Annotated in this window: 50 protein-coding genes, 5 tRNA genes and 13 pseudogenes (1 of these 68 running past the window's edge); 24 read left to right on the top strand and 44 right to left on the bottom strand. The window is 31.5% G+C overall.

All coding sequences use genetic code 11. The features are described 5' to 3' along the window. Positions 1-926: the 5' portion of an amino acid permease gene (locus JJC05_RS03175; protein WP_235878194.1), read on the bottom strand. Its footprint begins 526 nt before the window's first position; 926 of the gene's 1,452 nt are visible here — the first part of the coding sequence; the start codon lies at positions 924-926; the stop codon falls past the left edge of the window. A 576-nt stretch (positions 927-1,502) separates the two neighbouring features. On the opposite strand from JJC05_RS03175, the pseudogene JJC05_RS03170 reads away from it, so the two are divergent. The 7 genes and pseudogenes from JJC05_RS03170 (at position 1,503) to JJC05_RS03140 (ending at position 7,470) form a co-directional block, all read left to right on the top strand. Further along, positions 1,503-2,893, top strand: a pseudogene (locus tag JJC05_RS03170) (RtcB family protein). A gap of 8 nt (positions 2,894-2,901) precedes the next feature. Beyond that, positions 2,902-3,531, top strand: a complete 630-nt coding sequence (locus JJC05_RS03165; protein ID WP_235878192.1) for a hypothetical protein — start codon at positions 2,902-2,904, stop codon at positions 3,529-3,531. Continuing rightward, positions 3,516-4,259, top strand: coding sequence for a peptide chain release factor H (prfH, locus tag JJC05_RS03160; protein WP_235878191.1), 744 nt, complete (start codon positions 3,516-3,518; stop codon positions 4,257-4,259). Before JJC05_RS03165 ends, prfH begins: the two co-directional genes overlap by 16 nt. Before the next feature lie 54 nt (positions 4,260-4,313). Further along, a complete protein-coding gene (locus JJC05_RS03155; protein ID WP_127823239.1) occupies positions 4,314-4,844 on the top strand; it encodes a tetratricopeptide repeat protein in 531 nt (176 codons plus the stop codon). A gap of 657 nt (positions 4,845-5,501) precedes the next feature. Further along, positions 5,502-5,663, top strand: coding sequence for a 3'-5' exonuclease family protein (locus JJC05_RS03150; protein WP_235878190.1), 162 nt, complete (start codon positions 5,502-5,504; stop codon positions 5,661-5,663). 95 nt (positions 5,664-5,758) lie between these two features. Then, a complete protein-coding gene (locus tag JJC05_RS03145; protein WP_235878189.1) occupies positions 5,759-6,706 on the top strand; it encodes an MBL fold metallo-hydrolase in 948 nt (315 codons plus the stop codon). Between the two features lie 233 nt (positions 6,707-6,939). Next, positions 6,940-7,470 (top strand): AidA/PixA family protein, encoded by a 531-nt coding sequence (locus JJC05_RS03140; protein ID WP_235878188.1) that lies wholly within the window; start codon positions 6,940-6,942, stop codon positions 7,468-7,470. A 174-nt stretch (positions 7,471-7,644) separates the two neighbouring features. On the opposite strand, the gene JJC05_RS03135 is transcribed toward JJC05_RS03140, so the two are convergent. From JJC05_RS03135 to JJC05_RS03045, 21 genes and pseudogenes are all read right to left on the bottom strand, one after another. Further along, positions 7,645-8,880: a hypothetical protein gene (locus JJC05_RS03135; protein ID WP_235878187.1), complete on the bottom strand. Its 1,236-nt coding sequence runs from the start codon at positions 8,878-8,880 to the stop codon at positions 7,645-7,647. Between the two features lie 3 nt (positions 8,881-8,883). After that, positions 8,884-11,097 (bottom strand): ATP-binding protein, encoded by a 2,214-nt coding sequence (locus JJC05_RS03130; RefSeq protein WP_235878186.1) that lies wholly within the window; start codon positions 11,095-11,097, stop codon positions 8,884-8,886. Then, entirely contained in the window at positions 11,088-12,314 is a 1,227-nt protein-coding gene (locus JJC05_RS03125; RefSeq protein ID WP_235878185.1) for a DNA cytosine methyltransferase, read from the bottom strand. The genes JJC05_RS03130 and JJC05_RS03125 overlap by 10 nt, the downstream gene beginning before the upstream one ends. Continuing rightward, the gene (locus tag JJC05_RS03120) at positions 12,301-12,513 is read right to left on the bottom strand and encodes a helix-turn-helix domain-containing protein (RefSeq protein ID WP_235878184.1); all 213 of its coding nucleotides are present in this window, start codon (positions 12,511-12,513) and stop codon (positions 12,301-12,303) included. Before JJC05_RS03120 ends, JJC05_RS03125 begins: the two co-directional genes overlap by 14 nt. Before the next feature lie 142 nt (positions 12,514-12,655). Further along, positions 12,656-12,979 (bottom strand): annotated as a pseudogene (locus JJC05_RS03115) (YfaP family protein); the annotation flags it as partial. A 43-nt stretch (positions 12,980-13,022) separates the two neighbouring features. Continuing rightward, complete coding sequence (locus JJC05_RS03110) at positions 13,023-13,574, bottom strand: hypothetical protein (protein ID WP_235878182.1); 552 nt, start codon at positions 13,572-13,574, stop codon at positions 13,023-13,025. Between the two features lie 193 nt (positions 13,575-13,767). Continuing rightward, positions 13,768-15,909, bottom strand: a pseudogene (gene scpA, locus JJC05_RS03105) (methylmalonyl-CoA mutase). Between the two features lie 93 nt (positions 15,910-16,002). Further along, complete coding sequence (locus JJC05_RS03100) at positions 16,003-16,233, bottom strand: hypothetical protein (RefSeq protein ID WP_088390454.1); 231 nt, start codon at positions 16,231-16,233, stop codon at positions 16,003-16,005. Between the two features lie 130 nt (positions 16,234-16,363). Beyond that, positions 16,364-16,654 carry a hypothetical protein gene (locus JJC05_RS03095; RefSeq protein WP_235878181.1) on the bottom strand — a complete coding sequence of 97 codons (291 nt, stop codon included), beginning with the start codon at positions 16,652-16,654 and terminating at the stop codon, positions 16,364-16,366. A gap of 11 nt (positions 16,655-16,665) precedes the next feature. Beyond that, a complete protein-coding gene (locus tag JJC05_RS03090) occupies positions 16,666-17,997 on the bottom strand; it encodes a methylmalonyl-CoA mutase subunit beta (RefSeq protein ID WP_105196390.1) in 1,332 nt (443 codons plus the stop codon). 177 nt (positions 17,998-18,174) lie between these two features. Then, positions 18,175-20,040 carry an alpha/beta hydrolase family protein gene (locus JJC05_RS03085; protein WP_235878179.1) on the bottom strand — a complete coding sequence of 622 codons (1,866 nt, stop codon included), beginning with the start codon at positions 20,038-20,040 and terminating at the stop codon, positions 18,175-18,177. Positions 20,041-20,211: 171 nt separating this feature from the next. Then, a pseudogene (locus tag JJC05_RS03080) lies at positions 20,212-20,542 on the bottom strand (FtsB family cell division protein). Between the two features lie 43 nt (positions 20,543-20,585). Next, the gene (udk, locus tag JJC05_RS03075) at positions 20,586-21,194 is read right to left on the bottom strand and encodes a uridine kinase (protein ID WP_088390444.1); all 609 of its coding nucleotides are present in this window, start codon (positions 21,192-21,194) and stop codon (positions 20,586-20,588) included. 103 nt (positions 21,195-21,297) lie between these two features. Then, positions 21,298-21,373 (bottom strand) — tRNA-Pro (locus tag JJC05_RS03070). A gap of 29 nt (positions 21,374-21,402) precedes the next feature. Further along, positions 21,403-21,477: transfer RNA gene (locus JJC05_RS03065), tRNA-Pro, on the bottom strand. Positions 21,478-21,825: 348 nt separating this feature from the next. Beyond that, positions 21,826-22,575, bottom strand: a complete 750-nt coding sequence (gene tpiA, locus JJC05_RS03060; protein ID WP_088390442.1) for a triose-phosphate isomerase — start codon at positions 22,573-22,575, stop codon at positions 21,826-21,828. An 84-nt stretch (positions 22,576-22,659) separates the two neighbouring features. Further along, complete coding sequence (locus tag JJC05_RS03055) at positions 22,660-23,124, bottom strand: TlpA family protein disulfide reductase (RefSeq protein WP_235878177.1); 465 nt, start codon at positions 23,122-23,124, stop codon at positions 22,660-22,662. A gap of 144 nt (positions 23,125-23,268) precedes the next feature. Continuing rightward, entirely contained in the window at positions 23,269-23,496 is a 228-nt protein-coding gene (locus tag JJC05_RS16520) for a TlpA family protein disulfide reductase (protein ID WP_258929445.1), read from the bottom strand. A 69-nt stretch (positions 23,497-23,565) separates the two neighbouring features. Then, positions 23,566-24,084, bottom strand: a complete 519-nt coding sequence (locus tag JJC05_RS16515; protein WP_258929444.1) for a MauE/DoxX family redox-associated membrane protein — start codon at positions 24,082-24,084, stop codon at positions 23,566-23,568. Further along, positions 24,006-24,188 carry a hypothetical protein gene (locus JJC05_RS18670; protein ID WP_374226368.1) on the bottom strand — a complete coding sequence of 61 codons (183 nt, stop codon included), beginning with the start codon at positions 24,186-24,188 and terminating at the stop codon, positions 24,006-24,008. Before JJC05_RS18670 ends, JJC05_RS16515 begins: the two co-directional genes overlap by 79 nt. 114 nt (positions 24,189-24,302) lie before the next feature. Beyond that, a pseudogene (locus JJC05_RS03045) lies at positions 24,303-24,844 on the bottom strand (DUF1599 domain-containing protein). 68 nt (positions 24,845-24,912) lie between these two features. Here JJC05_RS03045 and folP point away from each other — a divergent pair. Beyond that, positions 24,913-25,749, top strand: a complete 837-nt coding sequence (gene folP / locus JJC05_RS03040; protein WP_105196396.1) for a dihydropteroate synthase — start codon at positions 24,913-24,915, stop codon at positions 25,747-25,749. Positions 25,750-25,878: 129 nt separating this feature from the next. Here folP and JJC05_RS03035 read toward each other — a convergent pair whose 3' ends face one another. The 10 genes and pseudogenes from JJC05_RS03035 to JJC05_RS02995 form a co-directional block, all read right to left on the bottom strand. Further along, entirely contained in the window at positions 25,879-26,295 is a 417-nt protein-coding gene (locus JJC05_RS03035; protein WP_235878175.1) for a CDC27 family protein, read from the bottom strand. 70 nt (positions 26,296-26,365) lie between these two features. Then, entirely contained in the window at positions 26,366-26,779 is a 414-nt protein-coding gene (locus JJC05_RS03030) for an acyl-CoA thioesterase (protein WP_088390430.1), read from the bottom strand. Positions 26,780-26,791: 12 nt separating this feature from the next. Next, a pseudogene (locus tag JJC05_RS03025) lies at positions 26,792-28,544 on the bottom strand (ABC transporter ATP-binding protein). After that, on the bottom strand, positions 28,531-29,277 hold the full coding sequence (gene truA, locus JJC05_RS03020; protein ID WP_105196425.1) for a tRNA pseudouridine(38-40) synthase TruA: 747 nt from the start codon (positions 29,275-29,277) through the stop codon (positions 28,531-28,533). The pseudogene JJC05_RS03025 and the gene truA overlap by 14 nt, the downstream one beginning before the upstream one ends. Before the next feature lie 250 nt (positions 29,278-29,527). Further along, positions 29,528-29,926 carry a hypothetical protein gene (locus tag JJC05_RS03015; protein WP_235878173.1) on the bottom strand — a complete coding sequence of 133 codons (399 nt, stop codon included), beginning with the start codon at positions 29,924-29,926 and terminating at the stop codon, positions 29,528-29,530. A gap of 264 nt (positions 29,927-30,190) precedes the next feature. Further along, entirely contained in the window at positions 30,191-30,772 is a 582-nt protein-coding gene (locus JJC05_RS03010; RefSeq protein WP_235878172.1) for a Maf-like protein, read from the bottom strand. Beyond that, the gene (locus JJC05_RS16510) at positions 30,759-31,130 is read right to left on the bottom strand and encodes a UbiA family prenyltransferase (protein ID WP_258929443.1); all 372 of its coding nucleotides are present in this window, start codon (positions 31,128-31,130) and stop codon (positions 30,759-30,761) included. The genes JJC05_RS03010 and JJC05_RS16510 overlap by 14 nt, the downstream gene beginning before the upstream one ends. Positions 31,131-31,395: 265 nt before the next feature. Next, positions 31,396-31,683 (bottom strand): UbiA family prenyltransferase, encoded by a 288-nt coding sequence (locus JJC05_RS16505; protein ID WP_258929442.1) that lies wholly within the window; start codon positions 31,681-31,683, stop codon positions 31,396-31,398. 21 nt (positions 31,684-31,704) lie between these two features. After that, on the bottom strand, positions 31,705-32,232 hold the full coding sequence (locus JJC05_RS03000; protein WP_105196402.1) for a KdsC family phosphatase: 528 nt from the start codon (positions 32,230-32,232) through the stop codon (positions 31,705-31,707). Beyond that, positions 32,225-32,977: a Rossmann-like and DUF2520 domain-containing protein gene (locus JJC05_RS02995; protein WP_105196403.1), complete on the bottom strand. Its 753-nt coding sequence runs from the start codon at positions 32,975-32,977 to the stop codon at positions 32,225-32,227. Before JJC05_RS02995 ends, JJC05_RS03000 begins: the two co-directional genes overlap by 8 nt. 162 nt (positions 32,978-33,139) lie before the next feature. Here JJC05_RS02995 and JJC05_RS02990 point away from each other — a divergent pair, with 162 nt between their 5' ends. The 4 genes and pseudogenes from JJC05_RS02990 to JJC05_RS02975 all read left to right on the top strand — a co-directional run bounded on the left by JJC05_RS02990 (position 33,140) and on the right by JJC05_RS02975 (position 38,243). After that, on the top strand, positions 33,140-33,583 hold the full coding sequence (locus JJC05_RS02990) for a hypothetical protein (protein ID WP_088390416.1): 444 nt from the start codon (positions 33,140-33,142) through the stop codon (positions 33,581-33,583). Positions 33,584-33,735: 152 nt separating this feature from the next. After that, positions 33,736-36,867, top strand: a pseudogene (locus tag JJC05_RS02985) (cytochrome c biogenesis protein). A gap of 76 nt (positions 36,868-36,943) precedes the next feature. Continuing rightward, positions 36,944-37,422 (top strand): annotated as a pseudogene (locus JJC05_RS02980) (glutathione peroxidase). A 206-nt stretch (positions 37,423-37,628) separates the two neighbouring features. Continuing rightward, positions 37,629-38,243 (top strand): glutathione peroxidase, encoded by a 615-nt coding sequence (locus JJC05_RS02975; RefSeq protein ID WP_105196406.1) that lies wholly within the window; start codon positions 37,629-37,631, stop codon positions 38,241-38,243. Between the two features lie 17 nt (positions 38,244-38,260). On the opposite strand, the gene JJC05_RS02970 is transcribed toward JJC05_RS02975, so the two are convergent. The 7 genes and pseudogenes from JJC05_RS02970 to JJC05_RS02940 all read right to left on the bottom strand — a co-directional run bounded on the left by JJC05_RS02970 (position 38,261) and on the right by JJC05_RS02940 (position 45,272). Then, the gene (locus JJC05_RS02970) at positions 38,261-39,340 is read right to left on the bottom strand and encodes a serine hydrolase domain-containing protein (RefSeq protein WP_235878169.1); all 1,080 of its coding nucleotides are present in this window, start codon (positions 39,338-39,340) and stop codon (positions 38,261-38,263) included. 315 nt (positions 39,341-39,655) lie between these two features. Next, positions 39,656-40,144, bottom strand: a complete 489-nt coding sequence (locus JJC05_RS02965; protein ID WP_105196408.1) for a GNAT family N-acetyltransferase — start codon at positions 40,142-40,144, stop codon at positions 39,656-39,658. A 95-nt stretch (positions 40,145-40,239) separates the two neighbouring features. Continuing rightward, a complete protein-coding gene (locus JJC05_RS02960) occupies positions 40,240-41,703 on the bottom strand; it encodes an FAD-binding oxidoreductase (RefSeq protein WP_127823224.1) in 1,464 nt (487 codons plus the stop codon). Between the two features lie 516 nt (positions 41,704-42,219). After that, a complete protein-coding gene (locus JJC05_RS02955) occupies positions 42,220-42,864 on the bottom strand; it encodes a MarR family winged helix-turn-helix transcriptional regulator (RefSeq protein ID WP_127823223.1) in 645 nt (214 codons plus the stop codon). Positions 42,865-42,870: 6 nt separating this feature from the next. After that, entirely contained in the window at positions 42,871-43,569 is a 699-nt protein-coding gene (locus tag JJC05_RS02950) for an SDR family NAD(P)-dependent oxidoreductase (RefSeq protein ID WP_127823222.1), read from the bottom strand. Next, positions 43,566-43,853, bottom strand: coding sequence for a TIGR03643 family protein (locus tag JJC05_RS02945; RefSeq protein WP_105196412.1), 288 nt, complete (start codon positions 43,851-43,853; stop codon positions 43,566-43,568). Before JJC05_RS02945 ends, JJC05_RS02950 begins: the two co-directional genes overlap by 4 nt. Before the next feature lies 1 nt (position 43,854). Beyond that, positions 43,855-45,272: pseudogene (locus tag JJC05_RS02940) on the bottom strand (SDR family oxidoreductase). A gap of 284 nt (positions 45,273-45,556) precedes the next feature. Between JJC05_RS02940 and crtID the strand changes: the two are divergent. The 11 genes and pseudogenes from crtID (at position 45,557) to JJC05_RS02890 (ending at position 53,792) form a co-directional block, all read left to right on the top strand. Continuing rightward, positions 45,557-47,025 (top strand): annotated as a pseudogene (crtID, locus tag JJC05_RS02935) (bifunctional phytoene desaturase/3,4-desaturase). Between the two features lie 6 nt (positions 47,026-47,031). Continuing rightward, a pseudogene (locus JJC05_RS02930) lies at positions 47,032-47,879 on the top strand (phytoene/squalene synthase family protein). A gap of 51 nt (positions 47,880-47,930) precedes the next feature. Continuing rightward, positions 47,931-48,406, top strand: a pseudogene (locus JJC05_RS02925) (sterol desaturase family protein). Continuing rightward, positions 48,399-49,133, top strand: a complete 735-nt coding sequence (locus JJC05_RS02920) for a lycopene cyclase domain-containing protein (protein WP_258929440.1) — start codon at positions 48,399-48,401, stop codon at positions 49,131-49,133. Before JJC05_RS02925 ends, JJC05_RS02920 begins: the two are co-directional and overlap by 8 nt. Beyond that, positions 49,130-49,612, top strand: a complete 483-nt coding sequence (locus tag JJC05_RS02915) for an SRPBCC family protein (RefSeq protein WP_127823217.1) — start codon at positions 49,130-49,132, stop codon at positions 49,610-49,612. Before JJC05_RS02920 ends, JJC05_RS02915 begins: the two co-directional genes overlap by 4 nt. A 15-nt stretch (positions 49,613-49,627) precedes the next feature. Continuing rightward, positions 49,628-50,913: pseudogene (locus JJC05_RS02910) on the top strand (cryptochrome/photolyase family protein). 142 nt (positions 50,914-51,055) lie between these two features. Then, the gene (locus JJC05_RS02905) at positions 51,056-51,481 is read left to right on the top strand and encodes a lipocalin family protein (RefSeq protein WP_105196421.1); all 426 of its coding nucleotides are present in this window, start codon (positions 51,056-51,058) and stop codon (positions 51,479-51,481) included. Continuing rightward, positions 51,462-51,758: a DciA family protein gene (locus JJC05_RS02900; RefSeq protein ID WP_088394441.1), complete on the top strand. Its 297-nt coding sequence runs from the start codon at positions 51,462-51,464 to the stop codon at positions 51,756-51,758. Before JJC05_RS02905 ends, JJC05_RS02900 begins: the two co-directional genes overlap by 20 nt. A 66-nt stretch (positions 51,759-51,824) precedes the next feature. Further along, the gene (locus JJC05_RS16500; protein WP_258929439.1) at positions 51,825-52,160 is read left to right on the top strand and encodes a hypothetical protein; all 336 of its coding nucleotides are present in this window, start codon (positions 51,825-51,827) and stop codon (positions 52,158-52,160) included. Further along, a complete protein-coding gene (locus tag JJC05_RS02895; RefSeq protein WP_258929438.1) occupies positions 52,112-53,500 on the top strand; it encodes a thiol-activated cytolysin family protein in 1,389 nt (462 codons plus the stop codon). Before JJC05_RS16500 ends, JJC05_RS02895 begins: the two co-directional genes overlap by 49 nt. A gap of 46 nt (positions 53,501-53,546) precedes the next feature. Next, a complete protein-coding gene (locus JJC05_RS02890; protein ID WP_235878167.1) occupies positions 53,547-53,792 on the top strand; it encodes a hypothetical protein in 246 nt (81 codons plus the stop codon). Positions 53,793-53,942: 150 nt separating this feature from the next. Here the strand turns inward: JJC05_RS02890 and typA are convergent, their stop codons facing one another. Next, on the bottom strand, positions 53,943-55,742 hold the full coding sequence (typA, locus tag JJC05_RS02885; protein ID WP_088394447.1) for a translational GTPase TypA: 1,800 nt from the start codon (positions 55,740-55,742) through the stop codon (positions 53,943-53,945). Between the two features lie 630 nt (positions 55,743-56,372). Between typA and JJC05_RS02880 the strand changes: the two genes are divergently transcribed. Next, positions 56,373-56,510: a hypothetical protein gene (locus JJC05_RS02880; RefSeq protein ID WP_181142895.1), complete on the top strand. Its 138-nt coding sequence runs from the start codon at positions 56,373-56,375 to the stop codon at positions 56,508-56,510. Positions 56,511-56,871: 361 nt separating this feature from the next. Here the strand turns inward: JJC05_RS02880 and rpsT are convergent, their stop codons facing one another. The 4 genes from rpsT to JJC05_RS02860 all read right to left on the bottom strand — a co-directional run bounded on the left by rpsT (position 56,872) and on the right by JJC05_RS02860 (position 57,557). Next, a complete protein-coding gene (gene rpsT / locus JJC05_RS02875) occupies positions 56,872-57,123 on the bottom strand; it encodes a 30S ribosomal protein S20 (RefSeq protein ID WP_088394559.1) in 252 nt (83 codons plus the stop codon). Between the two features lie 155 nt (positions 57,124-57,278). Beyond that, positions 57,279-57,350, bottom strand: a tRNA-Glu gene (locus tag JJC05_RS02870). Positions 57,351-57,377: 27 nt separating this feature from the next. Continuing rightward, positions 57,378-57,449: transfer RNA gene (locus JJC05_RS02865), tRNA-Glu, on the bottom strand. 36 nt (positions 57,450-57,485) lie between these two features. Continuing rightward, positions 57,486-57,557, bottom strand: a tRNA-Glu gene (locus tag JJC05_RS02860). Between the last annotated feature and the right edge of the window lie 114 nt (positions 57,558-57,671).

The following is a 57,671-nucleotide window of genomic DNA, read 5'->3' as shown; positions in this document are numbered from 1 at the left end:
ATAGCAATAGCCACAGGTGCGGCACTGTTTTTAAATTCTGTATAGTGGGCTAATCCAGTCATTACATAACCAAAAGCAATGAATAAAAGCGTACATACAATTAATGACCCTAAAATCCCAATTGGCATATTTTTTTGTGGGTTTTTAGTTTCTTGTGCCATCGTAGCCACGATATCAAAGCCTATAAAAACAAAGAAAACAACTCCTGCACCACGAAGTATTCCAGAAACACCAAATTCTCCAAAAGTTCCTGTGTTAGCAGGGATAAACGGACTGTAGTTTGTTGGATTTATATATTGCCAACCTAAGCCTATAAATAACAATACGACACCTACTTTAAGGGTTACAACAATAGCGTTAAATAAAGCAGATCCTTTGGTTCCTCTGATAATAACAGCTGTAATTAATGCAATGATTAATACGGCCGGAAGGTTAATAAAACCGCGAACAATTTCTCCATTTTGTCCTGTTGCAGTTTCAAATGGCGACATAACTAATTGGGGCGGGAGATATATCCCAAATTTTTCTAAAAATTTGACCAAATATTGAGACCAACTGATACCTACTGTAGCTGCGCCTACAGAATATTCTAAGATCAAATCCCAACCAATAATCCAAGCAAATAACTCTCCTATGGTAGCATAAGCGTAAGTATAAGCACTACCAGAAACAGGTACCATCGAAGCAAATTCAGCATAACATAAGGCACTAAAAGCACAACCTACCGCGGCAACGATAAATGATAATATTATCGCAGGTCCTGTGTTATTTGCAGCAGCAATTCCAGTTAAAGAAAATAGACCAGCGCCAATAATAACGCCTATCCCAATCATGATTAAATGGAAACCACCTAAGCTTCTTTTCAAACTATGAGTTCCCGTTGTGGCAGCCTCTTTTTGTAAGGCTTCTATAGATTTTTTTAGCATAAAAGTATATTTATAACAGCCCTTTGGACTGGATTTTTTAAAAACGAGACAAAGGTAAGCCAACTAATTTTTAGCGCTTTAGAAATCAACTGATGAATATTCTGGGGTAAAGTGCTATAGGTTAGTGTTTTTCATGCGACTCGCTCATTAGTTGATAATAAGTTTGTAAATACACCGCAACGTAATTTTTTTTACTAAAATGATGGTGTGAACAATATCAAAAAAATCAATACACTTGGTATAGACTTCTTTAGACTGAATAAAAATTTTAAAAATCATTTGGAAATTAAAAAAAATAATTACAAAATTTGCGTCAGAAAATTATTAACAATTAAAACGAAGAAAAATGTTTGTATTCAATTTAGCAAATTACGGTTACGGATCAGCAAGAGCTGGTGTAACTCCTCTTCGCGTTTTTTCTTTAAGTTAGATTCAAAAACTTCACTATATGATAAAACCCGAAGACAATTAGTTTCGGGTTTTTTTATGCACTAAATTTTCCCGTTACTGATAAATCAGAAACCAATCGAAAGTAATCGCTTTTGAAAGGTCAGTTTATTATTCAATTTTAAATTTATGGGAAATAAATTATCAGGAAAAGACCTTATTAAAATAGGTTTTCCAAAAAATAATGCCATCAATATTGCTCTAGGGCAAATTAATAGATATCGCAAAAGAGAAAAAAAGAAAGTATTCTTAACGAAGCCAAAGAAGTTTTACTTTATCCTGAAAAGTTCAAAAATCACGGAACTTGGGGCAAAGTAGCCGAAGGGTTAGTGAATCCAGTACAAGTAAAGTTCAACGAATTACGAAACACACGAGCGCCATTTTCGATTTTTGGTGAAAATGAAATCGAAGAGCAAGCCAAGTTTCAATTGTATGATGCTTTAAAATTACCTGTTGCTGTACAAGGAGCCTTAATGCCTGATGCACATTCTGGTTACGGATTGCCTATAGGCGGTGTGTTAGCCACAGATAATGCGGTGATACCTTACGGAGTAGGAGTGGACATAGGCTGCCGAATGAGCTTGTCTATTTTCGATTTACCCGCTTCGTACCTCAAAGGGAAAGAGCATCAATGGAGAAAAATTTTGTTGGATAACACCAAGTTTGGAATGAATGAAACACACAAAATCAAATCAGATCACGAAGTGTTTTCTCATCCTGCTTTTTCAAATATTCCTTTGGTAAAACAATTGTTAGATAAAGGATACAAGCAATTGGGGACTTCGGGTGGAGGAAACCATTTTGTCGAAATAGGAATTGTAAAAATCGATACCCCTATGAACGAATGGAAACTAGACGTAGGCGAATATGTAGCGGTTTTATCGCATAGTGGTTCCAGAGGTTTAGGGGCCAATATCGCAAAACATTATACCTATTTGGCTACTAAACAATGTCCATTACCTAAAAATGTACAGCATTTGGCTTGGTTAGATATGAACACACACGACGGACAAGAATACTGGATGGCTATGAATTTAGCGGGCGAATATGCTAAGGCGTGTCACGAAGATATTCACAGGCGTATTGCGAAAGCCATCGGGAAACGAGTGTTAGTAACCATCGAAAACCATCACAATTTTGCTTGGGAAGAAATGGTAAACGGACAAGAATGTATAGTACATCGCAAAGGCGCAACACCTGCTGCCAAGGGCGAACTAGGAATTATTCCGGGTTCGATGACAGCACCTGGTTTTATTGTAAGAGGCAAAGGAAATGAAAGTAGCCTGAATTCTGCTTCGCACGGTGCAGGACGATTACATTCCAGAACCAAGTGTAAAGCAAAATTTACCCAAAGTGATATCAAAAAAGTTTTAAAAGACAAGGAAGTCGATTTGATTGGTGGTAGTATCGATGAAGCACCTATGGCATATAAAGACATCCATAAAGTAATGGCGCTTCAAGAAGAATTAGTAGAAGTATTAGGAACATTCACCCCAAAATTTGTGCGAATGGATAAATAAGATCAATTATGAAACGATTTGAAGATGAAAATATTAGAGGGGTAAAATTCAATGATTTCATTGATGTTGTTTGTCCAAATTGTAATCAGAAAGCAGCTGTAAAAATCAAGAATGAATTAGAATCTTGTCCTAATTGTGGAAAACACAATTGCGAAAGCAAAAGGGTTTTTGAATGTAAACATTGTTATTATACTTTATCAAGAAAAAAAACAGTTTATGAACCTTATGCTAAAGTTTATTGTTCAAGTTGTACAGAAAAATATGAAGTAAAAGGAGTTCAAACAACTAAACAGGTAAGCGAAATAAAAGTTAAATGTCCACATTGTAATCATAGCGAAACTGTGAAAGCAAAACTTAAAGAAATAGAGTTTGAATTTAAATTCGATATTGAAGGAGTAAGAGACCCTTTTTATAATTGTAGCTTATGGTACCAACAAGAATTTAAACAGAATGTTTTTTGGGCTTTAAATAATGATCACATTAATTACCTAGAAAGATATATTGAGGCTGATTTAAGAGAGCGCAACTCAAAATACAATGGAGGTCAAACGTTAGTAGCGCGATTACCAAAGTTTGTCAAAGAAGCAAAAAATAGAGACAAACTTTTAAAAATTATAGAAAAATGGAAGCAAAAATAAAATCAAATCAAGTCTCTAATAGCCCCTCCTTTGGAGGGGTTGGGGAGGCTATCATTCAAATCACCTCAGGAAGAGGTCCAGCCGAATGCGATTGGGTAGTGGCGCAAGTGCTCAAAAGAGTATTAGTCGAAGCCGAAGAAATGAAGCTGAAAGTGGAAGTAATAAAAAGAGAGCTCGGCCCCGAAAACGGTACAGTAGTTTCGGCATTAGTAGCGATAAATGGTGCCAATACCAACGAATTTGTGCGTAGTTGGGTGGGTACCATTCAGTGGATTGGGAAAAGTACGTTTCGAAAATTTCACAAACGTAAAAATTGGTTTATCGGAATTTTTGAAGTGCCTCCAACCCTCTTGCCTACGTTTTCAGAAAAAGATATTCAATATCAAGCAATGCGTAGTTCAGGAGCAGAGGGACAACACGTAAACAAAGTGAGTTCTGCTATTCGTGCCACACATCTTCCTACAGGAATAAGCGTAGTGAGTATGGATTCTCGTTCGCAGCACCAAAATAAAAAGTTGGCAACCGAACGATTACTAGCCAAACTGAAAGAAACGCAGTACGACCAACTCCAACAGCAAGTGCAAAACCAGTGGACCAATCAAATGGCAGTGCAAAGAGGAAACCCAATTCGTACTTTTGAGGGTTCCGATTTTAAAAAAGAAAAGAAAAGTAAAAACAACAAAAAAGAACGACAAGAAGGAAAGAAGATGATAAACGATAGTTTATAGGATGAGTAGTATCACCTATCATCGAACATCCATCAGCCAACAAATTCAAAAAAAATGAAAACAATAGATAAATATTTAGTACAAGCCTTGGATAATTACCCATATTGGTTAGAAGGTTCCTTAGAATCTTTAGGGTATGCGTTAGCGTATGATGATAAAAATGCGATGGGATTATGGCTGTACGGACGATTCTTTGCAGAACAAATGCAAGACTATGAATCGGCGAAGCAGTATTTTGCCGAAGCTCTTGCTACCGATATTCACACCTTAGCCGTATATCCATACTATGCTGAGGTACTATTGCAAAACGAAGATTATGACGAAGCAGCCAAATTGATTGATTTCGCTCTGACCGTAAAAGGAATTGATAAACCCCAAATGCTTTTGCGTAAAATCCAACTTTTAGAAAGACAACGCAATTGGAAAGAAGCTTTGCAATTGATCAAAGAAGCCAAATTAAATGATTATTCAAATTCGTTACACACTATCGAAGAAGTGGAAAAACGAATCAAAGACAAAAAAGCGCTTTTAAAAGAAAAGAAGCCTAAAAAGAAGAAATCAGAGAAAAAGAAAAGTAATAAGTGATTAGTGATTAGTAATAAGTGTTCAGTGTTAAGGACTTAGTATTCAGATATTTTAAGATAAAAATGCTGTGTGACTTTGTGCTAAACTTCGTGATACATTGTGATACATATTCAGTGTTCAGGTTTAGTATGCAGTATGCAGAAATCATTCATTATTAGTTATGCGGTTTGTTTGTCACTCCGACGTTAGGAGGAGTCACATAATCAAATTTTAAAACTAGCTTGTAAATTATAATCTGTGCATCTGTGGTTGCTAAAAGCATTTGTAAAAAAGAAAAGTAATCAGTGTTCAGAACTTAGTGTTCCGATATTTTAAACGAAAAACGTAGTGTGACTTTGTGCTAAACTTCGTAATATATTGTGAAACATATTCAGTGTTCAGAACTTAGTGTTCCGATATTTTAAACGAAAAACGTAGTGTGACTTTGTGCTAAACTTCGTAATATATTGTGAAACATATTCAGTGTTCAGAACTTAGTGTTCAGGTATTTTAAACGAAAAAGGTAGTGTGACTTTGTGCTAAACTTCGTAATATATTGTGAAACATATTCAGTGTTCAGAACTTAGTGTTCCGATATTTTAAACGAAAAACGTAGTGTGACTTTGTGCTAAACTTCGTGATACATTGTGAAACACTAAAACAAAAAAATAAAAAACTATGGCAAAATTATTAGATAAAATACTCGTAGTCGATATAGAAGCTACGTGTTGGGAAGGCAAACTTCCCGAAGGAATGATAAGTGATATTATAGAAATAGGCGTGTGTTTACTCGATGTACAAACAGGCGAAATAAGCGATAATCGGGAGATTTTGAAATGATTTCTATAAAAATCAATTTTAAAACTAAATTAGTAGTTATTATAATGCAAAACCTAACAGGTTGGAAAACCTGTTAGGTTTATAAAAAGAAAAAAATGTTTACAGCCGAAATAAAAAGCAAAATAGGAGAGGACATCTCCATTTTAATAAAACCCGAAAATTATTCGTATAACTTTATTTGCGAATGTGGCGACGCCAGTGATTTGACCGTAAAAGACTGTCAAAACACCGAAGCGATCTTCATCAGTCACACCCATATTGACCACTTTGTCAATTTTGATACGATACTCCGTCACCAAATTGGTATACAACGCCGAGTGGTGATTTGTGGACCAACAGGTATAACCCAACAAGTACAATCTAAATTAAAAGGGTATCAGTGGAACTTGATTGCAGAGGATGCCATTGTGTATGAAGTACGAGAGATTCAAAACGAGGGTAAAATTACCTGCTCCGAAATTAAACCACCATTTTGGAACATTGAACCCATCGATAAGGAATTGGATTGTCTATATCAAAATGAAAAATGCACCGTCGAATTTGTATTGTTGGATCATAAAACACCTTCTGTAGCGTATCTTTTTAAGGAACACGACACCGTTAAAATCGATTTAGGCAAAGCCCAATTTAAAGGTGGGGCTTGGGTTAATGTATTGAAAAATGCTTATGCCAACCAAGAGGATGATTTGCAAATCACGATCGAAGCAGTTACTTATCTTGCCAAAGATTTATATTACTTGCTTGAACTTAAAAAAGGCCACCGATTAGGTGTTATTATGGATCACGCCGCTAATGAAGCAAATCACGATTTGATTTATAGCTTGTTCAACGAATGCGATACTGTTTATATAGAAAGTTTTTACAAAGCCGAAGATAAGGAGCAAGCACAGCAAAATTACCATAGCTATTCTAGTGAGTCTGCTCGAATTATGAAAAAATGTCAAGTAAAAAATGCTATTCCAGTACATTTCTCCCGAAGATATAAAGAGGAAGATATTCAAATAGTTATACAGGAATTTGCTCAAGTATTTGAAAATCAATAGTTTTTTAATTTGTGAATAGTTTTTTGTGAATCAAAAAATACTATTTTACGACCGTTTTTCTTCACTTTATAGCATACAAACAAAAATGCTTAGAGGTTCGTTATAATTTTATCTCAGAAAATGAAATTGCTAGCACATTTTCAATCCAACAGTGGAGCAGAACCACTCAAATAACGGGGTAAAACTTACCACCTTAGTGTAAGCAAATAACAAACAAACTAACACGAAAAAAAATGGCAACAATTAGTATTCAAATCGCAGTAGACGGATCATCACTAGCAGCAAGAGTTGCAGACGGAAGTCTTAAAGCTGGAACGCAATCTAGTCCAACATCTTTAGGAGCTTGGAGTGATTCCAATGTATTTATTACCATGACTTCACAAAACAGCAACGTAACTAATAATTCACAGGGGCAATCAGAATTAAATGTAAAAGCAAATTCAGGAGATCAAGTACAATGGTTTATGACCACTTTTGATAGCAATGTAGATTATACGGCATTTTTGTATAGCGGATCATTTAATCCGTCAAGTGCCTTTACAACCCTAACTTACATTACGCCACAAGTAAACAATTACTTACCTTCTACAGGAAATCCTACAGGAGCATTAACAAAGTTTACAAATAATGAAAATTATGCTTTAGGGACCGTATTACAAGTAGGTGCTAGTATCCAATATACTTTATCATTTACGTTAGTAAACAACTCAAATGGTAGTATTGTAGGCTATTTTACTTGGGATCCATTTATCACAGTGAATTAATAATAATTTTTTTTTAAAAAGAAAACCGCATCGAAAGATGTGTTTTTTTTGTTGGTTTATGAAGATGATTTGATTTTTTGTGTAAGATAAAAACCAGCTGTGTGGCTGGTTTTGTTTTATTTTAAAAGCTAGTAATTCCAATTCGAGAAATATGATTTGCATATCTATTTCCAATCATATCGGTAATCTCTTTTTTAATGAAAATAAACCTTTTACAAAAATCTCATGATTATCAACTACTGAAAAAGCAAAGTTTAAATTAAAACAAATAAAATATTCGTCTTCTAATATGTTGTAATTTCCATCTAGAATAAATAGAGATTGAGGAATCTTTTCTTTGTCTAAAAATTCTTTATGAATTGATTTTACCAACACACCCAATAAATATTTATATGCTCGAGGTTTTAATTGTGAATAATCACAAGATGCGCTGATTTCTATAGCTATTGGAATACTTTCTTTTCTTATAGTTCTATTTAGTCCCGGTAATAACCTAGAATACCAATCATTAAAAGGTGTAGAAAATAAGTTTGTAAATTTCTGATCAATATTAATTTCTATAATTATCCCTCTAGCTTTTAAATCTTTATTACTGTTTAAGTCAACATGAAAAATAGAATTCAAAGTTGAAGATTTGAAATCATTTGGATAATCAGGTTGAGCGTTTTTTCTTGATTTTGAAAGAGTTACTAATAGATTTTTCCATAAATCTGAATCAATTGAATTAATTACATTATTAGAAACTAAAGGCATTAATGCCTCATATATAGCTTTGTCTGGGTTTTCTTTAGCATGATCGTATCCTAAAGACCCGATTGCAATTTTAGAGAAAACTAAATCAAAATTATTGTTAAATGAATCATTATTTCCCCATTCTGTGTTAGGAATAATATTATAAAGTTGATTAATCGTATATGCAGCAATATTTTTTACTCGATTTTCAAAATCAAATAAAAGATTAATGTATGGTTGATTTAAAATTTCTTTTATGATTTTAAAAAGACCTTCATTATTAGCGCGATCTAAAAAATCGTGTTTGTCAATTACACTAACACTAAACGGTTTAGGTGTTTCGGGTCTTCTTATATTTATATATTGAATAAATTCATTTATTAAATCAGAATTTTGAGTCCAAAAAACTAATGCAAATAAACCGTTATCTGGAGAAATAAATTCGTTTAGAGCATTTGCTAAATCATTATAAACAGCATTATTATTTCCTACAATATCACCTAGATTCAAATCAAAGAAAGCGATTCTTACATTTTGTAATGGAATCTCATTTTTGTTGAAAAAATCGTACTGAAATGTATCACATTTTATAAAGTTATCAGCAAAAACTCTATTCAATATTTCTATATGTTCTGCATTATTGTCAACAATAATAATTTTATTTTGATTTGAAAACATAGGTTATTTTTTTGGAAAAACTAAAACTATACATGCACCATTATAAACAGATGGAATATCTAAATCATTATTATCAGGAAAGAGAACTTTACCACCTAACATTTCCATTACTAAATTTACATAATAAAGACCTAATCCCATACCTCCCGGTTTGGAAGTAACAAAAGCTCTAATTAATTCTTCTGTTTCAAGTCTAAATCCTGAACCATTATCCGCTATTATTATTGCGTTACCATTAAAACTTTTTAAGTCCGTTCCAATATATATTCCTCCTTTAAAGTTTTCGCCTTTAATCTCTTTTTGATTACTTACCCAATAAATGGAATTATCTATAATATTTGAAATAGCACTAATTAGTAAATTACCATTTCCAAAAATATTAAAATCTGGATTTTCATTTGACAAAAGAGGAGATGAAAAAACAACATTATGAAATCCAAATCTATTTATATTTATATTTTTAGCTTTATCGACTAATTCACTAGCTTTAATATTTATCTTTTTATTTTGCTTGAGTATAGGTGAAAAATTTTCTAAAACTTGAATTAAATTTTTAACTCTTATTCTAACATTTTCTATGTCAAATTCATTTTTATTTATATCCACGTTAATGAATCTCATTTCTCTGTCAATCTCATGAAAAACAACTCCAAGATTTAATCCAGTCATTCCTGAATTAACCATTACATCACGCATTTCTGTATAATCTTTTTCAACCCTTTTAATTAAAGGAGATAGTTCTTTTTCTAAGTTCTTGTCTTTTATACTTATACTTAATTCTTTAATTGTTTCAGATAAACCTGAATTTTTAACGGGCTTAAATTTATCGATATATTCTTGTACTTTTTCCTTGTCAGATTTTGATTCATTTTCAAATTTTGAAAAAACTTCTTTTACAATAGTTTTTAATTTAAAAAAATAATAATTTTCATTAAAGCCTTCTCTATTTGTTTTTTCGGTAATACCATTTTCACTTTCATCTAAATTTAATTCAATTGCACCGATTGTAATTTTTCTAGCAAAATGACTTCCAGCATGTTGTATTTTACTGTAGTCTAATTCGAGCCAATCATCAGTTTGCTCTCCATAATTATATACCCTAATTCCATCTCTAAAAATTTTGACACCATAATTAAGTTTAATAAAATCTTTTACAGCACCAATTTGACCTCCAAAAAATAAATTAGCTATGTCTTTTGTTAAATTGAAAACATAAAATTTTCCTTTAATTGTACCAATATTATATAAATCGGAGTTTAGTAGATGTTTTTTTCTTCCTTTATGATCAATGAAGTCGAGTTTGTCTCCAATCTCAAAAGTATTTTTTAGAGCATGTTGTTCGAGATCGGTTATGTGAAGGTTCTTAGCTATTAGTCTTGCTTTTATTTCTTCATTTTCAATTTTCATCAAAGGATGTGAATTGAAATTGTATGACCAAAGATATTCTGCAAAATCTTCATCTTTTGGTAAATCATCGTCGTTAGAAACCCATTTCTTTATTTCAAATTCAAATTGATAAAGACTGTCTTTTAGTATATCAGATGAAGTCTTAATATTTTCTAACCACTCTTGATGATGGTCATTTGCGGAAATTTCAATTTTGAAATTTGGAAATTTTACAAAAGGATTTTTTATATTCTCAATTTTTCGAACTAAATCTCTTAATAACAATCTAGTCCAATTTTTATTAACTAAACCAGATAGGATTATTCGAGTACCATGACCTTTTTCAAAAATAGTATTTGGCACATTTTCTATTTCTACTTCTAAATCTTGAATATATTCTTTAGACTTTATTAAATTATTCCAATTAATATAAAATTGACTTGAAAATAGATCTCCTTCAACTTGAGTTTCAACAGTTATTTCTTTAGCTAATTTGTGAACTGCTAATCTTCCAACTCCTTTATTACCTAATGAAACTCTTTTGAATTTTTTACTAACTTTTCTATTTGCCCCTCTTTTGAAATCAGTACCAATAGTCAACCAAACATTTTCAATTACATTTGGAGACATTCCATGGCCGTCATCTTCAATAATTATCTTTTGATTTGGAGTATTCAAGTCAACAAAAGTAACTTTTACTTCGGTTGCATCAGCATCATAAGAATTTTTAACTAATTCAAAGATTGCTAAACCATCATTTCCTATAAGTTCTTCTCCTAATAAAGTTAAAATATGGCTTTTAGCTTTAATATTATGTTTAGTTATTGACATAACAATTCTTTCATTTTTTTAGCAATGGCATTAGCCATTAATGGTGGCACTGCATTACCAATTTGTTTAAATGTTGCGGAGCGAGAACCTTCAAAATAAAAATCATCAGGGAATGATTGTAATCGTGCAGCTTCTCTAACTGATATAGAACGACATTGTTCAATATCTGGGTGTATATAATAATGTCCGTCTTTTGCGATATGCGCTACAACAGTATGTGCTACACTAGTTCCATCAACCACTTTGTATCTATCAGTAAAAGAGGACTCATTTTTATGTGTTTTTAATTCTTCGGGTAAGTCAGGATATTTTAATCGCTCTTTTTCGTTGTCCCATTTTTCAATCGCACGTCTGTATATTTCTAAATCTCTTTCATTATGTGGTCTTGAAATATGTTGTGTAACAAAATCTACTCCATTACGTAATTGAAATTTATTTAGATATTCATTTTTGCAAGTCGTATAGTTTGTAACCTTTAAGCTTTCTCCAGGAGTTAATCTTGGTAAATCTGAAAAAGCTTCCTTTACAGTATAATTCTTTTTAATTTTTTCAAATTCAGGAAATCCAAAATCATTCTCTTTTTTCCATCCTACAATAATGATTCTTTTTCTTGCTTGAACTACTCCATAATCAGAAGCTGTTAGCGTATCGTGATGTACTTCATATCCTAATCTTCTAAAGTAGGCTTTTAAATTCTTAAAATGCTCTCCTTTATGGGCGGTTAAAAGCCCCGGTACATTTTCAAAAACAAATGCCTTTGGCTTAAATTCTTTTAAAAACCTTCCATATTGAATATATAATTTATTTCGAGGGTCTTTTTCAATATCTTCTTGATGTCTTCTTAGCAAAGAATATGCTTGGCAAGGTGGACCTCCAATAATAATATCTACTTTTTTACCTGATTTTTTTATAGTTTCAAAAAGTCCATTAATAGTTTCGTCATTGATTTCAATATTGATTACCGATTCTATAATGGAGTTTGGAATTTCCTTAAAGAAATTTTCTTTAGTAACTTCACCCTTGATGTATTCGTAATACAAATCAAGGTTGTTTTTGGATTTTAAATAGTGATAAGCGGCGCGTGTTTTGATAGTTTGACAAGCTTCAGTATTCATTTCAATATGTGATATTGGGTTAAATCCTGCATTGACAAACCCTTCTGACATACCAGAAGCACCTGCAAACAAATCAATAAAATTTAACTCATTCTTCATCATCAAACAGATCTTTTATTTTTACTTCTAATGCTTTTGCTAATTTTTCTATGATTAAAAGAGAGACATTTCTTTTTCCATTTTCAATATCTGAAATATAGGTTCTATCTATATTTGATATATTTGCCAGATATTCAGAGGAGTAACCTTTGCTTTCTCTCAATGTTCTAATCTTTAAACCAAATCTTTCTTTCAAATTCATATAACTGATAAAAATAAGTCTCTGTCGACAATTGACCTGTTGACAATAATCGACAATTTGTTTTTTTATATAAAAAAACACCAGCTTCCACTGGTATTTCTCGCAAGAAAAAATCCTGCTTTATAAAGAATTAGTTATACGATTACTCGATCGTGATTTCGGCTAGGTTTTGGTTTTCTTTTACTTTGCCCAGCTGGATAGTTTGTAGTTTGCGAACTATTTTACCGGTTTTGTCTTTCATATAGATTTCTACTAAAACGGTGTCTGGGTCTGTTTCGGTAAGTTTGGTTTCTCCAAAATAATTGGTTTTGATTTGGTATTTTCCTTTAATCGCATTACGTAATAAATACTGCTCGGGACCATAGCCTTGTGTGAAATCTTTTGAAAAACAAGCCCCTATTTCGGTGTCTTTATGAGCATAGTAGCATTCTTCATTAGTGGGTTCCATGATATGTAAATCGATATCTATTTAAAACCTGTCAGGCCTAAATACCTAATGACTCTTCTATCTAATAATAATTACATTTTTTCTGATGGGATTGTTTGAAATTTTCGATATCGTTAAATAGTTCAATTACTTCTTTTCTTTTCAGTTTTGTTGATCTGTCAGAATTACAACTTACATACGAACTCCACGGATATTGTATAGGATGGTCACAAATATTGTGATGTACAGGATTATTATGAATGTATATGATTGCATTTTGAAAATAGGTTCTGTTGTTAATTTGTTTTCGGCGAAAAGGTCTTTCAAATAAAGCATCATGCCGTTTTGTACTTTTATTGTATGCTTTTGTGTAAGCATTGAATAAGTTAGAAAAAGATTGAGAGGGTAAAATAATTTTATCCGTTGAAATTTCTGAAATTTCTTTTATCCTCACCACAAAGTGAAAATGATTTTTCATTAAACACCAAGTAAAAGTCTCAGCAATAGGATCAATGTGAAGGGAATAGAGAGTAAGGAAATACTCGTAATTTTCTTTATTATCAAAAAGTGTAACACTATTGATTCCACGATTGTAAATGTGGTAGTAATTTCCACGTTCTAAGGCTTGTATCATAACTATTTTGGCTTATATATAAAACAAATATAAGTAAAATGGTTTTAGACCTGACAGGTTTTAGTGTAATTAATTTGGAATAAACCAAACTTAATTCGATTTACTCATGATTTAATTAGTAATAAGCCTAATTTGATTTTGTTTAAGTTTTCACACCTGACAGGTTTTTAAAACCTGTCAAGTGTGATAAAAGTTACTCCGCTATCAAAACCTCTAAAATCGTAATGGCAGCATCGCTAATTTTAGTACCCGGGACCAAAAACGGCCACTGCTCCAGCATCAAACAAGAATTGATAATCCTGTGCAGGAATTACGCCGCCAACAATCACCATAATATCTTCACGACCATATTTTTTCAATTCTTCAATCACTTGGGGTACCAATGTTTTATGTCCCGCCGCTAACGAAGAAACGCCTAAAATATGTACGTCATTTTCTACCGCTTGTTTAGCCGCTTCTTGTGGGGTTTGGAATAATGGTCCAATGTCCACGTCAAAACCTACATCGGCGTAGCCTGTTGCGACTACTTTAGCACCACGATCGTGTCCGTCTTGCCCCATTTTGGCAATCATAATACGTGGGCGACGACCTTCTTTTTAGCAAATTCATCGGCTAACTGACGTGCTTTTTCAAAGCTTTCGTCATTTTTTATTTCTTTACTATACACCCCACTAAAACTTCTAATTTGTGCTTTGTATCTTCCAAAAATGCTCTCTAAGGCATCACTAATTTCTCCTAAAGTCGCTCGGTTACGTGCCGCATTTACGGCTAAATCTAATAAGTTGCCGTTTCCTGTTTTAGCACATTCGGTTAGTTTGGCTAAACAGTCTGCTACTTTTGCAGTATCACGGGTCGCTTTAATTTGCTCCAAACGTTCAATTTGTTGTTTACGAACGGTTTGGTTGTCTACTTCAAGGATATGTAAGGGATCTTCTTTTTCTAGACGGTATTTGTTTACGCCAACAATAATATCTTGTCCGCTGTCAATACGCGCTTGTTTACGAGCTGCGGCTTCTTCAATGCGAAGTTTAGGAATGCCTGCTTCAATGGCTTTGGTCATTCCGCCTAGTTCTTCTACTTCTTGGATTAAAGCCCATGCTTTTTCGGCAATTTCAGCAGTTAAACTTTCTACATAATAACTACCTGCCCAAGGATCGACCGTTTTACAAATTTTGGTTTCCTCTTGTAAATAAATTTGGGTATTACGTGCAATACGCGCTGAGAAGTCAGTGGGTAAAGCAATGGCTTCGTCTAAGGCGTTGGTATGTAACGATTGGGTTCCGCCAAAGGCTGCCGCAGCCGCTTCAATAGCCGTTCGTGCTACATTGTTAAATGGATCTTGCTCGGTTAAACTCCAACCTGATGTTTGACAGTGTGTACGTAAAGCTAGCGATTTTTCATCTTTGGGATCAAATTGTTTTAAGAGTTTTGCCCAAAGCATACGCCCAGCACGCATTTTAGCAATTTCCATAAAGTGGTTCATTCCTATTGCCCAGAAAAACGAAAGGCGAGGGGCGAACTCATCTATATTCATTCCCGCTGCTAAACCCGTACGAATGTATTCTAAACCATCGGCTAGGGTATAGGCTAATTCAATATCTGCTGTAGCTCCTGCTTCTTGCATGTGATACCCCGAAATGGAAATCGAATTGAACTTTGGCATATTTTTGCTGGTATAGTCAAAAATATCGGCAATGATTTTCATTGATGGAGTAGGTGGATAAATATAGGTATTACGCACCATAAATTCTTTTAGGATGTCATTTTGAATCGTTCCCGAAAGTAGGTTAGGTGCTACGCCTTGTTCTTCGGCTGCTACTATATAAAATGCCATAATAGGCAATACGGCACCATTCATGGTCATGGAAACTGACATTTCACCAAGTGGAATTTGGTCGAAAAGCACTTTCATATCTTCCACCGAGTCAATCGCTACTCCTGCTTTTCCTACGTCACCTACTACACGCTCGTGATCAGAGTCATAACCACGATGTGTAGCCAAGTCGAATGCTACCGACAAACCTTTTTGACCTGCGGCTAGATTACGACGGTAAAAAGCGTTACTTTCTTCGGCAGTAGAGAAACCTGCATATTGACGAATCGTCCACGGACGACGCACATACATAGTGGCATAAGGACCACGTAGGTTAGGTGCAAAGCCTGCGCCAAACTCTAAGTGTTCTAGACCTTCTATATCTGACTTAGAGTAGTTTGATTTTACCTCGATGCCTTCGGCAGTGGTGAAATGATTCGAAGCGGGAAGTTGGATATTGGAAGTATGTTCTAACTTCTGATTTCCAACTTCTAATTTAATATCTTGAATGTTTTTTCTCATTCTAAATTTATTTAGGGTACTTTCTTGTACTTTTTGATGTATGAAAGCACGATAAAATTTTTATGTTATTTGTGTTTTTTAGTAACAATTACCTTAAAATCCATATTTAGCTTTTATACTATCTAAAGATTCTTTTGATGAAATGTATTCAGATTCAGGTTCATTTAGCCTGTTTTCTGGAGTTTCTTTCATTTCGTTAGTAAGATAGAAATCATTTTCTTTTGCCAAAATAATAACTTCAACTTCATCTGTTAAGAAATTATCAGGTAAAGTTATTTTTATTTGATGATTTTTAACTTTTACAAATTGTCTTATAGCTTCCATTACTCTATAATTTTATAAGTGTAATTACGATAAACTAAATTTTTATTTTTATTATTTACTAACGCGCCTACAATGGCAGTTCCATTTTTGGCTAATCCAGCAACCCCAGAACTAACGATTAGTCCTCCTCTTACACCAAAAAGGATTTTTTAGCTTTTGTATCTCCTTTAGGATAATATTTTATGCTGCCTAAATTGGTTAATTTAACTTCATTGTTGTCTACTGTAAACGTATCAGCATCTTTAAATGAAATCGCACCTACATATTTAGGACGATCTAGAGTGATGACTTTTACGCGCATTCCTTCTTCGAAAATGACACTTTTGCCAGTTTGATTATTGGTAGTAGCTTCTGTTTTTTTTTGATTGTGCAAAAAGAGAAAAGAAATGATTAGTACTAAGGTTACAAAAAGATTCTTCATTTGTATAGGTTTTAAGCCTCAGCTTGTAATCGTTCTTGTTCTAATTTTTCGGCTAATCGTCGTTCAATAATTGGGCTAATTAGTGTTTTTCTTGGATTTTGTTTAACAAAAGGATATAGTTCTAAATCATTTTTCATGTAATCATTTTTATTAGGATATTTGTTTGTTCCTAATAAAATTTCTTTTCCATTATTAAACAGTTCTTGTTCTTTATCAGCACTTTCTTTAATTTTTCTTTGGATAGTTCCTTCTATTAATTGGGTAATAAATCCGCCACCTTTTTCAATATCTTTAAATAATATTAAGGCTTTTTCGGCTAATTGTTGAGTTAATTCTTCTATATAGTACGAACCATCGGCAGGATTGTTTACCTTATCAAAATAACTTTCGTGTTTTAAAACTAATAATTGATTACGTGAAATTCGATCGCCAAATTCGTTGTCTTTGTGATAAATGGCATCATAAGCAAGGTTGGCAACTGCATTAGCTCCACCTAAAATGGCACTCATACACTCAGTGGTAGTACGAAGCATATTAACATTATAATCATATAAAGTTTTGTTACGCTTGGTAGGAGTAGCTATAATATGACAGTCAGAATTGTAATTATATTCTTTGGCTAGAGTATTGAACAATAATCGTAAAGCACGGAGTTTTGCGATTTCAAAAAAGTAATTACTTCCAACAGCTACGTTAATAATAATAGTGGAGGTTAGGTTTTTAATTCTATTGAAATACTCATTACAATGGGCTAAGGTGTAAGCTAATTGTTGGACAATATTGGCTCCTGCATTTTGATAGGTTTCAGCATTAATATTTAAAGAAGTTTTGGACTGATTTAAAATTAAAAAGTCATTTTCTAAATTGGTAAACCAATTGCCTTCTTTAGCTAATTGACCAATTGGATCAATTTCTAAAATAATTGTAGGTCTAAGAGCGTGTATTTTTGTTATGAAATCACTACTAAGAAAAAGCGGCTTAATATATACTTGAATTTCTTGAGGAATTGTATTTAATAGTTTTTCTAATTCTAAAGATTCATTTTCTAGCGTAAATCGAATACTTTCGGCTCCTCTTGATAACGTTTCATAGGTTCTGTTGATAGATTTTTCTAGATCATGTACAAAGATATTTTGAACGATTTTAAAAGTATTTTTGATAGAGTTTACTTCTAAAGGATTATAGCTTTCATCTATGTGATAAAAGGGTTTAACTTTTATACCTTCAGGGCTTTCCCAAACGAGAGTTTCGTTATAATCAGCTCCTTTTAGTTCATACTGAATCTGTTGCTTCCATTGTTTGGAAGGAACGGAATTGAATTCATTGAAAAGTTTTTCTTTCATGTTGTGTAGAAACAAACTATTTTAAAAATGAAATAGTTGATTGATTTTTCACAAATTTAAAAAAATAACGTTTAAGAATAGAATCTTGTATTAAAATGATTATAAAATGTTGTAAAAAAAGACAAGGAGATAGTTTTTAAGCTATCTCCTTGTAATTGTATTGTAATTAAATATTAATTACCAAACGATTTTTTTAGTTTCGTAGTCTCCGTTTGAATAAGTTACTTTTGTAATGATTACACTATTAGTTTTAGGTAAGTTTTTAGTAAAGTTTTTGATGTTACTAACGTTTTCTTGTAAAAGGATTTTACCTTGTACATCAGTTATTAAAATAGCATTAAAGTCTTTACTTGATTTTAGTGTTATTTGATCATTTTCAGTTAATAGTGTTAATTGATCTTTTAACTCCATTGATTTACGTAATACTTCGGTGTTTAAAGAAATGGTAGGAGCTACTAATTCTAATGTATATTGGTCCGTATTAAGTTCTGAATAATCAATTGTTATATCTTCGTTTTTGTTGAAATTTTTGGTTTGAACTAAATTGTTTTTTTGATCAAAGATATAGATAGTAATGGTTTCATTTTCAAGTCCTTGTCTGTTAATAGTCCAATTGCCTTCTTTGTTTTCAGTTACTAATTCTTTTGTAGTTACTTTTATAGAATTTTCTTTTAGATAAGCAACTTTGTAAGTTTGATTATCATGTTTCATTTCTACAATATATGCACCTTCTTTTAAATCTTCTAGTTTTTTACTAGCAATTCTGTTACTAGTTAAATTTTGGTCAAAACCATAGATATTGGTGATTTCGAAATTAGAATTTTTATTTTTTGTTGCAATGAGAGGATGTAATTGTGATTTGTTAAACTCTAATTTAGATTCTTGACTTGTTCTGTCTGATGACATAGCAGTCCAGTTTAATAGTCCACCTGTTCTATGCCAGTTAAATTTAGCAATAGAAGCTATTAACCAAGGAAAAACACCTCCTGCATGTCCAAAAGGACCTAGATTCGTAGCATTAATTTTGTATTTAGATAAATCGAAAAAAGAATAGTAGCTTCTTTGAACTTTCTCCGTTTTTAAAGCGTTTAGAAAAGGGATTTCAGCATCTGCTGTAGTATATGACATGGTTGTAGGAGTTGTGTTATGAAAATCATACACATCACTTTTCTTTAAGAAATCTCTTAAAGGGTTGTTAGGGCTAGAAGCTGTTTTAATGTATTCTTTTGTAAATAGTGTTTTCCATTTCAGAGGTCCCCAATCAAGTCCACCTTCTTCGTTAAGAACATGTTTTTTGTAAGTTTCTTGAAATTCAGGAGAAATCATTTCTGTAAAGTTTTTTTGATACTGTTTGTATCCTAAACTATGCGCTCCATTTACAATGTAAGCAATAAAAGCAGAAGAAGGATAATCTTCGTTGGCTAATACACGATCTTCGTAAGTAGTTTTAGATAAATCGTATGGTCCTGCTCCAGCATATACTTGTTTAAAATTGAAACGTTTGTATTTTTCTGTATTGTATTTTAATACAGCCATAGTTGAATGTCCTCCTTGTGAATAACCAGAAAGAAAATATTCGTTGTATCTTTTTACTCCTTTTTGGTTTAAGAATGTGTCAGCAGCTGTAAGCATATCTATACTAGCAGAAGCTTCTGTTTTTGCATCGGCATAAGGGTGTACTCCTTCTGAGTCACCTAGTCCTAAATAATCAGGAGATACAACGTAATAACCGTTAAGAGCATAAAGCATATCAAGAACAAAGCCTCCTTCACGTGTGCCTTTTAAATTAGATGGAATGTTAACTCTTTTGTCAGCTGTTGGATGTTCTAATAAAACGGTTGAAAGAGGGTAGTCAACTTTAGGGAACATAACTAGACCGTGTGCTTTTACCAGTTGGTCATGATGGTTTGTGGTCCAGTAAGTTACTTTGTATCCTTCTAAACCTTTAACAAGGAATTGGAAAAGTTGTGCTACGGCATTAGGTAGTTTGATTTTTCCGAAACCAGCCATTCTTTGGAGTACTTGTGGGGCTGAATCGTCCATTTTTTTTTCTACACTAATCAAATCGCCCTGGTTGCTGAGCAAAGTTCGATAGTGAGAAAATAAGAGATAATACTAGTAAAGTTTTTTTCATAAAAGGTTAAATTATCATTAATATAAATGCAAACTTAACCTTTTTTTAAATATGATTGTGGTATTTTTTCTTTTTGTGTTTTATTTTAACGTATCATTTTCGAATTCTATGATATAAATGTCTTCGTTTTCACGTTTCATATAGTACTTTTCACGAGCATATTTTTCAATTTCATTTGCACTTTTTAATTTCTTAATTTGTTCTAGGGTCTTTTGCAATTTCTTCTTTGTAATATTTTTTGTTATCTTCTAGTTCTTCAATCTCTTTATTTAAGACTTGATGGTCTAAATAAGAATAATTATCTAGAAAAAGCATCCATGTTAAAAAGAAAGCACTAACTAAAAAGTACTTATTACTGATGGTTTTAAACCAATATTTTCTTTTTAAGAAGTTTTTAAAAGATTGAAACATATTTTGAAGGAATTCTTGAATAGTGAATTTAAAAAAGCTTATTTTAAGAAATACGTTGATTAATGACTGCTCTGACTACATCAATGGCAACGGTATTGTATTTGTCATTTGGTATGATTATGTCAGCAAATGCTTTAGTAGGTTCTATGAATTGTTCGTGCATTGGTTTTAATGTTGTTTGGTAGCGATTTAGTACTTCTTCCATATCGCGTCCTCTTTCGGCAATATCACGTTTTAATCGTCTAATTAATCTTTCGTCTGAGTCAGCATGAACAAAAATTTTGATATCAAACATGTCACGAAGTTCAGGGTTTGTTAAGATTAGTATGCCTTCAACAATCATTACTTTACGTGGTAAGGTATGGATTGTGTCTCCAGTGCGATTGTGTTTAACGAAAGAGTAAACAGGTTGGTCGATTGCTTTTCCTGCTTTAAGGTCTTTTAGATGTTCAACTAATAAACTGAAATCAATTGAACGAGGGTGGTCAAAATTAATTTTTGTTCTTTCCTCTAGGCTTAAATCGCTTGTTTCTCTGTAATAATGATCTTGAGAAATAATGCCTACTTCTGTTTCGGGTAATTCATTCATGATTTGATGAACTACCGTTGTTTTTCCTGAGCCTGTGCCGCCTGCAATACCTATAATTAACATATTTTTGTGGGGTTTAAAAATGCAAAAGTAGGATTTTTTGAAGTTCTATCAAATTTAGTTTAGTGGAGATAATAAAAAAACCTTTCTATAAAGAAAGGTTTTGTCGGGGTGGCAGGATTCGAACCTGCGACCTCCTCGGTCCCAAACCGGGCGCGATAACCGGGCTACGCTACACCCCGAAGGTAATAAGATATTTTAAAAGCTTTCGTCGGGGTGGCAGGATTCGAACCTGCGACCTCCCGGTCCCAAACCGGGCGCGATGACCGGGCTACGCTACACCCCGAAAGCGGTTGCAAATATAAATGTATTTTTGGTTGATTTGCAAGTTTTTTGTAAAAATTTTATTGTTTTTGGAGGCTGTTTTTTTAATTTGTTGAATATTAGCTTTTTTGCACTGTTTAGAAGAAGGGAGAGGCTATTTTTATTTTGACTCAGATTATAGAATCATTATATTGTAAGACTCATTTACAAAAAGGGGAGCTAAAAGGGAGTAATTTTGTTGTTTCGACTAAAAGAGAGACTCGAACGAGTGAATAGGTGAAACAAATTATATAGTATTGAAATTTGATTTCTCCTGTCGTTGGAGTGAAAAATTAGACGTTAGGTTACTGCGTTTTAGCTCCTTGTTTTTTTAGATTCCTTTGATAATGCCTACAAAATCAGTTGTAGTTAAAGAAGCACCTCCTATTAAACCTCCATCTACGTCAGCTTGAGAGAAAATTTCTTGAGCATTGTCAGGTTTAACACTTCCTCCGTATAAAATAGAAAGGTCTTGAGCAACTTCATTTCCGTAGCGTTCTATAATCGTTTCTCGGATATATTTGTGCATTTCTTGTGCCTGTTCAGGTGTGGCTGTTTCTCCTGTACCGATAGCCCAAACGGGTTCGTATGCTAAAATTATATTTTTCCAGTCAGAGGCATTTAAATGAAATAAAGCATCTTTTAATTGATATTCAACCACATTAAAATGCTGTTTGTCTTGGCGATGTTTTAATTCTTCTCCAAAACAAAAAATAATTTTCATTTTATGTTTTAGAGCTGTATTTACTTTATTTGCCAATAAAGCATCTGTTTCATGAAAATAAGCGCGACGTTCAGAATGTCCTAAAATAACAGTTTGAACCCCGATATTTGTTAGCATGTCGGCTGATATTTCGCCTGTAAAAGCTCCTCCTTCTGCCTGATGCATGTTTTGTGCAGCTACTTCTATGGTGGTTTCGTTGGTTTGTTGTACGGCTTGAGCTAAGTTAACAAAAGTAGGAGCTATGATTATTTTAGCGTCTGTTTCTGGAAGGTTTGTAATTAAATCAGCTATCAACTCATTTGTTTGCTTAGCATTTTTGTTCATCTTCCAGTTGCCAGCTACTATTTTTTGTCTCATGTTATATTTGTTAGTATTTTGAAAATACAAAGATATGTTTTTTAATAAGTTAAATATCTTTTAATATTGTATGATTTTATTTGTTTATAAAGTTTTTAAAAGAGTATTGATTTTTTCGTTATCTTTTTCAATTGCTCTGTATAAAACCACTTTGCCCTTTTTGTTTAAAACGATGTATCGAGGAATCCAATCTAGATTTATTGATTTACCGAAATTTCCTTTCATGTTTTCTCCTACAAATAATTGATCTCCTATTAGTTCATGTTTTTCGATTCCTGTTTTCCATGCTTCTGGAGTTTTGTCAAAAGAAATGAAAATGAATTTGGTGTCGGGGTTTTCTTTTTGTAATTTTTTTAAATTAGGCATATTTTTTATACAATCGCCACACCATGAAGCCCAAAATTCTAAAACAATGTTTTTTCCAGTATTTTGAGTTATTATTTCTTTTAAGGTAATCTTTTGATTATCTGTACTGGTTAAAGAATAGTTTAGGGTTTCATCAGAAAGTTGTGTGTCTTGTGCTTTTGTGCATGAAATATTCAGTATCATGGCTAGTATTAATAATATTATTATTTTTTCATTTTATTAATTGATTAAATGGTTTGTTAATTAATTCTTTGTAATCCTTAGGGTTAAATTGGTTTTCATTTGTTCCAAAATAACATTTATATTCGTTTCCATTCCATAAGTACTTTACACCGGGGTGTCTTTTCCTGTTCCTAATAGTTTCCAAAAGGGAATGATTTCTATGATTTTATAAGGATATTCTGCGCCTGTTTCTTTAAAAAAATCGGGAATCTTTTCTGGTTCTTCGTTCATAAATAAAACTAGGATTTCAGGAAAGTTTTTATTTGTACGTTTTAACTCCGTTAATTCTTTTGCTGCTTGACGGCAGTGATCACAACCGGAACGAAGAAGCATAATGTTTTACGACCGTTATCAATTTTAGTAAAAAATGGTGCATAACCAGATTTCTTTTTGGGAGGTTCATTAATTGTTTCTTCTTCTTTTGTTTTTTCTATTTTTTTTTATGGTGTCTAGAATGACTTTTTCTTTGAGAGGGATGTCTTTTTTTATAGAGGAAGAGTCTATGAATGTTGTTTTTGTCGAATCTGTGCTCATTTCAGTTGGCAAAGTTAATTCAGTTGCAGATTTAATAGGGGCTGATATGAAAATTCCTGTAATAGAAACTAAGGTGATAACGGCTATTGGCCATAATTTAGAAATTTTTTGATTGTCTTTTGGTAATATAAAAAACAGTAAACCAAGAATGATTATAGCAACAATATTTTTTATTATGGCTTCTATAGGAGTCATAGGAATTAACTCGCCAAAACATCCGCAATTTCCTGAATTACCACCATCAATAAAAGTTTCATAGGATAAGTGAATAATAAAAACGGTAAGTAATGTAATGGTTGCTGGGATGATTATTTTTTTAGATAATGATTCTGTAAGATTAGTATTCCTAAAGCCATTTCTATACCTATTAATATTCTTGAAAACCAAGGAGCTATGGTTTCAGAAAATCCCAGAGGGTATAATTGTTTTACTTCAAAAGTTGAGATGGCAAAATAAGGCGAAGGATACATTTTTGCTACCGCTGATACGATGAACAGGAGTGCAATTATAATTCGGAATAGGGTGACTAGGTTTTTTTCATTTTTTTATTTTTAAAAGTAATTAACCTCTAGCAAATGGGTGGGACACCTTAATTGAAGTTGAAATTATTTGATATTGTTTAATAAAATCAATGCAAAAACGGAATAATTAATCATGTCACGGTAATTAGCGTCAATACCTTCACTAACTAGGGTTTTCCTTTGTTATCTTCTATTTGTTTTACTCGCAAAATTTTTTGTAAAATAAGATCGGTTAATGAGCTTACTCTCATATCACGCCAAGCTTCACCATAATCATGATTTTTAGCCTCCATTAAATTTTTAGTTATTTGTATTTTTTCATCGTACAATTTTACGGCTTCTTCTGTATTTAAATCGGGTTGTGTTGCAACTCCTTTTTCTAGTTGAATTAAGGCCATGATGGCGTAATTAATGATACCTATGAATTCGGATGTTTCTCCTTCATCTATTTTTCTTACTTCGTTTTCTTGTAGAGAGCGGATGCGTTGTGCTTTTATGAAAATTTGATCTGTTAGTGATGGTAAGCGCAAAATACGCCAAGCACTTCCGTAATCTTGCATTTTTTTACTATATAAATCACGACAGTTATTTATTATTGTATCGTATTGTTGAGATGTATTACCCATTTGTATCCTATATTTGTGTCAAATTTTTTTCAAAAATAGGGATTTTAAAATAAAATGTTGTTAATAAAATGCAAATGACTACGATAAATTGTAAGGGGAAACTTATTGATTTGATGATTCCAAAGGTTATGGGGATTTTAAATATAACACCTGATTCTTTTTATGACGGAGGTAAGTTAAAAACAGATGGCTCAGTCTTGAAACAAGCTGAAAAAATGTTGTTAGAGGGGGCTACTTTTTTAGATATAGGAGGACAATCAACAAGACCTAATGCAGAATTTTTGTCTGCCGATGATGAATTAAATCGAATTAGTTCGGTTGTTTCGCTTTTAATAACAGAGTTTCCAGAAATATTAATATCTATTGATACTTTTTATAGTAAGGTAGCGGATGAATGTTTACAACTAGGTGCTTCCCTAATTAATGATATTTCAGCTGGTAGTTTAGATGAAAATATGTTTGATGTAATAGCTAAGTACAAGGTGCCATTTGTTATGATGCACATGCGAGGAAATCCTAGAACAATGCAACAAATGGTAAGTTATGATGATTTAGTTAAAGATATTTTGTTTTATTTTTCGCAAAAAATAATGAAGGCAAGAAGTTATGGAATTAATGATTTGATTCTTGATCCCGGTTTTGGATTTTCTAAAACACTGGAACAAAATTTTGAGTTATTATCTAAAATAGAACTTTTATCTATAGCAGATTTACCTATTCTTATAGGAATATCTAGGAAATCCATGATTTATAAAACATTAGATGTTACAGCACAAGAGGCATTAAATGGGACTACGGTTTTAAATACTATTGCAATAACAAAAGGGGCTAAGATTTTGCGAGTACATGATGTAAAAGAAGCAGTAGAGACTATTCGCCTTTGTGAAATGACAAAAAATAATTAAAAAGGATGTTCATAAATAATTATATGAACATCCTTTTTACAGCGTATGATACCTGTTGGAGAATATTTTATATAATGTACAATTCTGCTCAAAAGGGATCTTGTTCTTTTTGTAAAAAAAAAAACTTTATTAGTTACAATATTTTAATAATTCTTTTTCTTGAGTTTTTGATTTTTTTATATCGTCACATACTGAATCCGTTTTACCTAATTCAATATTAGCTTTAGCTCGGTAATAATTTAAGAAATTTCCTTCTGGACCAATAACTAAACCTTTAGTACAAGTTTCGATGCACTCTGAATATTGTTTGTTTAAAAAGTAAGCTTGTGCTAAATAGTAATAAGGTGATTTCTGATCTTTAAGGGATGGAATTAGAAGGTTAAATAATTCTATAGCATCGGAATATTTTTTAGAATTTAGTTTTTCTAATGCTTTATCAAAAAGTTTATCCTGTTCAGGAGTAAGAGAATTTGTGTATTTTTCATTATTTTGAGCAGATGTAGCAAGCCCTGTTAAAAAGGTAATAATAAGAATGATTTTTTTCATAATTAGTAGGTTTTGAATATCAAATTTAATCAAATTATTTATAAGTAGCCCTATTAGAGAATAGGTTTAATTATTCAGTAACTACTGTTGTAAATAATTTTGCTATTTGAGGGATAGAATCAGGAGCTACAGGACGACCATTTTTTACAGCTACTCCTGTTACCTTAGCTGATACAATTAGTTTGTTATCAGATAAGCGAATAATATCTTGATGAAATATGACTTTAAGATTACCTTCTTTTTCGGCACTTACTTCTACTTTGAATAGGTCTCGGCTAATGAGCGAATTTTTAAAGTTAATTTCGATATTTTTTACAACTAATAATATGTTATTTTGAGCAAATTCGACAAAATCTACTCCATGATGGTGTAAAAATTGATGTCTGGCATGTTCAAGGTAGTTTTGATAAACAGAATTGTTTACAATTCCTTGTACATCTAATTCATAATTTCGAACAGATAGTTCAATAGAAAATTTTTCCATTTTGTATGTAATTTATTTGATATGATTTGTAAATTGTGCTTCGTATAATTTTCGATAGACTCCTTTTGGATTTTTTAATAAAGTAGTATGAGTGCCTTCTTCTATAATTACTCCTTTTTCTAAAACAATAATTCTATCGGCTTTGGTAATGGTGGCTAGACGATGTGCTATGATTATAGACGTTCTATTTTGAGTTAGAGTTTGTGTGGCTTGTTGTATTTTTTCTTCTAAATAGGTGTCTATAGATGATGTAGCTTCGTCTAGTACTAAAATGCTAGGATTGCTTAGGTAAGCTCTTAAAAAAGCAATTAATTGCCTTTGACCAGATGAGAGGGATGCTCCTCGTTCTTTTACATCGTAATCATAATTGTTTGGTAGTGACATGATAAAATCATGAGCGCCAATAATTTTAGCGGCTTGTATGACTTGCTCTTTATTTATTTTAGGATTTTTTAGCGTAATGTTATGATAAATACTATCTGCAAATAAGAAAACATCTTGAAGGACAATTGCTATTTGTGTTCTTAAACTTTCTATAGTATAGTCTTTTATATTTTGATTATCTATAAAAATAGATCCTGATTGGATATCATAAAATCGGTTGAGTAGGTTGATGATAGTTGATTTTCCTGCACCTGTAGCTCCGACTATGGCAATGGTTTCACCTCGGTTTTATGTTTAAATTAAGGTTTTGTAAGATGTATTCATTTGATTTATAACCAAAATATATATTTTTAAAATCTATTTTTCCTTTTAATTTAGCAGCTTTAATAGTTCCATTTTTTTCTATGTCTTCTTTAAAATCAAGAACTTCAAATACTCGTTGGGCAGCAATCATTCCCATTTGCATTTCGTTGAATTTATCAGCAATCTGTCTTAGAGGGGTAAAAAAAATAGAGATATACATTGTATAGGCAAACAAATGTCCTACATTGGTAAAAGGATCATGCTGTAATAATAAATTACAACCAAACCAAATGATGAGACTTAATGTTAAATAGCTTACGATATCTGCAATTGGAAAAAAAATAGAGTTATACCAAACATTTTTTACCCAAGCTTTTCGGTGCAAATTATTTATTTTTTTGAAATTTTCGTATTCAATTTCTTCTCGTGTAAAAAGTTGCACAACTTTCATACCTGTTAGTCTTTCTTGGATGAATGTGTTCATATTGGCAACTTGATTTCGAACATCTTCAAAAGCATTTTTCATTTTTATCTGAAATACGCGAATAAAGTATAGAAGTATTGGCATGGCTACAATTACAACGAGAGTGAGTTTCCAATTCATGTATAGCATAAAAAAAAGTATGGTTCCCATTTTCATTAAATCGCTAATAATCATGAATAATCCTTGACTAAAAATACGAGCTATAGCTTCAATGTCAGAAACGGTACGAGTAATGAGCTTTCCAACAGGTTCTTTGTCAAAGTATTGTATTTTGAAATGGCTTAAGTGGGTAAATAATTTTAACCGAATATCTTTAATGATATCTTGTCCTAATATATTAGCCCAATATACAAAGTAAAATTGGGCTAACACTTCAAGTAACAATGTAGTTCCCATGATTCCGAGCATGACTAAAAATCCAGTGAGCTTTTTAGGGATTACATAATCATCTATAATATTTTGTAATAAGTAGGGGCGAAGTGCTGCAAAAATAGATAATAAAACCGACCAAAAAATAACGCCATAAAATCGCCTTTTATGAGGATGGGTATAAGTAAGTATTCTTTTGAATAATGTACGATCAAATGCTTTCATTTATATAAGGGTAGGTTACTTTACTCAAAAACAATCCTTGTGCTGGAACCGAGAAGCCTGCTTTTTTTCGGTCTTTGCTTTCAATTATATGGATTAAATCTTCTTTTGTGATTTTATGAGTGCCAATGTCTACCATAGTTCCAACAATTGCCCTTACCATATTTCGCAGGAAACGATCGGCAGTAATTGTAAAAATTAAATTTTCGTTTTCTTTACGCCAGTAGGCTTCTGTTATCTTACAATTGAAAGTGTGTACATCAGTATGGGTTTTTGAAAAACATTCAAAATCAGTATATTCAAAAAGAATTTTACAGGCCTCATTCATAGTGTTTATATCTAAAGTATGATGGTTATGCCAAGCAAGCTCCGTGTTGAAGACATTTTTTTGGGTACTGATGTAATAATGATAAGTTCTAGATGTGGCATCAAAACGAGCATGTGCCTCCTCATGTACTGGAATGATACGAAATAAAGCGATATCTTTTGGTAAAAAGGAATTAATTCGTTGTTTTAGTTTTGCTAAATCTAGTGTTTTTTGAGTATTAAAGTGACCATACATTTGAGACGCATGTACCCCTGTGTCTGTTCTACCAGCTCCTACAATTTCTATATTTTCTTGTAAGAGTGTTGAAAAAACGTTATTTAGAGTTTCTTGTACAGAAATAGCGTTGGGTTGGTATTGCCAACCATGATAGTGGGTGCCTTTGTAAGCAAATTCTATGAAATATCTCAAAATATAAAAATTTGAAGCAAAGATAAAAAGAAAAAAAATAGATTTGGAATAATCTAATAGGACTAACAAAGAACTTAAAAAAGTATGGTCAAAAGTACCAATTCAGCGGTTATTTTGTTATTACGATAAGATTGGGATCTTTTTATCCCAAATTCCGCATTAGACTTCGTTTTGAAAAATAAAGTGGAATAGATTTTTAATACGGAATTTGGGGTTAAATATCTTTTTTGACTATTGTATCATAAGAGGTCTAAAATCTTCTACCATGTCCTCGACCTTCTCTACGATCATAATCTCTTTCATCATATTTATATTCTTTTTGATCTCTATGATAAGTATGATTTTCGTCCCTTTCTTCGTAACGATCATCGTTTCGTTTGTAGTAATTATCATGTTCATATTCGCGGTATCGACTTGGGTAAGTTACATAGTCGCCTCTTCTGGAATGAACAGGACCATAATATTCGCTATGATAGTTACGGTAGTTGTTTCTCCAATATTGTTTTTTATGATAATTAAAATGAGTCCAAGGGCAGTTACCTCTATAATCTATTATTACTCTAGGAGCTCTGTGTATATCATATCCTCTTCCATAGTCTGGTAGATAGTTTGAGCGAGACCATCCCCTTGGCCCCCAATAGACATACACTTGGTCAAAATTATCATAATAGCATTCTAGTTCTGGTAAATAGACATATTGAACTCGATTTTCTGAATAATTTGTACACCAATTAGGGGGGCTCCGATATTTACATTTACTGAAACTTGAGCCGAGGATTGAAAGCTTAGTATAACTAAAAAGATTCCGATTATTAAGGATAGCTTTTTCATATTTTATGCGTTTTATTGATCTGCTTAATTCTTTTTTAGAATACTTTTCAATTACTGTGCCAAAAAATGAAAAAACTATAGGTTAAAAATTTAATAGATATTGGTATACTTTTTCTGTGGGTAATCCAACAACATTAGTATAAGAACCTTCGATTTTTGAAATGCCTATTAGACCTATCCAGTCTTGAATACCATAACTCCCCGCTTTGTCAAAAGGTTTATAATGATTTAAGTAGTAATGTATTGCTTCATCTGTTAGAGGACCAAACGTTACTTTGGTGATATCATTAATAATATCTTCTTTTTCTATGGTTTTAAAGCAAACAGAGGTTATTACTTCATGCGTACTGTTGGATAAGGTTTTGAGCATTGTAAATGCGTTTTCGTAATCTGTAGGTTTTCCTAATGCCTTGTTGTTATGCCATACTAGAGTGTCGCTAGTAATTAGTAATTCATTCGACTCTAATTCACCTTCAAAAGCAGCCGCTTTTAGTTTAGCTAAATAATTTGTGATTTCTAGAAAAAATAATGTATCAGGGTAAATTTCTTCAACTTCTTTTAATTTAGTACTAAAATCAATATCAAATTCTTTAAAAAATTGTTGACGACGAGGGGAACCTGAAGCTAATATGATGTGATGATTTTTAAATTTAGTGCGCAGCATAATAATTCATGTTTAAACCTATAATTCCTATAGAAAGACTACCTAATAAAATGATTAATTTTAAAACATTATTTAAATGATTATAGTCTTTTTGTGATTGAGCGTTCCAAGTTTTTATTGCAAAATAAAAAAGAGGCCCTATGATAAAGAATATGATATAAAGTGTGGCATATAATAATTCAAAAAGATTGATATATACATAATATAAAATTAACGTAATAGGGATAAAAGTAAGACCAAAAAGAAGTTTTAAAGTTCTTTGTGTACCTAAAACAATGGGTAAGGTGCGGATACCTTCATTGTAATCACCTTTTATATCTTCAATATCTTTTATGATTTCTCGTAGAAAATTAATCATAAAGGCCATTATTGAAAAATCGACTAATACAGAAAATAAAAAAATAATTCTCCTTTATCTCCAACAGGTAGTACAGGAAAGAGTGTAAATAATCCAATAATGATAACGCTAAACGACAATAGGAGTGATACGATGATGTTTTTTACTAGTATTATTTGTTTTAGATTTGTTGCGTATAAATAGAGTAGAGAAGCGCAGAGTATAAAAACAATTACAAAATTAGGGTGATTAATAGCGTGTGATAAATAATAGCCTATTATTACCCCTAAAAAGTAAGGGCAGTGTAGAGATTATATGCTTTAGATTCACTAATTGAGTTACCAATGAGGTTTTTATTAGGTTTGTTGATAGCATCAGTACCTTGATCAAAAATATCATTTATAATATATCCACCAGCAGCAATAAGAAGAGTCGCAATGACCAACAGTATATACTGCCAAGTCTGAATGCCCAAAAGAGTAGGTTGGAGTTTTAGAAAACCAAAATAGCATACAAACTGCATGAGTGCTATTAGGATTAGGTTTTTGTAACGGATTAGATTTAGGAATTTCATGGTTTTTTTATTATAACTGTTTTAAAAAAGCTTTCCATCAAAATAAGTATTCCATTTTTCCTGAACTTTCATTACTTGTTCAATAACATCTCTAACGGCTCCTTTACCTCCGTTTATGTGTGAAATATAGTGTGAAACTTCTTTTATTTCGGGACTAGCATCTTGCGGACAGGTAGGAAGTCCTACTAACTGCATAACATGATAATCAGGTATATCATCACCCATATATAATACATTTTCAGGTTGAATATTATAGATATCGCAATATTCTTTAAATGTTTCAACTTTATTAGGCGATCCAAGATAGATATCTGTAATACCTAAGTTTCGTAATCGGATTCGAACACCTTCATTACTACCTCCAGAAATAATGCATACATTATAGCCTGTTTCGATAGCGGCTTTCATGGCAAAACCATCGCGTATATTCATTTCACGTAGCATTTCACCAGTAGGAGTTACATGTACTGTTCCGTCAGTTAGTACACCATCTACATCCAATACAAAAGTATTGATGTGGTTCATTATTTCTTTATAACTTTTAGACATTGTCGATAATAGATTTTGTTAATAATTTATAAATTTCTTTATGGGTGTCATTTTGTAAAAAATGAAGATGTTCATTAATTGTAATGGTATCTTTTCTTTTAGCAGGTCCTGTTTGTGCTTCTTTAGGATTAAGCGTTTTAATTTTATGAGCGGTTTCTTCTATAAGAGGTTGGAGTATTTCAAAAGGAATCTTGTTTTCAAAGCAAATTTCGCTGCCTATTTGATATAAATGATTTACGAAATTACAAACAAAAACAGCGGATACATGCAATGATTTTCGTTGATTAGAATCAATTTTGTAAACTCGATTGCTAATAGATTGAGCTATTTTTTCTAGTAATAAATAATCTTGTTCGTGTTCTGTTTCTAGGCAAATTGGAATTTCTTTAAATGATATAGCTTTATTTTTTGAAAATGTTTGTAAAGGATAAAAAACACCCTTTCTTGCTGTTTTGGGGAGCAATTGCATACTAATTGTTCCAGAAGTATGAACAATTAATTTATTTTGAAAAGGTATTTTTTCAGCTAACGAATGTATAGCCGCATCCGTAACAGATAAGATGTAAAGATCAGCTTCTTTTAATTCTGATAAGGAATGAACTATATGCTCTTTAGGGAAATCAGGTATTTCAGTTGTTTTATTTCGAGTATATACTTGTGTTACCTTTATTTCTTCAGTTAACTGAAAAGTTTTAATGAGATGTAAGGCCACATTTCCTGAGCCTAAAATTACCACTGTTGTCATAAAGCGAAATTACTAAAAAGAATTTTCAGCCAAAACTTTCAAATAGAATGCTTAGCTAAGAGGTTTTCAACAAAAAAAGTTAATATATTTTTAACTAAATTGGGAAAAGGAAGAAAAAAAGTTTTATTTTGCTAAAATATTCAATTTCTAAATTAATATTTTATGAGAAAATTATTAAGCTTATCCCTATTTTTTATTTGTTCTTATTCTGGTTTTAGTCAGATAAAAGTAATCCCTACGACTCCTTTAGAGCGTTTAGGAAGAGTAGGGAATAATAGTATATATGTACATAAAGAAGGAAATATCTATACCTTTTTTTATAAAGATATAGAAAACCCAGAAGAATCACCTATACGTAATTTTTCTTTTAAAAATTTAGAAAATGATTATGATAATTTATATAAAATCATTGTAGACGGTTTTAACGCATCACCTATGTATGATATTAAATTAGAATTGCCAAATGATTTTATTTGGTTACATTATGTCAAGTCAACAGCAAAAACAACGGTACAATTTATGACGACCAACAAAGCTACTGCTACTACTGGTATTTCAGAGGCAATGACATTAGAAGAAGTTAAGAAATTATTTGAAAAATCGTAATTTTCTATACAATATTATCCTATAACGAGATCTTTAATAGTAAGGTCTCGTTTTTTATTTATAAAAAAATCTTAAAAAAAGCAAAGATAAAAGCATTAAAGAAACAAAATAAGTACTTTTGTACAGCTTAAAAAAAAATGAATTTCCCAATCATGGATAAAAAGATCTTTTCCTTTCTGTTTTCAACTCGGTTGATGGCTATCTTGTTTTTGGTTTTTGCAGCAGCTATGGCAGCAGGAACATTTATAGAGGATGCCTATAATACAGATACTGCGCGTATTATTATTTATAACGCTTGGTGGTTTGAAGTAATAATGATATTTTTTGTTATTAATTTCTTAGGGAATATAAAACGCTATCAATTATATAAAAAAGAAAAATGGGCTACGTTATTGCTTCACCTTTCTTTTTTGTTTATACTGTTAGGGGCTTTCATTACACGTTATATTAGTTATGAAGGAATTATGCCTATTCGTGAAGGTGCTACTGAAAATCAGTTCTATTCAGATCGTACCTATTTAACTTATTTTGTTGATGGGATGCACAAAAACGAATTTAAAAGAAGAGTGTTTGAAAAACCTCTTTTATTGTCAGCAGCAGTGAATAATCATTTTATAGATGAGGAACAATTTGATAAAACTCCTTTCAAAGTAGAGTTAGTAGATTTTATTATGGGAGCAAAAGAAACCATAAAAGAAGATCCAAAAGGGAAATTCTATCTAAAAATGGTTGAAGCCGGAAATGGACAACGCCATGAGCATTATTTGAAAGAAGGAGAAGTAGCAAGTATCCACAACATATTATTTTCATTAAATCATTACACAAAAGGAGCTGTTAATATTACAATTAACGATGAAGAGTCTACAATAGAATCGCCTTTTGATGGTCATTTTATGCGAATGGCAGATCAGCTAAAAGGGACTGTTACAAAAAATAAGAAAACACCTTTAATGTATCGTTCTTTGTATAATGTTGGCGGAACTCAGTTTGTATTTCCTGAAGTAGCTATGAAAGGAGTAAAGGATTATAAATCAAATGGAAACTATAAAGATAAAGAAAGTAATGATGCTTTAGTTTTGAAAGTTACAAATGAAGGAAAAGAAAAAATAATTACATTATTAGGACAAAAAGGAAACCCGGTGAACCAGTAGCTTTTAAACAAGGCGGTTTAGAATACACGTTTCAGTTTGGAAGCAAAATTTATGAATTACCGTTTAAAGTTAGATTAAATAAATTTATAGCATCAAAATATCCCCGGTACTGAAAAGAGCTATTCTGCTTTTGAGAGTCAAGTAACTATATTAGATGAAAAACCATTTGATACACGTATTTACATGAATCATATTTTAGACCATAAAGGGTATCGTTTTTTTCAATCAGGATTTGATCCTGATGAAAAAGGAACAAAATTATCAGTAAATCATGATTTTTGGGGAACTTGGATGACTTACTTAGGTTATACTTTGTTGTATATTGGATTAATAGCTATCTTGTTTTTAGGAGATACCCGTTTTAATGATCTTAAAAAGAAATTAGAAAAAGTACGTAATAAGAAAGCCAGTATGCTAGCCATTGTAGCTATATTTTTTACATTTTCTTTGAATGCTCAAAAAAAACAAACACACGTCATCCCAACAGAACAACAAATAGATTCAATACTAAAACGTTATAAAGTGCCTGAAAATCAAGCAGCCAAATTTGGTCGTTTGGTTATTCAAGATGAAGGAGGACGTATGAAACCAATTAATACCTTTTCTTCAGAATTATTACGTAAAGTGAGTAAAAAAGATACCTATAAGGAAATGAACTCAGATCAAGTTTTCTTGTCGATGACACAATTTCCACAAATATGGTATGAAATTCCGATCATTTTCATGCAAAAAGACAATGATAGTATTCATAAACTACTAGGTATTGAAAAGAAAACGAAATATGCTAAATTAATTGACTTCTTTGATGAAAGAGGAAATTATAAATTGTCTCAACAATTGGATAAAGCGTATAAAGCAACGGTGCCTAATCAATTTGAAAAAGACTTTATAGAAGCCGATAAAAAAGTTAATTTACTCTATTCGGCTATTTCAGGTCAGATTTTAAAGATATTTCCTGTGCCAAGTGATAAAAATAACAAATGGGTTAGCTTTTTAGAAATTAACCATTCTACAGGTACCTCATTAGACACAATTAAAAATGTATTACCTTTTTATCTAAACTCTTTGGATAAAGCAACGACTTCTAAGGACTATACATTGGCAAATAGTTTAGTAATAGGATTAGAAAAGTATCAAAAAAAATATGGAGCTGCTGTAAGACCTTCAGACAAAAAAATTAATGCTGAAATATTATATAATAAATATGATGTTTTTAAAAGATTGTATTCGTGGTATATGTTAGCAGGATTGTTAATGTTTGTTTTTGTAATTGTACAAATATTTAATAAAGCAAAATGGGTATATTTTTCTGTTAAAACATTTCACGTTCTTTTAGGAATATTTTTTTTAATACACACTATAGGACTCATTGCTAGATGGTATATTTCAGGGCATGCGCCGTGGAGTAATGCGTATGAATCGATGATTTATGTAGGTTGGTCTATCATGCTATTTGGTTTGTTTTTTGGTAGAAAGTCAAATTTAACAGTAGCTTCAACAGCTTTTGTGGCTTCTATGATTTTGTGGGTAGCACATCAAAGCTGGTTAGATCCGCAAATAGCGAACCTGCAACCTGTATTAAACTCTTATTGGTTAATGATTCACGTAGCGATAATTGTAGGTAGTTACGGACCATTCGCTCTAGGTGCTATATTAGGATTAGTAGCCATGTTCTTAATGTTATTTACAAACCAAAAGAATCAAAAAGTAATGGATTTAAATATTAAAGAAATTACTTATATCAACGAAATGGCATTAACAGTTGGTTTAGTCATGCTTACAATAGGAAACTTTTTAGGTGGACAATGGGCCAATGAAAGTTGGGGACGTTATTGGGGATGGGATCCTAAGGAAACTTGGGCTTTAATTAGTATTATGGTATATGGTTTCGTAATTCACATGCGTTTTGTTCCTGCGTTAAGAGGAAAATTTATCTATAATTTTTTTAGTGTTTTAGCTTTCGCATCCGTATTAATGACCTATTTTGGAGTTAATTTTCATTTAAGTGGACTTCATTCGTATGCTACAGGAGAACGTCAGAATGTAGAAATTTACATTAAACTGCTTGCAGGTTTTTTATTGTTTTCAATCTTAGTTTATTATAAAATTTTAAAATCTAAAAAAAATGAGTAGAATTATTGCAACTTTATGTATGCTTTTTTGTACTATAATTATTTGGGGGCAAAAAAGTAAATCAAACGATGAGTATATGAATACAATTTATCAATTTAAAGTAAAAGATATAAACGGGAAAGAGTTTGATCTTGCTAAATTAAAAGGAAAAAAAGTACTAATTGTAAATACAGCTTCAGAATGTGGGTTAACGCCACAATATGCACAATTAGAAGAATTGTATAAGACTTTTAAAGATCAAAATTTTATTATAGTAGGATTTCCGGCTAACAATTTTGGGGCTCAAGAGCCGGAAGTAATGATCAAATTGCTACTTTTTGTAAGAAAAATTATGGTGTTTCTTTTCCTATGATGGAAAAAATATCAGTAAAAGGAAATGATATGCACCCTCTTTATCAGTTTTTAACACAAAAAAAACAAAATGGGGTATCCGATAGTGAGGTAAAATGGAATTTTCAAAAATATTTAATAGATGAAAAGGGAAAATTAGTTCAAGTAATATCCCCTCAAACTTTGCCTAATTCAGATGAAGTTGTTAATTGGGTAAAATCCTAAATAGAAGATGTCTCAAAAGATAAAAACACTATATTATTTCAGTAAAAATAAAAACGTATTATCCTATCATTTTCCTTTTTTCTGGTAATTTTGAACGTGTTAATAAGTTTTTGAGACATTTTTTTATTTAAAAAATATAGGTATAGTTTTAACTTTTTTTTAAATTCGCTACATCCAAAAACAGCTAATTAAAATAAGACTAAAAAATGAGAAAAGAAGTTTTATTATTAATGTCTATACTTGTGTTTTCATGTAAAAATCAAGAAGAGACTTTAAAAAATGATGATTCAAGTAGAGAAGCTAAAGGTTTACAAGAAATTGTTATTGAAAAAAATTTAGAAGGACAAACGATCTATCAATATCAAGTCGTAGATATAAATGGGAAAATTTTTGATTTTTCAAAGTTAAGAGGAAAAAAAATAATAATTGTTAATACCGCTACGGATTGTGGATTTACAGATCAGTTAGAGTTGTTACAAGAAATGTATGCGAAATATCAAGAGGAAGGCCTCGAAATTGTAGCATTCCCTTCTAATGATTTTGGAAATTCAGAACCTTTAGAAAACGCTGGGATTAAAACTTTTTGTAAAACAAAATATGGCGTAACATTTCCTATAATGGGAAAAATGAGTTTAAAAGGAAATAATAAAAATCCAGTATATCAATTTTTGATGAATAAAAAGAAAAATGGATTAAAAGATAATGTACTCCACTGGAATTTTCAAAAATATTTAATTAACGAAAATGGTCATGTTGACCAAGTTTTAGGACCTCATATTCCCCCCGACAGTCCAGCTGTTTTAGAGTGGATAAAATCATAAAATAAATGCGCTATCAATCAGCTGATCAGCGCATTTATTTTATGCCACAATTGTGTGTCAAAATCGGATAATCCAGGATTATTTAAGGTGCTAGATTCCCCCATACGTATAATTACCATCTTTTTGCTAGGAATAACATATATCCTCTGATCTGAAGCCCCCATAGCCATATACATATCAGAAGGAGCATTTGGTATTAATGAACCTGTAAATACATTTTGTGAGTTAGGTAGCATAAAAGAAGCTTTCCCATTTATCCACCAAAAATAGCCATAGGATTTATTAATGTTTTGTGAACTGGTAATACATTCATTAAAGAAAGACTCTTGTATTATAGATTCATCATGCCATTTTCCTTTGTTAAGAGCTAGTAAACCAAAACGCGCCATGCTTCTTGTACTACTATAATAAATTCTATAAATAGCTCCGTGATACCAAGTGCCATCCATTCCTATTCTATTTTTTAATTTTAAATTAAAATAGTTATCAAAACTGGTATTGCTAACATGAGCTATAACATCCATTTGCTTTTGAAAAATATTATGATAAGCCCATCTTGTACCAGCATCCGCTTTATAAATAAGATCAGAAGGAGTGGTTTTATCGCCTTGTGTATCATTAATTCCTGAAGTCATTGTTAGCAGATTCTTACAGGTAATAAGATGCTCTTTGTCAAGAGGAGCACTAGTCCATGCGGTTCCTAAATATTGAGATACTTTATCGTTTATATTTAACAGGTTTTCTTGTTGAGCAATGCCTGTTAGGGCAGAAGTGAGTGTTTTTCCCGCACTATTCCATTGCCATATTTGATTGGCCGAATGCCCATTAAAATATTCTTCGATTACAATACGTCCGTTAACTAAAATCATAAATGATTTTGTGTTTGAATCCTTTAAATATGTTTTTAATGATTCTAGATAAAGTGTATTCCAGTTAAGATTACTCATGCTTAGTGTTTCCCAATCACTTGAAAGAGTAGGAGGAAAGTACATTTTCTCTGTAGTAGCTGTTTTTTGAATGTCATTTTCAGATTGACACCCCATTAATCCTAAAAATAAGAATAAAAAAAGAGATAATATATTGATGCTTTTTTTCATCTGCTTATAATTTTGGTTAATCCTATAGAGTATTACTTTACCTGTAAATTATAAGAAAAACCACTTGTTACAATATAAGAATTTATCAGTTTCCTTAGTATTTTAGATACTTCTTTTTTTGAAAACAATTTCATATTCTTTCATATCTGTAAGTCCATCAACGGTTTCAGGATAGAGAAAGTAGTATTATTAGCACCATGTCATTTGCTTTATCTATTCACTTCGTCCCCCTTTTGATCGAATAAGATCACAATCTTTTAAGAAAATCCCAATTGCGGGCAAGGTAAGACTCGAAGAGTAACAAAATCTTAGCTATTAGTAGCTGGTTTTACTTTGCCATCTTATTCGTACTGCTGAAATTTTATCAAGCTCAAGTCTTTCATCTATAAAAATTTTAAAACCACACTTTTCATAAAATTTCAATGGTGAAATGTATTGATCTCCGTTTTTCTTTTTGTCATCATGATGGTCAATTACCCAACCATTTAAACTTTGTTCATGTTTTTTTAGTTCGTCAAGTATTTTTTTGCCTAAACCTTTTCCTTGTATTTTTTGTGATAAAATAAGAGCAAACCATTTTTCATTTTCTCTCTCAAATGTTATAGCCCAGCCTAAAATGAATAGGTCTATACTTGTTAATAAATAATGATTTTTATTTTTTAATTGGAATAAGTATTTATCAAACTCTGTTAAATTATCGTAAGTAAGTTTTTCAGGATATTCATTATTCCACAAATTAAATAGTTGTATTTTTTCTTGTTTTGTTAGCTTCGTTTTCTTTTTTATTTCAATATTAGTCGTCATTTTTTTGAATTTAGTAGAGTTAAGTTTTTCACCAGCTACTTTTTTATTGTTTGTTTTTGACTCGAACGAAACCGTAGTTATGAATGATCAACTGTTTATTTGTAATGTTCGTAAAACTTATTATTAAATATTTCGTATGGATCATATTTTAATTTGAGTTTAAAAAAACGATCTGCATTCGGATATGATTTTCTCATTTTCTCTCTGTTAATATGCAAACGGTAAGGTAAGTAAAATGTTCCCTCATTTTTTAATGCAATGTCTACAAGTTGATTTGTTAAAAATTTCATTTCTTTTTCTTGTTCGTCTGTTTTCTTTTGATTGAATAAAAAAACAAAGCCAAAGACATTTTCTCGTGCGTAAGTCAAATAGCTATCATTATCTTGCTGAACACCGCGAATGGTAATGTTAAGCAAATCAATTTTAGAATTTTTTAATATCGTTTTTATATCGTTAATGTATTGAGTAAAATTTCTTTCAGGAATAAAATACTCGTGAAGTAAGTCAGTTGAAGAAGGATCTTTGTTTTCAATTAGCGAAACGTGGTCATTTAAAAGTTCGTTTCTTGAATAAATGGTGTTTTTAGAAACTTTATTCATTCCTGTTTCTAAGTCCCAACGAAGCCGTTTACCATATTCATTATTTACGCTTCCTCTAAAAACTAATCTTTGTATTTCAGTGCTTCTTTTATTTTTTAGAACGGGAATTTTAGCTTTTACTTTTTCAAAGAAATTTAATGTTGCTTCTTCTAAAAAATGTTTTTTAGAAATTCGGAGTCGTCCAAATACAAGATTTACATTTGGATTTTTAGAAATGTAATTTTTATAATAACTGATATAATGATCTGGTTTTAAACGGATGTATTTATATTGTAAAGCTATATTTTCAACCACTTTTAACTTTATGTCTAAGATGACACCAAATAAGCCATAACCACCAATTACCAAATGAAAAAGCTCCTGATTTTCTTGTCTGCTACAATTTACAATTTTGCCTTCTTGTGTTAGTAATGTAAATGAAATGACGCTTGCTGAAATTGGAGGTAAATTTTTTTGCCAACCGTGCCCATTTACGCTAATAGAACCTCCAATTGAAAATGAACTAAACGCTTGCATTATTGAAATGGATTTGCCGTATTTATCTAAATATTTTAAAGCATCTTCCCACAAAGCACCTGAACCAATTGTTAAAATATTATGTATAGAGTCTAGATGCATTTCCTTGTATGGAAGCATATTTAAAACAATTCCATTTGGATAAATTGTGTGTCCTCCCATACTATGTTTTGCACCTGCAATAGAAATTTTTAATCTATTTTGTTTTGCATATTTCAATATGTCTTTCAGTTGAGTTTCAATTTCTGTCTTGTTATTGGGAACTTGAATTATAGTATCAACTTTGGTTAAATTCAATAGACTGGCATCATTTGTATAGCCGTTTGGAATTGTCTGTACGTTGTTACCTTCTTTAAATTTTGTTTTAAGTAGATGAAAGGTTGGAATACATAAAAATAGTAATACTGTCAAAAGACCAATTATCCAAAGATGTTTTTTCTTCATATTTTAGTATGGTTATAAACGTTTTAATATTATGATTAACGTTTTATTTTGTTTAATATTTTAATTCCTCAAACTACACATTTTGCTTGTTCGTTTGCTTGCCAAAAGACTTTACTATGAAAGGGATGACAACCGATAATGTAAATTTCTTAAAAGATTGCAATTTTGTTGTTTCGGCTCCGGGGATGTACTGACGGAATGAATAGAAAAAGTAAATGATATAGTGCTAATAATGCGCCTTTTTCCTATTACGAAAGTACAAACTAGATGTTAGGTTATTACTTTAAACCCAGATTCTACATTAGACTTCGTTGAGAAGAAAAATAAAGAGGAATAGATTTACTTCGTCTATTCGCTACGCTCGGGTCTAATGCGGAATTTGGGTTTAAAGATTCTTTTTGTTAAAGGTAATTTTATGAACTGTTTTTAGACTAAATTGCACGATAGACTTTTTATTTGAAATATATTAGAAGACGTAATCTAGATTAAAAAACGCCAAGAAATGATATGAGAAAATCAAATCAACTCATTAATTTCATCTATATTAGAATCCTTGTGATTAAAATAGACATTAAAATGGAATTCATTTAATTTTTTGAGTAAGGCAAGCAAGTCTGATTTTTCATCTTCCTGTAACCTAGCGGCTAAAACTCTTGAAATTCGGGTTACACCTTCTACTGATTCATTAAAATAGGTTTTCCCTTTTGGTGTAATACGTAATCGGGTTATACGTTTGTCTTTTTCATCTGGAAGTTCTTCTAATAAATCATTTTTCACTAAACGTTTTATTATTTCTATGCCAGTTTGTTTTTCATGTGCATTTCTTTCTATCAACTGCATTTTGGTAAGCGAATCCTCATCAATCATTCGGTATAAATAGGTAAACTCTTCATTAGCTAATTGCGGAAAGTCTTTCAGTCCTCTTCTAATCATTTGCTTTGAAAAACGTCCTAACAATATTACTTGTTTCGCTATTTCATTTTCTATATCAAAAACAGTTTTATTTTCTTTTTTAAATAAAGCAGTTGGATTTGTTTCTTGATATGCTTTTTCATTAAGCCACAAACGAAATTCATCGACTGTTACGCTGTTTTTAAAAGGAACTTCCTCTTCAAACTCTTTAACTTTTAGTAATAATTGTATAAAAAAATCGGTATTCATTTTAAATCACAATTTTAAATTGCTCATTCCTCCATCTATTCCTATAATTTGTCCTGTCATCCAAGCAGAAGAATCTGAAAGCAAAAATACAATCATTTTTGCAATATCATCAGGATCTCCAATATTCTGTATAGGATGACGCTTTGCTGCTGCTTCCATTTTCTCTGGAGTGGCTAGTAATGCACCCGAAAGTTTTGTCTTTGTCAATGAAGGTGCTATCGCATTTACACGAATTTTATGTTGGGCAAATTCGGCTGCTAAACTTTTTACTAATCCTTCCACTGCACTTTTACTCGTTGCAATTGATGCATGAAAAGGCATACCCATCTTAGCCGCTACACTGCTAAAAAGTACAATACTTGAAGTATTTGATTTTTTTAAATTAGGTAATACTTTTTGGATCACTTTTACAGCACCTAATACATTAATTTCGAAATCATTTATAAAATCTTCTGCAGTCAAACGATGAAAAGGTTTTAAATTAATACTACCAGGAGCGTAAACAAGTCCGTCAATTACTTCAGGAAATTCAATAGTTGTTATATCATCTGTTAGGATATTTTTTTCATAAAATTGGATATCCAAAGCATTTAATTCAGTAGAAAAAGTCTTTGAAATTCCTATGACATTATGTGAAGTATGCAACGCTTTTACTGTAGCAAGTCCTATTCCGTTACCACAACCAACAATTATTATATTTTTCATCTCTTCGATATTTTATTAAGACTAATATTTCGCTGCCTTGTACATTTAAAACGCTTTATTTCTGGATTTCTTTTTTGCAGATGTTTACTACTTATACCAGAATTAACTCTTTTTCTCCATAACTTGAAGGAACTTTCTTTGAGTTCATTTCTCATAAGTGTGATTACTTCCTTCTCAGAAATAGTAAACTGATAGGTAATAGCTTCAAAAGGTGTTCGATCTTCCCAAGCCATTTCAATTATACGATCTATAGAGTTTTGTTCAAAATTGCTAGCACTTTTCATCTTATTTATTTACCAATTTGTTAATCATCCCATTAAAAACAAAAACATGAAAAGGAGAAACAAGATACCAATATATTCTTCCTAACACCCCTTTAGGTCTGAAAACAGCTCGCTGATAGAGTTTATTTTTTTTAATTGAAAACTCTAACCAAGCTTCACTGGAAGTTTCATTTCGGCAAAAAGCAATAATCTTTTTTGTTTTTCATCGGCCAAAATAACTCTCCAAAAATCTAATGAATCCCCTGCTTCTATATATGTTTGATGGGTTCTACCTCTACGTAATCCTACCCCGCCGAAAATTTTATCTATATGGCCGCGTAATTCCCACATCCAATTAAATGCGTACCAACCATTTTTTCCTCCTATCGACCAAATTTTTTGCAATGTTGACTTTTCATCAGTGATGGTTCTTACTCGTAAATCTTTAAAACAACCATAAGATGGAACTTGTATGTAATCTTGCAATTGATTTTGAAAAAAACCACTACTCATAGCATCTTTCCAACTAGAAACTACGGCATTTTGTTCAATTTGTTGAAAAGCTAAAGCCACTGCTTTTTTATATGGAATAGGATCCACTCCAAGTAATTCGTTAATATTGCTCGGTTTACCAATAACCTCTACCTTTAAACTATCAACTAAGGCTTTGGCCAAATGGAATGAAATAGAGGTGACAAAGTATAACCAATACGAAGATAATTTTGGTGTTAGGACTGGTAAAGTAAGGATATAGCGTTTTAACCCTCTTACCTCCCCAAATTTTACTAACATTTGTTTGTAGGTTAGTACTTCTGGACCGAAAATATCAAAAGATTTATTAAACGTTTCTTCAACCAAAATTGCTTTTGATAAATAAGCCAAAACATCTCTTATAGCAATAGATTGTGTTTTTGTATTTAACCATTTTGGTGTAACCATTACTGGTAACTTTTCTACTATATCCCGAATAATTTCAAAGGAAGCACTTCCGCTACCCACAATTATTCCAGCTCTAAAAGTCGTAAGTGCATATTTTTGTGATTGCAAGGTTTTTTCAACACAAAAACGGGATTGCAAATGTTTAGAAAGCGTGGTGTTATTAACTATACCACTAAGATAAATAACTTGTTGGCAATTTGTTTTTTCAACTAAACCTTTAAAATTCTCGGCACATAGTTTTTCCATGGTTTCAAAATCACCACCTGAAGCCGACATAGAATGTATCAAATAATAACAAACATCAATATCTATTGGCAATTGCACATGCTCCGTATTTAAAAAATCAACTTTTATAAAAGAAATATTAGGATGATTGTCAAATGTGTTTGGTGTGCGATTTATATCACGAACACAGCATACTAGTTCGTGATTTGATTCTAGTAATAGCGGCACTAAACGTTGCGCTATATACCCTGTTGTTCCTGTAATTAGTATTTTCATAAATTGTTGATTTTATTTACTTCATATACAATTTCAATGTAGAAATCTAACCTTCCTAGCAAAAATGTGATAATCGTTTAAGATATTTTGACACTTGTAGCCAGTAACCGTCTTGTAACATTTTACAATTTAATAGCCTAATTAATATTTCTATTTATTATTGTTGTAACTTTATAAAAAGTTGATTTTTATATAATTATAAAAATTCACTACATCAAAATTAGTAAAATGTTTTTCTTTTTACAAAAAAATAGTATAATTTTGTACTAAATCAATTCTAAGAAATGAAAAAAGTAGTAATCATAGGTTCAGGTTTTTCTTCATTAACAGCAGCTTGTTACATGGCAAAGGCAGGATATTCAGTAACCGTCATCGAAAAGAATGAACAATTAGGCGGTAGGGCCTCTATGATGGAAATTGAAGGTTATAAATTTGATATGGGACCAAGTTGGTACTGGATGCCTGATGTATTTGAGCGTTTCTTTGCTGATTTTGGTAAAAATGTAAGCGAATATTATGAATTAGAAAAGTTAACTCCTGCGTATCGTGTATACTTTGGTCAAAATGATTATATAGACATTGAAGATTCCCCAGAAAAAATTATAGCAACTTTTGAACGTATTGAAAAAGGAAGTGGTACGCTGTTAGAAACATTTATAAAAGAGGCAAAAGCTAATTATGAAATAGCGATACACGATTTAGTTTATAACCCCGGTAAATCAGTAACAGAATTAGTTTCAATAGAAACAGCAAAACGCTTACATTTATTTGTTACCACCATTGCCCAACAAATTAGACGCAAAATTAAAAATCCGAAACTACGAAGTATCCTTGAATTCCCTGTGCTTTTTTTAGGAGCAAAACCCAGTAAAACACCAGCATTTTATAACTTTATGAATTATGCAGACTTTGGTTTAGGTACTTGGTATCCTAAAGGTGGTTTTAATGCTGTAGCGATGGGTATGGTAAAATTAGCCAAAGAATTGGGCGTAACTTTTCATACAAATGAAGAAGTAACTACTATAACTACTCAGGCTAATAAAGTCACTAATGTAACTACTAAAAAGACACCTATCTAGCAGATATTTTTATTTCTGGTGCTGATTATGCTCACACTGAAAAATTATTACAAGAACATAAAAATTATGCTGAAAGCTACTGGCAAAAGAAAACCTTTGCTCCAAGTTCATTTTTATACTATGTAGCTTTTAATAGAAAGGTTAGCCATTTATTACATCATAATTTATTTTTTGATACTGATTTTGAACAGCATGCCAAAGAGATTTATGACACTTTTGAATATCCTAAAAAGCCTTTGTTTTACGCTAATTTTTCAAGTATAACAGATGAAACTCTGGCACCAGAAGGAAAAGAAATTGGTTTTTTCTTGATTCCTGTCGCTGTCGATTTGAATGATAATCCAATTATTCATGAAAAATATTTTGACATTATTCTTGACCGAATTGAAAAATGTACGGGTGAAAATTTGAGAGATGCAGTACTATTCAAAAAATCATTTGGAGTTAATGATTTTAAAGAACGTTATCACTCCTGCCGTGGCAATGCATACGGTTTAGCAAATACACTTTTACAAACCTCTATTTTACGACCTCAAATTGATAATAAAAATTTGACTAATTTTTTCTACACAGGACAACTTACTGTGCACGGGCCCGGTGTTCCGCCGGCTTTGATTTCTGGAAAAGTAGTAAGCAATTATATTTTAAAGCAACAAAAACAAATTCAAAAATAATAGGCTATGAATAACGAACAACTTTTTGATCATATCTCTGGGCTTACTTCTAAAATGGTAACCCAAAAGTATAGCACTTCTTTTTCTTGGGCTTCAAAATTATTTAAACCTGAAATTAGACAACATATTTATAATATTTATGGATTTGTGCGCTTTGCTGATGAAATTGTAGATACTTTTCATCAATATGATAAAGCTAAATTGATGACTATGTTTGAAAATGAATATCGTGCATCTATAGAAAATGGGATTTCGCTAAATCCTATAATTAATTCTTTTTGCAAAACTCAAAGAGAAAAAAAATACCGCAACATCTGGTCGATGCTTTTTTGCATTCTATGAAGATGGATTTAGGCGAGATTAAAAACTTAAATGATGAAAAATATAATGAATATATTTACGGTAGTGCCGAAGTCGTGGGGCTTATGTGTTTGAAAGTTTTTTTAAACGGTGATGTAAAAGAATATGAACACCTTAAACCTTATGCCCAAAGCTTAGGAGCGGCTTTCCAAAAGATAAATTTCTTACGAGATATTAGTGCCGATTTTAATGATTTAGGAAGAACCTACTTCCCGCAAGTAAATTTTTCGCATTTTACAAAAGCTGACAAATTAATTATTGAAGAAGATATTGCTTATGACTTTGCCAATGCCTTAATTGGAATAAAATTACTACCTATCTCCTCAAAAATTGCTGTTTATATGGCTTATAAGTATTACTTTAACTTATTTAAAAAAATTAAACAATGTGAAGCCGAAGTTTTAATCACCAAAAGAATAAGAGTTTCTAATTTAAGAAAAGTGTATCTTTTTGGAGAAATGATGTTTTTTAAAAATTTAAATTTAATTCGATAAAAAAATCAGTTAATTCACTTTACAAAGAGAAGTGCTCATTAAAAATAAATTATGGAAGTAGTTCAATATACACTTATAACATTGGCAGTGTTTGTAATAATGGAAGCAATAACTTGGCTAACCCATAAATACATCATGCACGGGCTAGGATGGTATTTCCATGAAGATCATCATCAACCGGGGTATCCTCATGTTTTTGAAAAAAACGATTTCTTTTTGTAGTATTTGCAACACCTAGCATTTTACTATTCCTTTTTGGAGCTACAAATGGTATTAATTGGATGTTTTTTGTAGGATTAGGAATATTTTTTTATGGGTTGGCTTATTTTTTAATACACGATGTACTCATTCACAGACGATTTAATTGGTTTGAAAATACTAACAATTGGTATTTACGTGCCTTACGAAAAGCGCACAAAATGCATCACAAACATTTAGGTAAAGATGATGGTGAGTGTTTTGGGATGTTATTTGTTCCTATAAAGTATTTTAAAGAAGCAAAAAAATCAATGCAAAAGAATGAATAGCTTGGAAAAATATTATTATATAGTATTAGATGTAGCTAGTTTTCTTATTCCTTTTCTTTTTAGTTTCGAAAAGAAATGGATGTATTTTATACGTTTCTGGAAACCTTATTTTATAAGTATTTTACTTGTAGGATTAGTTTTTATTATTTGGGATATTTATTTCGCTTACCAAAATGTTTGGGGTTTCAATGATACTTATTTACTTGGAATTCGCTGGTGGAAACTACCTCTTGAAGAATGGCTTTTTTTCTTATTGATCCCCTACTCTAGTAATTTTATACATTATTCCTTTTGTTATTTTTTACCCTATATCAAATTAAATAAAAAAGCCACACAAAACATTAGTATCCTATTATTTCTTGTTAGTTCAGGAATTTTTATTCTAAATCTTGACAAAATTTATACTGCTTCAAGTTTTGGGCTTTTTGCTTTATTAATGCTTTGCCAATCTATTTACAGATGGAACTATGCACGTCAATTTTACTTGAGTTTTATTATAATCTATCTTCCTTTCTTTCTAGTTAATTCGGTTCTTACAGGTATGTTCACAAACCAACCTATTGTATTTTATAACAATCTTGAAAATTTAGGTATTCGAATAGGAACTATGCCTGTAGAAGACAGTTTTTACTGCTTTAGTATGCTTTATGGAAGTGTAATCTTATTTGAAATACTAAAAAGAAATGGAATTATTCAACGGAATTGTCATATAATCAATAAAACATGAAAATCGATATAAAAAAACAATCGGGAATATATACATTGACCTCAAAACAAGTGTTACCGCTGAGTTTAGAAGAAGCTTGGCATTTCTTTACCTTGCCCAAAAACTTAGACAAAATCACTCCTAAGGAAATGGAATTTTGTATTACAAACAATCCAGGTGATACCACGTATGCAGGACAAATTATTACATATAAAATTGGTATTTTACCATTCATAAAAAACAATTGGGTAACAGAAATAACTCATTTTCATCACCAAAAATTTTTTGTTGATGAGCAACGTTTTGGTCCCTATGCTATGTGGCACCACGAACATCATTTTGAAACTACATCAGATGGTCATGTCCTAATGACTGATATTGTTAATTTTAAATTACCTATGGGCATAGTTGGTGATTTGCTCCTTGGAAGTTGGGTATCAAACAAAGTCCAATTTATTTTTGAAAGCCGATTCAATATTTTAAAAGAACTTTTTAAATAATTAAATTTAGAATACATGACTATTTTTTGGTTTAGACGAGATTTACGATTAGAAGACAATACGGCTTTATATTTTGCTTTACTGGAAAATGAAAGTGTAGTCCCTATTTTTATTTTTGATCCCACTATTTTAGATCAACTAGATAAAGATGATGCCCGTGTTACCTTCATCCATCAACAACTAGTAACTATTAATAACCAACTAAAAACAATTGATAAATCTTTAGCCGTATTTTACGGAGATCCTTTGGCTATTTTTTCAAAACTTATATTAGAAAATAAAGTTGAAAATGTCTATGCCAATCATGACTATGAACCAGCTGCTAGAAAACGTGACAAAGCTATAAATGAATTACTAAAATCACATAAAATAGCTTTCAAAACCTGCAAAGATCAAGTAATTTTCGAAAAAAGTGAAGTTGTTAAAGATGACCAAAGTCCTTATGTAGTTTATACACCTTATTCAAAAAAATGGAAAGAAAAATTGAGTACTACGGCACTCCCGAATTATCCTTCTGAAACACTTTTACATAAAATAATTTGGCACAGTTATACTTTTTTACCTTTAGAAAACATAGGCTTTAAGCCAACATTAATTTCATTACCAAAATATACAATCACCGAAGAGTTAGTTACAAATTATGAAGCTACACGAAACTTCCCCAGTATACGGGAACTTCTTTACTAGGTATACATTTACGCTTTGGGACAATAAGTATTAGGAAACTAGTAAAATACGCCCAATGTTTTGCAAATCCAACCTTTTTGAATGAGCTTATTTGGAGAGAATTTTTTATGCAAATATTATGGCACTTTCCGCATACGGTTACTAAAAGTTTTAAGGAAAAATATGACCAAATTCAATGGGAAAACGACGAAATTAATTTCAAAAAATGGTGCGAAGGAACAACTGGTTACCCATTTGTTGATGCAGGTATGCGCGAACTCAATGCCACAGGACACATGCACAATAGGGTACGTATGATAGTAGCTAGTTTTTTATGCAAACATTTACTAATCGATTGGCGCTGGGGTGAAGCTTACTTTGCCAACAAATTATTAGACTACGAACAGTCGAGCAATGTGGGCAACTGGCAATGGGCAGCTGGAAGCGGAGTAGATGCTGCGCCCTACTTTAGAATATTTAATCCCACTGAACAAATTAAAAAGTTTGATGCTGATTTAAAATACATCAAAAAATGGATTCCTGAACTAGAAACACCTCGCTACCCAAAACCTATAGTAGATCATAAATTAGCCCGAGAGAAATGTCTATTTACCTATAAGATAGCATTGAAGTAAATATAATTTTTATTCTTAAATTATAGATAAAAACAAGTATAATAGTAAAAAAATTTTTCTTTTATCAAAGTTTTCTTTAAAATAGTTTTATTATATTTTTATCCAGTTTTTAAACCATTTTACATTTTAAATATAAAAAAAGATGAAACTATATTATAACATATCATTCCTAGTTTTTTTACTTATTTCATGTTCTAAAAAAATAGAATTAGAAGAATTAAAAAAATTAAACGGTTATTGGCAAATTGAAAAAGTAAAAGTTAAAGAAGGAGAAAACAAAGAATATACAATAAATGAAAATTATGATTATATTGAGCTCAATAAAGAACATGGATTTCATAAAAAAGTACGTTGGCAACCTACAGGTAAATTTTTGATTAACGACTTACAAGAAACGATAAAAGTAATTAAAAAAGAAGACGAAATTTATTTAGAATTTAGTTCAAAGTTTGGAAAACATACAGATAAGCTTTTAAAAATAACGGATAAAGAAATGATTTTAGAAGTAGAAAATGGCAATGAAAATTATTATACTAAAGTAATGGAAGATGGCAAAGCGATTAAATAATGACAGTCCAATAGGAGATATACTAAAGCAAATCATTGAAACCAATAAATTGGAAAAAGGATTAAATCAAATTTCTGTAGTTGACGCTTGGAAAAATTTAATGGGAAATGGAGTGAATCATTACACACGGGCAGTTGTATTAAAAGGATCTGTGTTATATGTGGAGTTGAATTCGGCTGTTTTACGTGAAGAATTAAATTACGGAAAGCAAAAAATTATAAAAATGATAAATGAAGAGTTAGGAGGAGAAATAGTAAAAGACGTTGTATTACGATGATTTTTAGAACATATAAACGATAATAAAAAAATAGGCTTATTGAGAGATAATTACAAATATACATATATGAATTTTTTAAAACTAAATGCTAAATTGACATTACTGGCGGTAATGCAATTGTCCGTTTTGAGTTGTAACAAAGAAGAGGTTACAATCGGTGAATCTGGGAAGGAAGGGAAGGATCTTAAAGGGGAAAGCATTTATGCTGGTCCCAAATCAGAATTACAAATTAGTAAAAAAATCCTTTTCCCATCATCAAATGAAAGAGGTTATTCGAGTTGTAAAACAATTGAAGAAGGTTACAATAAAACATTTGATAACTTTTCAAAATTAGGGTCAGGATCTCATTTATTGTGGCCGGAAACCTTATTCAAGGAGGAACTGTTGTTTCAGGTAACTTAGCATCTATTCCTATTGATGAAAGCGGAAGAAATAAAATAGAAGTAAAAGTAGATGCTTTTTCCTCTAATTTATCAAAGCCATCAAGCTTAGTAATAGAAAATCCAACACCCGGTAAAGTACAAAGTGCTTTAGAAAAAATAATAGACGGATATTATACATCAGGAACTAAGTTTTCGGCTAATTATGCAGTTGAAATTCAGAGAACGTATGATAGTAAACAATTACAAGTAGCATTAGGAGTAGGTTATACAGGACCTGCTGTAGGTCTATCAGCTAGTTTGGGTATAAACTTTAAAAAGAACAAGACATATTATGCTGTAACCCTTAAACAAAAATTCTTCAATGTATCAGTATCTGCAAAACCAGGACTTCAAGGAGATTTTGGTTGGATAAAAATGGATTATCCGAAGGCTGAATTTGATAAATATATTGGAGCAAATAATCCAGCTGCTTATATAGCATCTGTAACCTATGGTAGATTATATACTTTAGTTTATGAATCAGATGAAAACTCGTTTGAGATGGAACAAGCTTTAAACTTTGCATATAAAAATCCGGGAGCAAAAATAACAGTTGATCAAAAACTAAAATATGCTAGTACATTACAAAATACAAAAGTATATGCAAAACAATTAGGAGGTAATGCAACAGGCGGATTAGATGCCGCATTTGGAGCTTTTGCAGGAAATTTTGAAAAAGTAAGAGAATTTGTAGTGAATGGAGCAGAGGTTTCTAAAGAGAATCCGGGGTATCCAATAGAATACACAGCGGTAAACATAGAATCTAACCTTGATGTTACCATAAATGTTAATGGAGTGTCTACATATTCAGAATGTCAAGAATCTTTGTACACAACCAAAACTATTGAAGAAGCTAAAAAAGGAGTAGATAAATTAAAATCAGATTATGGAATAGCCAATTGTGCTAAGATTATCATATTTAATAACACCGATAGAGAAGTTATATTAAAAAATTATACTCCTTGGTATGGTAGTTATTTTTATAATATACCACCAAGCTCTATTCCAGCCGGAAAATATGGATATGTCTTAGCTGTTCATAAAACAGGTGTTGCAACAGGTACATTTAATCAAATTTCGTATTTATTGGATAGTAAAACGGTAAGCTTTGGAACCTACGCACCTTGGGAACAAGCTAGAACCAATAATGTTTTAGTTGGTTTTAAAGAAATAACAGAAAACGAGTTATACAATAATAGTGTAAGACCTTCTATAGAAAAATTAGAAGACAATATTAGAGTTAAAGGAACTATTTCTACAGGAGATTCTCCTTATGTAAATTTTGAAATTAATGGTAAAGGAAATAGTTTTGTAAATTAAGAAAATAAAAAAGAGTTAATTTAAAAAAATCTGTACAAATCTTTTTGTGCAGATTTTTTTGTTTGAACCCAAATTACGCATTAGATTTCGTAGAGAAGATGAAAAAGCAAAGAAAATAGAAATGCACGAAAAATTTTTCTTGAAGATAGGGGGTAAAAGCTATAATCTGACGAACCGTTTGTTACTTCGATTCAACAAAGACATCAAGAGGGAAGAGCGTATTGCTAAGATAAATAAAGAGCTGGTGTATGGTGTTTTTTATATTTTAAAAACCCCTTTTTATTTGTACTAAATGTCTGATGCGTAATCTGGGTTTAATAAAATGTAAGAAATGATGGGTAATGAAAATAAGGTGTCCTAAAAGTCGAATCCGTTTTTTGATAGCGGTTGAATTTTTAATAAGAAAAAAAAGCTGTCCTTTTGGACAGCCTTTTTGTAATAATTAGACTATTTTATTACGTTTTCTATCATTTTCATTCAAGTAGATTTTGCGTAAACGTAACGATTTTGGTGTTACCTCAACGTATTCATCTTTTTGGATGTATTCTAAAGCTTCTTCCAATGTAAACTTGATTGCAGGGACAATTCTCGTTTTGTCATCAGCACCTGCACTACGGAAGTTGGTTAATTGTTTTGTTTTGGTGATGTTGATAACCATATCGTCACCTCTTGAATTTTCACCTACTACCTGACCTTCGTATACATCCTCATTTGGATCTACAAAAAACTTACCTCTATCTTGTAACTTGTTAATAGAGTAAGGAATTGCTTTTCCGTTTTCCATACAAATTAATGAACCACTAATACGTCCAGCAATTTCGCCTTTGTATGGTTGGTATTCTAAGAAACGGTGTGCCATGATAGCCTCACCTGCTGTAGCAGTTAATAATTGGTTACGTAATCCAATGATACCACGAGATGGGATGATGAATTTAATAATCATACGTTCTCCTCTCGGTTCCATACTTAGCATTTCACCTTTACGTACTGTTACAAATTCTACAGCTTTACCTGAAACGTTTTCTGGTAAATCAATAGTTAATTCTTCTACAGGTTCACATTTTACACCATCAATTTCTTTAATGATAACTTGAGGTTGTCCGATTTGTAATTCATAACCTTCGCGACGCATGGTTTCAATTAAAACAGACAAGTGTAATACACCACGACCAAACACCATAAATTTATCAGCAGAATCAGTTTCATTAACACGTAAGGCTAAGTTTTTTTCTAATTCTTTTGTTAAACGATCCTTAATATGACGAGAAGTTACAAATTTACCCTCTTTACCAAAGAAAGGAGAGTCATTAATTGTAAATAACATACTCATCGTTGGTTCATCAATAGCAATAGTTGCTAATGCTTCTGGGTTTTCAAAATCAGCAATTGTATCTCCAATATCAAATCCTTCTAAACCAACAATGGCACAAATGTCACCAGCTGTTACCTGTTGTACTTTTTTTCGTCCAAGACCTTCAAAAGTATGTAATTCTTTAATCTTAGATTTTGTGATGGATCCATCACGTTTAACTAATGAAATATTCATTCCTTCAGCTAAAATACCTCTTTGTAAACGACCAATAGCTATACGACCCGTAAAAGAAGAAAAGTCTAACGAAGTAATTAGCATTTGTGGTGTTCCTTCAGAAACCTTAGGTGCAGGAACATTATTTAATACCATGTCTAATAATGGTTCGATAGATGAAGTTTGAACTTTCCAGTCTTCGCTCATCCAATTATTCTTTGCAGAACCATATACACAAGGGAAGTCTAACTGTTCTTCAGTGGCTCCTAATTCAAACATTAAATCGAAAACTTTTTCGTGTACTTCTTCAGGAGTACAGTTTTCTTTATCTACTTTGTTTATAACCACACATGGTTTTAAACCTAAATCAATTGCTTTTTGTAATACAAAACGAGTCTGTGGCATAGGCCCTTCAAAAGCGTCTACTAATAAGCATACTCCGTCTGCCATGTTTAATACGCGTTCTACTTCTCCACCAAAATCCGCGTGACCGGGAGTGTCAATAATATTAATCTTAGTTCCTTTATAAGTTACGGATACGTTTTTAGAAGTAATTGTGATACCGCGTTCGCGTTCTAAATCATTGTTGTCAAGAATTAAATCTCCTGTATTTTCGTTTTCTCTGAATAATTGACAGTGGTACATAATTTTGTCAACCAAAGTTGTTTTGCCGTGGTCAACGTGTGCGATAATGGCAATATTTCTAATTGATTCCATGTGTGTGATTTTTGAAGGTGCAAAATTACAATTATTTTTTTCTAATTCAATCGTTAACTGTTGATTAGTTTAAAAAGATTTGTTCTCTTTGTGAAAAAATGGAAACTATGGAAGTTAAAACTATTAAATAAGTGATACAAATTTCAGATTTAATTGTTAGAAAATCTGAGGAAAAATGATCTCTTAGGATATTTTGTCGTTGTTTATCGTTATCTTATAATTAGAATATTGAAAAGGATTAAAGAAAATGGGGTTGAGAATAATTACAAGGAGGAGTGTTTGGGTGTGTGGGTGATAAATCGGTATTTTGAAGCTTGTTTTGGTTTAAAGAACAAAAATACCAATAAAAAGGGCTAGATGCTTTCTGCTCTGCTAAAAAGAATCATTTGGATGTATAATATTTATTAGAAAGAGTTGGTGTATATATTAATTTAAATTTAGGGATTGTTATTGTTGTAATTTGCGGACGGCAATATCTAAATGGAATTAAAAAGTATTTTAATAAGATTAATGAAGTGTTAAGAGATGAGGTAGATGGAATATAATAAAAAATAAGAAGTATTTTGTCTTTATTTAAAAGGTTTAATGTTTTTTGTGAAAAGGTAGAATGATTTATTAGTGCAGTTTAGTGTGAAAATAATAAGAGAAGGAGATTGGAATTATGTAAATATACGAATGGGATATGATGGAAACAAGTGGTTAGTAGCTTTAATAGATTGTAAGGTAATGGGGCTAGGAGAGATATTGGTTCTTGAAAAGAGGTTTTGAGTTAGATTGTAACGATGGTTTTGTTTTTTGAAATGGCTTTTGTGAGGCGGTGAAATAGGGGATTTATAAAAAAGACTATTCCGTTTAAATTCAATTGTTCATAAAGCTTTATTGTGAAAAAACAATAAATTCAATGCTTAAGGAGAATTTTGGAAGAAGAAATAAGAGGTGTTTTGATAATTAAAATTGAAGTATGTGCTTGAATTGTGAGAAAGATAAAAAAGAGATAGTTTTGTTTTGTTCGTCCGCTTTGTTTGAGTTTAATAAGATTTGGATTGATGATATTTATTTTGGAATGAAATAGGGGAAATAAAAAATCCCGAATTATTCGGGATTTATTTTTTGAACACTTAATTATAAATTATAAAGCAGCTACGTGTCTTGTTAATTTAGACTTTAAGTTAGAAGCTTTATTGTCGTGTATGATATTTTTCTTAGCTAATTTATCAATCATTGAAATAACACTTGGTAATTTAGCAACTGCCTCTGCTTTATCTGTAGCTAAACGAATAGCTTTTATAGCATTACGAGTAGTTTTGTGTTGGTATCTGTTTAATACTCTTTTCTTTTCGTTACTTCTGATTCTTTTTAATGCTGACTTATGATTTGCCATTTTCTTTAATTTTAATTGTAATAATAATTTATAAACTACTAGTTAAAAAGAAAAACCTCCCATAATTATTTTAATAATTACTTTGGTTTTAACTAATAAAATAATACTTGAGACACTAAGCAATTATTTTATAAAACTTATTTACAACTAATTAGTAGCCCGTAGGGGAATCGAACCCCTCTTGCAAGAATGAAAATCTTGAGTCCTAACCGATAGACGAACGGGCCAAGAAGCCTTATAGTATTTTAAAGTTGTAGCCCGTAGGGGAATCGAACCCCTCTTGCAAGAATGAAAATCTTGAGTCCTAACCGATAGACGAACGGGCCATAAGGCTTTTGTTTTTTACAGTATTTCAAATTTTGTAGCCCGTAGGGGAATCGAACCCCTCTTGCAAGAATGAAAATCTTGAGTCCTAACCGATAGACGAACGGGCCTTTTTGTACTTTGATTGCTTTTTGTTGAGCGATCATTTCCGTATTGCGAGTGCAAAGATACACACATTTTTTAGTTCTGCAATAGCACTCGCAATTTTTTTTTAATTTTTTTTA

The sequence above is a fragment of the Flavobacterium davisii genome, from assembly GCF_019565505.1.
In the GTDB taxonomy this organism is placed as follows: domain Bacteria; phylum Bacteroidota; class Bacteroidia; order Flavobacteriales; family Flavobacteriaceae; genus Flavobacterium; species Flavobacterium davisii.
The sequence above is the reverse complement of the archived record's forward strand: the minus strand, read 5'-3'. Positions and strand labels throughout refer to the sequence as shown.

Bases quoted from the DNA above. Each gene is read 5' to 3' on its own strand.
- JJC05_RS02960 (WP_127823224.1), bottom strand. From the start codon at position 41,703: ATGAAGAAAAAACATCTTTGGATAATTGGTCTTTTGACAGTATTACTA.
- JJC05_RS02970 (WP_235878169.1), bottom strand. From the start codon at position 39,340: ATGAAAAAAAGCATCAATATATTATCTCTTTTTTTATTCTTATTTTTA.
- JJC05_RS02905 (WP_105196421.1), top strand. From the start codon at position 51,056: ATGAAACTATATTATAACATATCATTCCTAGTTTTTTTACTTATTTCA.
- JJC05_RS03095 (WP_235878181.1), bottom strand. From the start codon at position 16,654: ATGAAGAATCTTTTTGTAACCTTAGTACTAATCATTTCTTTTCTCTTT.
- JJC05_RS03055 (WP_235878177.1), bottom strand. From the start codon at position 23,124: ATGATACTGAATATTTCATGCACAAAAGCACAAGACACACAACTTTCT.
- JJC05_RS02975 (WP_105196406.1), top strand. From the start codon at position 37,629: ATGAGAAAAGAAGTTTTATTATTAATGTCTATACTTGTGTTTTCATGT.
- JJC05_RS02955 (WP_127823223.1), bottom strand. From the start codon at position 42,864: ATGAATACCGATTTTTTTATACAATTATTACTAAAAGTTAAAGAGTTT.
- JJC05_RS02965 (WP_105196408.1), bottom strand. From the start codon at position 40,144: ATGACGACTAATATTGAAATAAAAAAGAAAACGAAGCTAACAAAACAA.
- JJC05_RS16505 (WP_258929442.1), bottom strand. From the start codon at position 31,683: ATGAAATTCCTAAATCTAATCCGTTACAAAAACCTAATCCTAATAGCA.
- JJC05_RS03110 (WP_235878182.1), bottom strand. From the start codon at position 13,574: ATGATACAAGCCTTAGAACGTGGAAATTACTACCACATTTACAATCGT.
- JJC05_RS02995 (WP_105196403.1), bottom strand. From the start codon at position 32,977: ATGACAACAGTGGTAATTTTAGGCTCAGGAAATGTGGCCTTACATCTC.
- JJC05_RS03090 (WP_105196390.1), bottom strand. From the start codon at position 17,997: ATGAAAGAAAAACTTTTCAATGAATTCAATTCCGTTCCTTCCAAACAA.
- JJC05_RS03030 (WP_088390430.1), bottom strand. From the start codon at position 26,779: ATGGAAAAATTTTCTATTGAACTATCTGTTCGAAATTATGAATTAGAT.
- JJC05_RS02920 (WP_258929440.1), top strand. From the start codon at position 48,399: ATGAATAGCTTGGAAAAATATTATTATATAGTATTAGATGTAGCTAGT.
- JJC05_RS16500 (WP_258929439.1), top strand. From the start codon at position 51,825: ATGAATTTTTTAAAACTAAATGCTAAATTGACATTACTGGCGGTAATG.
- JJC05_RS02950 (WP_127823222.1), bottom strand. From the start codon at position 43,569: ATGAAAAATATAATAATTGTTGGTTGTGGTAACGGAATAGGACTTGCT.
- JJC05_RS03135 (WP_235878187.1), bottom strand. From the start codon at position 8,880: ATGTTTTCAAATCAAAATAAAATTATTATTGTTGACAATAATGCAGAA.
- JJC05_RS03035 (WP_235878175.1), bottom strand. From the start codon at position 26,295: ATGAAAAAAATCATTCTTATTATTACCTTTTTAACAGGGCTTGCTACA.
- JJC05_RS16520 (WP_258929445.1), bottom strand. From the start codon at position 23,496: ATGCTTCTTCGTTCCGGTTGTGATCACTGCCGTCAAGCAGCAAAAGAA.
- JJC05_RS03150 (WP_235878190.1), top strand. From the start codon at position 5,502: ATGGCAAAATTATTAGATAAAATACTCGTAGTCGATATAGAAGCTACG.
- JJC05_RS03000 (WP_105196402.1), bottom strand. From the start codon at position 32,232: ATGTCTAAAAGTTATAAAGAAATAATGAACCACATCAATACTTTTGTA.
- JJC05_RS03130 (WP_235878186.1), bottom strand. From the start codon at position 11,097: ATGTCAATAACTAAACATAATATTAAAGCTAAAAGCCATATTTTAACT.
- JJC05_RS03120 (WP_235878184.1), bottom strand. From the start codon at position 12,513: ATGAATTTGAAAGAAAGATTTGGTTTAAAGATTAGAACATTGAGAGAA.
- JJC05_RS16510 (WP_258929443.1), bottom strand. From the start codon at position 31,130: ATGATTAATTTTCTACGAGAAATCATAAAAGATATTGAAGATATAAAA.
- udk (WP_088390444.1), bottom strand. From the start codon at position 21,194: ATGTTAATTATAGGTATTGCAGGCGGCACAGGCTCAGGAAAAACAACG.
- JJC05_RS02900 (WP_088394441.1), top strand. From the start codon at position 51,462: ATGGCAAAGCGATTAAATAATGACAGTCCAATAGGAGATATACTAAAG.
- JJC05_RS02915 (WP_127823217.1), top strand. From the start codon at position 49,130: ATGAAAATCGATATAAAAAAACAATCGGGAATATATACATTGACCTCA.
- JJC05_RS03125 (WP_235878185.1), bottom strand. From the start codon at position 12,314: ATGATGAAGAATGAGTTAAATTTTATTGATTTGTTTGCAGGTGCTTCT.
- JJC05_RS02945 (WP_105196412.1), bottom strand. From the start codon at position 43,853: ATGAAAAGTGCTAGCAATTTTGAACAAAACTCTATAGATCGTATAATT.
- JJC05_RS03010 (WP_235878172.1), bottom strand. From the start codon at position 30,772: ATGCTGCGCACTAAATTTAAAAATCATCACATCATATTAGCTTCAGGT.
- JJC05_RS03155 (WP_127823239.1), top strand. From the start codon at position 4,314: ATGAAAACAATAGATAAATATTTAGTACAAGCCTTGGATAATTACCCA.
- folP (WP_105196396.1), top strand. From the start codon at position 24,913: ATGCAAATGACTACGATAAATTGTAAGGGGAAACTTATTGATTTGATG.
- JJC05_RS03145 (WP_235878189.1), top strand. From the start codon at position 5,759: ATGTTTACAGCCGAAATAAAAAGCAAAATAGGAGAGGACATCTCCATT.
- prfH (WP_235878191.1), top strand. From the start codon at position 3,516: ATGGAAGCAAAAATAAAATCAAATCAAGTCTCTAATAGCCCCTCCTTT.
- JJC05_RS03100 (WP_088390454.1), bottom strand. From the start codon at position 16,233: ATGGAAGCTATAAGACAATTTGTAAAAGTTAAAAATCATCAAATAAAA.
- rpsT (WP_088394559.1), bottom strand. From the start codon at position 57,123: ATGGCAAATCATAAGTCAGCATTAAAAAGAATCAGAAGTAACGAAAAG.
- tpiA (WP_088390442.1), bottom strand. From the start codon at position 22,575: ATGAGACAAAAAATAGTAGCTGGCAACTGGAAGATGAACAAAAATGCT.
- JJC05_RS02990 (WP_088390416.1), top strand. From the start codon at position 33,140: ATGAGAAAATTATTAAGCTTATCCCTATTTTTTATTTGTTCTTATTCT.
- JJC05_RS03085 (WP_235878179.1), bottom strand. From the start codon at position 20,040: ATGGACGATTCAGCCCCACAAGTACTCCAAAGAATGGCTGGTTTCGGA.
- JJC05_RS03165 (WP_235878192.1), top strand. From the start codon at position 2,902: ATGAAACGATTTGAAGATGAAAATATTAGAGGGGTAAAATTCAATGAT.
- typA (WP_088394447.1), bottom strand. From the start codon at position 55,742: ATGGAATCAATTAGAAATATTGCCATTATCGCACACGTTGACCACGGC.
- JJC05_RS03140 (WP_235878188.1), top strand. From the start codon at position 6,940: ATGGCAACAATTAGTATTCAAATCGCAGTAGACGGATCATCACTAGCA.